Origin of the sequence: Snodgrassella sp. (assembly GCF_024103505.1) — a bacterium.
In the GTDB taxonomy this organism is placed as follows: Bacteria; Pseudomonadota; Gammaproteobacteria; order Burkholderiales; family Neisseriaceae; genus Snodgrassella; species Snodgrassella communis.
Window position 1 is genome coordinate 115343 of sequence record NZ_JAGGIJ010000004.1, and the last position, 55140, is coordinate 170482.

Annotated in this window: 69 protein-coding genes and 1 tRNA gene (2 of these 70 only partly in view); 45 read left to right on the top strand and 25 right to left on the bottom strand. The window is 43.7% G+C overall.

Annotation, left to right across the window (positions count from 1 at the left end; genetic code table 11):
* A protein-coding gene (locus J6578_RS05660; protein WP_257380732.1) for a polyamine aminopropyltransferase crosses the window boundary here: on the bottom strand, positions 1–142 show its 5' portion. The gene continues 1367 nt to the left of window position 1, outside the view; the window shows 142 of its 1509 coding nt (coding positions 1–142); it begins with the start codon at positions 140–142; the stop codon falls past the left edge of the window.
* A gap of 249 nt (positions 143–391) precedes the next feature.
* Between J6578_RS05660 and J6578_RS05665 the strand changes: the two genes are divergently transcribed.
* From J6578_RS05665 to speD, 4 genes are all read left to right on the top strand, one after another.
* Complete coding sequence (locus J6578_RS05665; RefSeq protein ID WP_093092781.1) at positions 392–790, top strand: DUF350 domain-containing protein; 399 nt, start codon at positions 392–394, stop codon at positions 788–790.
* 63 nt (positions 791–853) lie between these two features.
* Positions 854–1864, top strand: coding sequence for an SPFH domain-containing protein (locus J6578_RS05670; protein ID WP_239366296.1), 1011 nt, complete (start codon positions 854–856; stop codon positions 1862–1864).
* Positions 1865–1872: 8 nt separating this feature from the next.
* Positions 1873–3723 carry a DUF4178 domain-containing protein gene (locus J6578_RS05675; protein WP_287954082.1) on the top strand — a complete coding sequence of 617 codons (1851 nt, stop codon included), beginning with the start codon at positions 1873–1875 and terminating at the stop codon, positions 3721–3723.
* Entirely contained in the window at positions 3723–4088 is a 366-nt protein-coding gene (speD, locus tag J6578_RS05680) for an adenosylmethionine decarboxylase (protein ID WP_287954083.1), read from the top strand. The genes J6578_RS05675 and speD overlap by 1 nt, the downstream gene beginning before the upstream one ends.
* Positions 4089–4449: 361 nt before the next feature.
* Here speD and J6578_RS05685 read toward each other — a convergent pair whose 3' ends face one another.
* Positions 4450–4995, bottom strand: coding sequence for a cysteine hydrolase family protein (locus tag J6578_RS05685; protein ID WP_100150305.1), 546 nt, complete (start codon positions 4993–4995; stop codon positions 4450–4452).
* A 272-nt stretch (positions 4996–5267) separates the two neighbouring features.
* Positions 5268–6074: an outer membrane protein assembly factor BamD gene (locus J6578_RS05690; protein WP_100150304.1), complete on the bottom strand. Its 807-nt coding sequence runs from the start codon at positions 6072–6074 to the stop codon at positions 5268–5270.
* Between J6578_RS05690 and rluD the strand changes: the two genes are divergently transcribed.
* The 19 genes from rluD (at position 6073) to J6578_RS05785 (ending at position 23338) form a co-directional block, all read left to right on the top strand.
* Entirely contained in the window at positions 6073–7200 is a 1128-nt protein-coding gene (gene rluD / locus J6578_RS05695; RefSeq protein ID WP_093092791.1) for a 23S rRNA pseudouridine(1911/1915/1917) synthase RluD, read from the top strand. The two genes, J6578_RS05690 and rluD, sit on opposite strands and share 2 nt — an antisense overlap.
* Positions 7201–7209: 9 nt before the next feature.
* Positions 7210–8001 carry a peptidoglycan editing factor PgeF gene (gene pgeF, locus J6578_RS05700; protein WP_502957592.1) on the top strand — a complete coding sequence of 264 codons (792 nt, stop codon included), beginning with the start codon at positions 7210–7212 and terminating at the stop codon, positions 7999–8001.
* A 682-nt stretch (positions 8002–8683) separates the two neighbouring features.
* The gene (locus J6578_RS05705) at positions 8684–9421 is read left to right on the top strand and encodes a beta-ketoacyl synthase chain length factor (protein ID WP_239366199.1); all 738 of its coding nucleotides are present in this window, start codon (positions 8684–8686) and stop codon (positions 9419–9421) included.
* 41 nt (positions 9422–9462) lie between these two features.
* Complete coding sequence (locus J6578_RS05710; RefSeq protein WP_287954119.1) at positions 9463–10191, top strand: lysophospholipid acyltransferase family protein; 729 nt, start codon at positions 9463–9465, stop codon at positions 10189–10191.
* The gene (locus tag J6578_RS05715) at positions 10192–10449 is read left to right on the top strand and encodes a phosphopantetheine-binding protein (RefSeq protein ID WP_100138678.1); all 258 of its coding nucleotides are present in this window, start codon (positions 10192–10194) and stop codon (positions 10447–10449) included.
* A 37-nt stretch (positions 10450–10486) separates the two neighbouring features.
* Positions 10487–10744: an acyl carrier protein gene (locus J6578_RS05720; RefSeq protein ID WP_239366197.1), complete on the top strand. Its 258-nt coding sequence runs from the start codon at positions 10487–10489 to the stop codon at positions 10742–10744.
* Positions 10737–11285 carry a COG4648 family protein gene (locus tag J6578_RS05725; protein WP_287954084.1) on the top strand — a complete coding sequence of 183 codons (549 nt, stop codon included), beginning with the start codon at positions 10737–10739 and terminating at the stop codon, positions 11283–11285. The genes J6578_RS05720 and J6578_RS05725 overlap by 8 nt, the downstream gene beginning before the upstream one ends.
* A gap of 2 nt (positions 11286–11287) precedes the next feature.
* On the top strand, positions 11288–12991 hold the full coding sequence (locus J6578_RS05730) for an ApeI family dehydratase (RefSeq protein ID WP_287954085.1): 1704 nt from the start codon (positions 11288–11290) through the stop codon (positions 12989–12991).
* Positions 12988–13728: a glycosyltransferase family 2 protein gene (locus J6578_RS05735; protein ID WP_239428383.1), complete on the top strand. Its 741-nt coding sequence runs from the start codon at positions 12988–12990 to the stop codon at positions 13726–13728. The genes J6578_RS05730 and J6578_RS05735 overlap by 4 nt, the downstream gene beginning before the upstream one ends.
* A complete protein-coding gene (locus tag J6578_RS05740) occupies positions 13721–14671 on the top strand; it encodes a lysophospholipid acyltransferase family protein (RefSeq protein WP_287954086.1) in 951 nt (316 codons plus the stop codon). Before J6578_RS05735 ends, J6578_RS05740 begins: the two co-directional genes overlap by 8 nt.
* Positions 14655–15104 carry an acyl-CoA thioesterase gene (locus J6578_RS05745; protein WP_100138684.1) on the top strand — a complete coding sequence of 150 codons (450 nt, stop codon included), beginning with the start codon at positions 14655–14657 and terminating at the stop codon, positions 15102–15104. The genes J6578_RS05740 and J6578_RS05745 overlap by 17 nt, the downstream gene beginning before the upstream one ends.
* A gap of 1 nt (position 15105) precedes the next feature.
* Positions 15106–15708: an outer membrane lipoprotein carrier protein LolA gene (locus tag J6578_RS05750; protein ID WP_287949977.1), complete on the top strand. Its 603-nt coding sequence runs from the start codon at positions 15106–15108 to the stop codon at positions 15706–15708.
* Entirely contained in the window at positions 15692–18034 is a 2343-nt protein-coding gene (locus J6578_RS05755; protein ID WP_287952056.1) for an MMPL family transporter, read from the top strand. Before J6578_RS05750 ends, J6578_RS05755 begins: the two co-directional genes overlap by 17 nt.
* Complete coding sequence (locus tag J6578_RS05760; protein ID WP_287952055.1) at positions 18034–19281, top strand: NAD(P)/FAD-dependent oxidoreductase; 1248 nt, start codon at positions 18034–18036, stop codon at positions 19279–19281. Before J6578_RS05755 ends, J6578_RS05760 begins: the two co-directional genes overlap by 1 nt.
* Complete coding sequence (locus J6578_RS05765; protein ID WP_287952053.1) at positions 19278–19727, top strand: hypothetical protein; 450 nt, start codon at positions 19278–19280, stop codon at positions 19725–19727. The genes J6578_RS05760 and J6578_RS05765 overlap by 4 nt, the downstream gene beginning before the upstream one ends.
* Entirely contained in the window at positions 19720–20940 is a 1221-nt protein-coding gene (locus J6578_RS05770) for a beta-ketoacyl-ACP synthase (RefSeq protein WP_100138688.1), read from the top strand. Before J6578_RS05765 ends, J6578_RS05770 begins: the two co-directional genes overlap by 8 nt.
* Positions 20921–21391, top strand: a complete 471-nt coding sequence (locus J6578_RS05775) for a hotdog family protein (protein WP_239428387.1) — start codon at positions 20921–20923, stop codon at positions 21389–21391. Before J6578_RS05770 ends, J6578_RS05775 begins: the two co-directional genes overlap by 20 nt.
* Complete coding sequence (fabG, locus tag J6578_RS05780) at positions 21384–22118, top strand: 3-oxoacyl-ACP reductase FabG (RefSeq protein WP_502957685.1); 735 nt, start codon at positions 21384–21386, stop codon at positions 22116–22118. Before J6578_RS05775 ends, fabG begins: the two co-directional genes overlap by 8 nt.
* Positions 22112–23338, top strand: coding sequence for a beta-ketoacyl-ACP synthase (locus tag J6578_RS05785; protein WP_287949985.1), 1227 nt, complete (start codon positions 22112–22114; stop codon positions 23336–23338). Before fabG ends, J6578_RS05785 begins: the two co-directional genes overlap by 7 nt.
* Here J6578_RS05785 and J6578_RS05790 read toward each other — a convergent pair.
* Positions 23322–23966 carry a 4'-phosphopantetheinyl transferase family protein gene (locus J6578_RS05790; RefSeq protein WP_287952050.1) on the bottom strand — a complete coding sequence of 215 codons (645 nt, stop codon included), beginning with the start codon at positions 23964–23966 and terminating at the stop codon, positions 23322–23324. The genes J6578_RS05785 and J6578_RS05790 overlap by 17 nt on opposite strands.
* A gap of 34 nt (positions 23967–24000) precedes the next feature.
* Here J6578_RS05790 and J6578_RS05795 point away from each other — a divergent pair, with 34 nt between their 5' ends.
* The 11 genes from J6578_RS05795 to J6578_RS05845 all read left to right on the top strand — a co-directional run bounded on the left by J6578_RS05795 (position 24001) and on the right by J6578_RS05845 (position 33481).
* Complete coding sequence (locus J6578_RS05795) at positions 24001–24426, top strand: excinuclease ABC subunit A (protein WP_100138693.1); 426 nt, start codon at positions 24001–24003, stop codon at positions 24424–24426.
* Positions 24427–24677: 251 nt separating this feature from the next.
* Entirely contained in the window at positions 24678–26468 is a 1791-nt protein-coding gene (locus J6578_RS05800; RefSeq protein WP_093092795.1) for a 2-isopropylmalate synthase, read from the top strand.
* A gap of 501 nt (positions 26469–26969) precedes the next feature.
* Positions 26970–27272 carry an urease subunit gamma gene (ureA, locus tag J6578_RS05805; protein ID WP_037408376.1) on the top strand — a complete coding sequence of 101 codons (303 nt, stop codon included), beginning with the start codon at positions 26970–26972 and terminating at the stop codon, positions 27270–27272.
* A 93-nt stretch (positions 27273–27365) separates the two neighbouring features.
* Positions 27366–27680 carry an urease subunit beta gene (gene ureB, locus J6578_RS05810; protein WP_287952048.1) on the top strand — a complete coding sequence of 105 codons (315 nt, stop codon included), beginning with the start codon at positions 27366–27368 and terminating at the stop codon, positions 27678–27680.
* Positions 27681–27786: 106 nt separating this feature from the next.
* The gene (gene ureC, locus J6578_RS05815) at positions 27787–29508 is read left to right on the top strand and encodes an urease subunit alpha (protein WP_287954087.1); all 1722 of its coding nucleotides are present in this window, start codon (positions 27787–27789) and stop codon (positions 29506–29508) included.
* Between the two features lie 26 nt (positions 29509–29534).
* The gene (locus J6578_RS05820) at positions 29535–30101 is read left to right on the top strand and encodes a hypothetical protein (protein WP_239428392.1); all 567 of its coding nucleotides are present in this window, start codon (positions 29535–29537) and stop codon (positions 30099–30101) included.
* Positions 30055–30570 carry an urease accessory protein UreE gene (gene ureE, locus J6578_RS05825; RefSeq protein ID WP_093092803.1) on the top strand — a complete coding sequence of 172 codons (516 nt, stop codon included), beginning with the start codon at positions 30055–30057 and terminating at the stop codon, positions 30568–30570. The genes J6578_RS05820 and ureE overlap by 47 nt, the downstream gene beginning before the upstream one ends.
* 12 nt (positions 30571–30582) lie before the next feature.
* Positions 30583–31302, top strand: a complete 720-nt coding sequence (locus J6578_RS05830; RefSeq protein ID WP_287954088.1) for an urease accessory protein UreF — start codon at positions 30583–30585, stop codon at positions 31300–31302.
* A 23-nt stretch (positions 31303–31325) separates the two neighbouring features.
* Positions 31326–31883, top strand: a complete 558-nt coding sequence (locus J6578_RS05835; RefSeq protein WP_287954089.1) for a HupE/UreJ family protein — start codon at positions 31326–31328, stop codon at positions 31881–31883.
* Positions 31884–32015: 132 nt separating this feature from the next.
* The gene (gene ureG, locus J6578_RS05840; RefSeq protein WP_100150295.1) at positions 32016–32651 is read left to right on the top strand and encodes an urease accessory protein UreG; all 636 of its coding nucleotides are present in this window, start codon (positions 32016–32018) and stop codon (positions 32649–32651) included.
* Entirely contained in the window at positions 32651–33481 is an 831-nt protein-coding gene (locus tag J6578_RS05845; protein ID WP_287954090.1) for an urease accessory protein UreD, read from the top strand. The genes ureG and J6578_RS05845 overlap by 1 nt, the downstream gene beginning before the upstream one ends.
* Positions 33482–34074: 593 nt before the next feature.
* Here the strand turns inward: J6578_RS05845 and J6578_RS05850 are convergent.
* Genes J6578_RS05850 through mltG form a run of 6 tightly spaced genes read right to left on the bottom strand, consistent with a single transcriptional unit; the run spans position 34075 to position 38645 of the window.
* Complete coding sequence (locus tag J6578_RS05850; RefSeq protein ID WP_287954091.1) at positions 34075–34866, bottom strand: MBL fold metallo-hydrolase; 792 nt, start codon at positions 34864–34866, stop codon at positions 34075–34077.
* A gap of 2 nt (positions 34867–34868) precedes the next feature.
* Positions 34869–35642 carry a TatD family hydrolase gene (locus J6578_RS05855; protein ID WP_502957626.1) on the bottom strand — a complete coding sequence of 258 codons (774 nt, stop codon included), beginning with the start codon at positions 35640–35642 and terminating at the stop codon, positions 34869–34871.
* A 2-nt stretch (positions 35643–35644) separates the two neighbouring features.
* On the bottom strand, positions 35645–36004 hold the full coding sequence (locus J6578_RS05860) for a PilZ domain-containing protein (protein ID WP_037408402.1): 360 nt from the start codon (positions 36002–36004) through the stop codon (positions 35645–35647).
* A 9-nt stretch (positions 36005–36013) separates the two neighbouring features.
* Positions 36014–37003 carry a DNA polymerase III subunit delta' gene (holB, locus tag J6578_RS05865; RefSeq protein ID WP_287950008.1) on the bottom strand — a complete coding sequence of 330 codons (990 nt, stop codon included), beginning with the start codon at positions 37001–37003 and terminating at the stop codon, positions 36014–36016.
* A complete protein-coding gene (gene tmk / locus J6578_RS05870; RefSeq protein ID WP_287950009.1) occupies positions 37000–37626 on the bottom strand; it encodes a dTMP kinase in 627 nt (208 codons plus the stop codon). Before tmk ends, holB begins: the two co-directional genes overlap by 4 nt.
* Before the next feature lie 14 nt (positions 37627–37640).
* Complete coding sequence (gene mltG / locus J6578_RS05875) at positions 37641–38645, bottom strand: endolytic transglycosylase MltG (protein ID WP_093092821.1); 1005 nt, start codon at positions 38643–38645, stop codon at positions 37641–37643.
* A gap of 250 nt (positions 38646–38895) precedes the next feature.
* Between mltG and J6578_RS05880 the strand changes: the two genes are divergently transcribed.
* Positions 38896–38971 (top strand) — tRNA-Ala (locus tag J6578_RS05880).
* 50 nt (positions 38972–39021) lie between these two features.
* Here J6578_RS05880 and J6578_RS05885 read toward each other — a convergent pair.
* The 10 genes from J6578_RS05885 to J6578_RS05925 form a co-directional block, all read right to left on the bottom strand.
* Positions 39022–40041, bottom strand: a complete 1020-nt coding sequence (locus tag J6578_RS05885; protein ID WP_353736169.1) for a tyrosine-type recombinase/integrase — start codon at positions 40039–40041, stop codon at positions 39022–39024.
* Complete coding sequence (locus J6578_RS10325; RefSeq protein ID WP_353846661.1) at positions 39924–40265, bottom strand: helix-turn-helix domain-containing protein; 342 nt, start codon at positions 40263–40265, stop codon at positions 39924–39926. Before J6578_RS10325 ends, J6578_RS05885 begins: the two co-directional genes overlap by 118 nt.
* A 108-nt stretch (positions 40266–40373) precedes the next feature.
* A complete protein-coding gene (locus J6578_RS05890) occupies positions 40374–40658 on the bottom strand; it encodes a HigA family addiction module antitoxin (protein WP_287954092.1) in 285 nt (94 codons plus the stop codon).
* A gap of 143 nt (positions 40659–40801) precedes the next feature.
* Entirely contained in the window at positions 40802–41251 is a 450-nt protein-coding gene (locus J6578_RS05895; protein ID WP_239366108.1) for a type II toxin-antitoxin system death-on-curing family toxin, read from the bottom strand.
* Complete coding sequence (locus J6578_RS05900; RefSeq protein ID WP_287954093.1) at positions 41248–41457, bottom strand: hypothetical protein; 210 nt, start codon at positions 41455–41457, stop codon at positions 41248–41250. Before J6578_RS05900 ends, J6578_RS05895 begins: the two co-directional genes overlap by 4 nt.
* Before the next feature lie 63 nt (positions 41458–41520).
* On the bottom strand, positions 41521–41931 hold the full coding sequence (locus J6578_RS05905) for an SLOG family protein (protein WP_093093712.1): 411 nt from the start codon (positions 41929–41931) through the stop codon (positions 41521–41523).
* A complete protein-coding gene (locus J6578_RS05910; RefSeq protein WP_239428399.1) occupies positions 41928–42173 on the bottom strand; it encodes a hypothetical protein in 246 nt (81 codons plus the stop codon). Before J6578_RS05910 ends, J6578_RS05905 begins: the two co-directional genes overlap by 4 nt.
* 71 nt (positions 42174–42244) lie before the next feature.
* Entirely contained in the window at positions 42245–42628 is a 384-nt protein-coding gene (locus J6578_RS05915; RefSeq protein WP_287954094.1) for a hypothetical protein, read from the bottom strand.
* 47 nt (positions 42629–42675) lie between these two features.
* Positions 42676–42993 carry a hypothetical protein gene (locus tag J6578_RS05920; RefSeq protein WP_287954095.1) on the bottom strand — a complete coding sequence of 106 codons (318 nt, stop codon included), beginning with the start codon at positions 42991–42993 and terminating at the stop codon, positions 42676–42678.
* 9 nt (positions 42994–43002) lie between these two features.
* Positions 43003–43344, bottom strand: coding sequence for a hypothetical protein (locus J6578_RS05925; RefSeq protein WP_287954096.1), 342 nt, complete (start codon positions 43342–43344; stop codon positions 43003–43005).
* Positions 43345–43507: 163 nt separating this feature from the next.
* Between J6578_RS05925 and J6578_RS05930 the strand changes: the two genes are divergently transcribed.
* Positions 43508–43996: a hypothetical protein gene (locus J6578_RS05930; protein WP_287954097.1), complete on the top strand. Its 489-nt coding sequence runs from the start codon at positions 43508–43510 to the stop codon at positions 43994–43996.
* 520 nt (positions 43997–44516) lie between these two features.
* Here the strand turns inward: J6578_RS05930 and J6578_RS05935 are convergent.
* The 3 genes from J6578_RS05935 to J6578_RS05945 form a co-directional block, all read right to left on the bottom strand.
* On the bottom strand, positions 44517–45983 hold the full coding sequence (locus J6578_RS05935) for a hypothetical protein (protein ID WP_287954098.1): 1467 nt from the start codon (positions 45981–45983) through the stop codon (positions 44517–44519).
* Between the two features lie 38 nt (positions 45984–46021).
* A complete protein-coding gene (locus J6578_RS05940; protein WP_287954099.1) occupies positions 46022–47065 on the bottom strand; it encodes a nucleoid-associated protein in 1044 nt (347 codons plus the stop codon).
* Between the two features lie 163 nt (positions 47066–47228).
* A complete protein-coding gene (locus tag J6578_RS05945; protein WP_287954100.1) occupies positions 47229–47912 on the bottom strand; it encodes a S24 family peptidase in 684 nt (227 codons plus the stop codon).
* 108 nt (positions 47913–48020) lie between these two features.
* On the opposite strand from J6578_RS05945, the gene J6578_RS05950 reads away from it, so the two are divergent.
* The 5 genes from J6578_RS05950 to J6578_RS05970 all read left to right on the top strand — a co-directional run bounded on the left by J6578_RS05950 (position 48021) and on the right by J6578_RS05970 (position 52020).
* Positions 48021–48260, top strand: coding sequence for a transcriptional regulator (locus tag J6578_RS05950; RefSeq protein WP_037491547.1), 240 nt, complete (start codon positions 48021–48023; stop codon positions 48258–48260).
* A complete protein-coding gene (locus J6578_RS05955; protein ID WP_143557896.1) occupies positions 48241–48459 on the top strand; it encodes a hypothetical protein in 219 nt (72 codons plus the stop codon). Before J6578_RS05950 ends, J6578_RS05955 begins: the two co-directional genes overlap by 20 nt.
* A 91-nt stretch (positions 48460–48550) precedes the next feature.
* Entirely contained in the window at positions 48551–49720 is a 1170-nt protein-coding gene (locus tag J6578_RS05960; protein WP_287954101.1) for a winged helix-turn-helix domain-containing protein, read from the top strand.
* A complete protein-coding gene (locus J6578_RS05965; RefSeq protein WP_287954102.1) occupies positions 49710–51551 on the top strand; it encodes a DnaB-like helicase C-terminal domain-containing protein in 1842 nt (613 codons plus the stop codon). The genes J6578_RS05960 and J6578_RS05965 overlap by 11 nt, the downstream gene beginning before the upstream one ends.
* A complete protein-coding gene (locus tag J6578_RS05970) occupies positions 51508–52020 on the top strand; it encodes a hypothetical protein (RefSeq protein ID WP_287950027.1) in 513 nt (170 codons plus the stop codon). Before J6578_RS05965 ends, J6578_RS05970 begins: the two co-directional genes overlap by 44 nt.
* Before the next feature lie 225 nt (positions 52021–52245).
* Here the strand turns inward: J6578_RS05970 and J6578_RS05975 are convergent, their stop codons facing one another.
* Together J6578_RS05975 and J6578_RS05980 are read right to left on the bottom strand one after the other, a co-directional pair.
* Positions 52246–52593, bottom strand: a complete 348-nt coding sequence (locus J6578_RS05975; RefSeq protein ID WP_093093686.1) for a helix-turn-helix domain-containing protein — start codon at positions 52591–52593, stop codon at positions 52246–52248.
* Entirely contained in the window at positions 52577–52825 is a 249-nt protein-coding gene (locus J6578_RS05980; protein ID WP_093093684.1) for a type II toxin-antitoxin system RelE family toxin, read from the bottom strand. Before J6578_RS05980 ends, J6578_RS05975 begins: the two co-directional genes overlap by 17 nt.
* 161 nt (positions 52826–52986) lie before the next feature.
* Between J6578_RS05980 and J6578_RS05985 the strand changes: the two genes are divergently transcribed.
* From J6578_RS05985 to J6578_RS06000, 4 genes are all read left to right on the top strand, one after another.
* Complete coding sequence (locus J6578_RS05985; protein ID WP_287950032.1) at positions 52987–53406, top strand: hypothetical protein; 420 nt, start codon at positions 52987–52989, stop codon at positions 53404–53406.
* Entirely contained in the window at positions 53387–53701 is a 315-nt protein-coding gene (locus tag J6578_RS05990) for an HNH endonuclease (protein ID WP_100150273.1), read from the top strand. The genes J6578_RS05985 and J6578_RS05990 overlap by 20 nt, the downstream gene beginning before the upstream one ends.
* Positions 53702–54001: 300 nt before the next feature.
* Positions 54002–54478, top strand: coding sequence for a terminase small subunit (locus J6578_RS05995; RefSeq protein ID WP_287950034.1), 477 nt, complete (start codon positions 54002–54004; stop codon positions 54476–54478).
* Positions 54479–55140: the 5' end (the start) of a terminase large subunit gene (locus J6578_RS06000; RefSeq protein WP_287950035.1), read on the top strand. Its footprint extends 1060 nt past the window's final position; only the first 662 of its 1722 coding nucleotides appear in the window; it begins with the start codon at positions 54479–54481; the stop codon falls past the right edge of the window. It begins immediately after the preceding gene.

Genomic DNA, 55140 nt, shown 5'->3' on the forward strand with positions numbered 1-55140 from the left:
CAAACATATATACACCGATAATCGACGAAAACTGTAGTATCGAATCCCCAAGCAGATAGCTGGCCAGTGCTGCCATGATTAACTCATAGGCCAATCCGCAACTGGCTACCACAAACACCGACACAATTAATGCAGGATTCACTATTTATCCTTTATTGATTTCTGATGTTATCGCTACAGTGATTGGTAGCTTGCTCCGTAAGTCAGCATTGCCATTACTTATGGTGGCTTTGATAACTCATAATCACTGCCCGAATCTAAACTATTCTGGTTACAGAATACTCTATGCAAATTAAAATGTTAATTTATTGCTGCTTAAAGTAAAAACATACTATACAAAACTATTATTATACGGTATGTTTAAGAGCAGAAATAATCAGGAAAATGAAATATGGCAATTACTTTATGGCAGTATTTGCAGTATTTGAAATACTTCGCTGTTGCTCTGCTTTTGCTAATCGGGTTTATTATTGTCTACCTGCGCATCACTCCTGTAGCTGAACTGAAATTAATTAAACAGGGCAATATAGCCTGTGCTACTTCACTCAGTGGTGCTATGACCGGTTTTTGCATCACTCTGATTTCCAGTATGCTGCAATCAGTAAGCCTGATCAGTTTCATTATCTGGGGCGTGGCTGCCATGATTGTGCAGATTCTGGTGTATTTTATTGCCACTTTGCTTATTCCCAAAGCCAATCAGGAGCTGGCAAACAACAATATCGCAGTTGGCATCCTGTTTTTTGGTCTGTCGATAGCTATCGGCATTCTCAATGCTGCTGCATTAAGTTAATAAACAAACTTTTAAATCTGGATACGAACAATGGTACTGAATTCTATTTTTGGTAGTAATGGTTTGGGTGGTTTCATCAAGAAACAATTTATCGACGTTATCCAGTGGGAAAATCCCGACCCTGATGTATTAATGTGGCGTTTCCCGCTACGGGATCAGGAAATCCAGAATGGTGCTGCTCTGATAGTACGGGAATCTCAGAATGCCATGTTTGTAGATGAAGGAGCCATTGCTGACCAGTTTGGCACTGGCACATTCACCCTGAATACTCAGAACTTGCCCTTACTCACTAACCTGAGACACTGGGGTAAATTATTTCAGTCGCCATTCAAATCTGATGTGTACTTTTTTAACATGCGCCAGCAGCTATCCAGACGCTGGGGCACAGCTCAGCCGGTTACCATTCGCGACAATGATTTCGGTGCCATCTCTGTACGCTCGTTTGGTATGTATTCCTTCCGTATTGCCCAACCGGCAGTTTTCTTTCGCGAAGTAAGTGGTGTATGTGAGGAATATCGCACCGAAACACTGGAAGAGCAGTTGCGCAATCTGGCTGTTACTCAGCTGGCCAGTGCTTTCGGTAGTTCAGATATTCCTTTTCTGGATATGGCTGCCAATCAGCTGATGCTGTCTCAGCAAATGACTACTTTGCTGCAACCGGCATTTGCCGCGATCGGGCTGGAGCTGGAAAATTTTACCGTAGAAAGTATTACCTTGCCCGAAAACCTGCAACAGCGTCTGGATGAACGCATGGGTATGGGTATAGTTGGTGATATGGCACGGTATGCTCAGTATCAGACTGCACAGGCTATTCCTCTGGCTGCTCAGAATGAGGGCGGTGTTGCCGGTATTGGTGCCGGACTGGCAGCGGGAATGAATATAGCCAATGTCATGACTTCCGGTATTACTGGTGCCGCAGCCACACAGTCAGCACCGGCAGGTGGCACAGAAACCACTGCCGCAGACCCGACTGCCAGACTGGCACAACTGAAAACCTTGCTGGAGCAAAATCTGATTAGCCAGAATGATTACGATACAGCTAAGGCTGAGATTATCAAAAAAATCACTGGTTAGCCGGTTGTATGAACAGTTCTTCCTATCTGCTGCATAGCACCTGTCCCAGCTGTGGGGCTGAAATAGGCATTCACTCAGCTACCGCGGTAACTGCTGTTTGTGGTTATTGTCATTCTGTTTTATTAATTAATCAGAATAAGCTGGTTCAGTCTGGTCGCCATTCTGCGGTTTTAAATGACTTGTCGCCACTGCAAATCGGTACCTCCGGTGTGTGGCAGGGCAAGCCATTTACTTTAATCGGGCGCATGCAGGTTAATTACGATGCTGGTTCGTGGAATGAATGGCATGCGCTGATGCATGATGGTAGCAGTGCATGGCTTTCCGAGGCCAACGACCGCTTTGTTTTCACCCGTCTGCAACCAGCACTGCCTGATCTTCGTGCTTTGCCTGAGTTCAGTAATCTGAAAATTGGTAATACCTTTTTCAAATACCAAAAGCGTGGCTATGCCGTTGCCGATATCCGGAATATCCAGCGTGGTCAGTATGCTGCTGAGGGAGAACTACCTATATCTTTACCGCAGTCTGAAACTGCTCAGGTAGTTGATTGTCGCAATGGCACATCTTTTATCACGCTTGATTATTCAGACGGAAAGTCTCAGCCACAGGTATTTGCTGGGAAGGGAGTGGCACTAGAATCACTGCATTTGCAAAATACCCGCACACCTGAGCAGATACGTACCCACTCGGGTTATGTCAAGGGCAGTACTAAAAGAGGCAAGTGCCCTAATTGCGGAGGGGAAATCCGCTGGGTAAGTGGTATTGCTGATTATGTGGTGTGCCAGTATTGCCGTAGCCAGTTGGATATGAGTGAAGAAACTGCCCAGCTGCATGCGACTGGTGAAATGCGCCAGCATCAGGAGCACTATCTGACCATTAAAATTGGCAGCAGAGCGCGGATTGGCAATGAACGCTGGTGGGTACTGGGCGCGATGGTGCTGTATGACGTACCTGTTAATAAAGTTATGCCGGATGTACCTTTATATATTCAGGTAGCCGAACGTGCGGAAACTGACATAGAAACGCTTAGCTGGACGGAATATCTGCTCTATTCCCCCAAAAAAGGGTTTTTATGGCTACTGGAGCTGGAAAACAATCGATGGGCACTGGCTTCAACGCTGGATGACTGGCCTACCTTAAACAGGCCATTAGAGCCAATTGATTTCAGAAAGGATAAAGTTCCTTTTCTTTATGATTATGCCGCTCATGTTCTCTATGCTGTTGGTGCTTTTTATTGGCAGGTAGCACCGGGCGACAGTATGTATTACGTCGATTATGGCTGTGAACAGCGTAAGTTATCCACTACCCTGACTCAAAACGAACAGTCGTGGTCGGTTGTCAGCAGTATTCCGGCATCATTGGTAGCAGCATGGTTTAAAGATAATAAAAATATCAGTATTAAGGCAAAACCACTGTCAGCTGATAAAGCCGTTAAAATCGTCCATGAACATCAAAGACTCAAGGCAAAAGATTTTACTATAGGTAATATCAGAAAATGGCGTTTGCAAGCTTTCATTAAACCCGACATTGATGTTCGTACTGTTGAATTTTGGATGGTTTTATTTATTATTTTGAATTTACCGATATTTATATTTATAGGAGGACTGGATGATAATGATTTTGGCATCACGTCATTAATATTTCATTTCATCACTTACGGATTGCTTGTAAAAATTCCTTATTGGACATGGGGTATATTTGAATCTACAGATAGTGCCAAAAAATATAACCCTTATTTAGCAGCCCTGATTGTCATCATATTTACTTGGTGCAATTATGCTATCTATATCAGCGATAAAGAAGCTGGTACTTCTACTGATAGCCACTATTATGGTGGCAGTGGCGGTCGGTGGCATAAATAATGCAGCTTCATCAGGCTATAGGACAACATTGTCTACTAGATGTATATCAATTGACCAGTAGCTGGTTGCAGGATGCCATTGCCATTGAAGAAGTATTGGTTCAGGTAGCACAGGTGGCGCAGGCGCATATTTTGGCCAGCCATTTTCATACCTTTGGCGGCTGCGGCGGCGTAACTGGTGTACTGTTACTGGCAGAATCACATATCAGCATTCATACTTGGCCGGAGCATCACTATGCTGCCATTGATATTTTCATGTGCGGGCAGTTGCTGGTTGAAGCAGCAGTAGCTGAATTACAACAATTACTACCAGATGCACAGATGCAGATTCGCTGGTTAGCACGTGAATATTTACCAAAAATATAAAATATGTTTTCTAACTTATGCTGATTAGAAAATCCTAATGTTTTTTAATTTTACAATTATCCGTTTCCTACTCCTTTAGATGATTGATATCCGAAATTTCTACGCCGCTTTTTTGCCATTTATACAGGATTGAGTTACCCATGCCATATTTATGGCACAGTTCTTAAAGCGCAACACCGGCTTGTGCTTTTTTAAATAGAGATAATTTGGTGCTCAGTCTTTTTTATATTTAAATTCTCGTGGGTTAATGGAGAAATTTCAAATTTGGGCTGTACTCTTTTAGAGGGTAGTTACATCAGGCGCCTGTGAACTACAAAAACTCTTGCTTATGGTAAGATAAATCGAGAGCTAAGCAGAATGATTAAATTATGCTTGCTCCTAAAGTATTTTGAAAATGCTTTAAAGCCCAGTTATGTCCTGTAATGTCAAAGCTGGCAACGGCTTGTTGATGGATGACTATTTTATAATTGAGATTATAGGCATCAACTGCGGTATGTAAAATACAAATATCGGTACATACGCCAGTTAAATGTACTTCTGTGATGTTTCTTTCACGCAGACGTAAATCCAGATCAGTACCACTAAATGCTGAATAATGACGTTTATTTAACCAGTAAACTTGCGGATTAGATTGATTTATTGTGTACAGGTTCTTCAATGCACCATATAAATCCTGTCCCTCTGTACCGATGATGTTATGTGGCGGAAATAATTTATTTTCTGGATGATACTGATCATTTGCCTGATGGGCATCAATGGCAAAAACCACAAAGTCACCTTGCTCAATAAATGTTCTGGCCACATTGACCATTTCTTCTTCAATTGATTGTCCAGCTATTCCGGTGGTTAATGCGCCATTTTCAGCAATAAAGTCATTAGTGTAATCAATTGAAATCAGTGCTTTCATTGGCTATCCCCAAAGATTTTGGTAATTTGTAGTTAGTTGTTTTAAATTGTAAAATGCTTCTGCTGATATTTTAGCTTTAATTTATGGTTTATATATAGCTGTTTTGTGCTAAAACATGAGCTCAGATGAATCTACAGTCTGTACACAGTGCAGCATATTGACCAAAATAGTGCATACTGCGTTTGCAAAAATATCAGGCCAATACAATTGATATTGGCCTGATAGCGTAGGATTAGTTTGTATAAGACTGCATAATTTGATGGCTGTAGCAATTATTTCCAGTAACGCCACCACGGAATGGCATTATGGTCATTCCATGGTTTCTGTAAATAAGGGCTGTCTGGAAAATTCTGTGCCAGAACACGTTTTGTGTCATCGCTCAATGCCTGTTCACCCAAATTTGCATATGCTGAAATCATGATTGCCAGCGCTTCTTCTACATTGGGGGTGTTTTGATATTGGGAAATCACTGTCTGTGCTCGTCCCACTGCCGCCAGCCAAGCACCGCGTTTCATGTAATAGCGAGCTACTGATAGTTCATTGCCACCAAGTGCCTCCAGTAGTTTCTGCATTTTAGTACGGGCATCATCGGCATATTTGCTCTGGGGGAAATACTGCACCAGCTGGGCAAAGGTAGTATAGGCTTCGCGATTGGCTTTCGGGTCACGGTCAGACCAATCCTGTTTAGCCAGTTTGCTGACAAAGGATTTGTCTTCATTCAACTGTATCAGTGCTTTCAGATACAGTGCGTAATCCATATTTGGATGTTGCGGATACAGACGCTGGAACTGTTCGACAGCTGCCAGTGCCTTGTCGTTCTCATCGTCCTTGTAATAAGCATAAGCTAGATCCAGCTGAGCCTGTTCTGCATAGGAGCCATAAGGGAAACGTGCCTGTAGAATTTCGTATAATTTCTCAGCATGAGTATAATTACGGTGCATCAGCTCATCATGAGCTTCATTATACAGACGCTGAACAGACCAGTCCCGGGTAATTTGGGAATCTTTATCGACCGTACTTGTGCTGGCACAGGCACTCAGTAACAGGCCTAAGGCCACCGCCAAAAACAAATTTTTCATGGAAGACACTTCTTTGTTAGAGAATGATGACGATTATAACGATGATTTGCCCTTTGCGGCAGATGATAGTGCACAAACTTATAAAAATTGGGCAGTACCAAATGATCTGGCCGGCTTGCGCTTGGATGCAGCACTGGCAAAATTGGTGCCAGAATTCTCCCGCAGTCGCCTGACTGCATGGATAAAGGATAATCATGTTACCGTTAATGGCAGTGTGGTACCACCCAAGTATAAATTAATCGGTGGTGAAACCATTCAGGTAGCTATCCAGCAGGATGAAAGCCAACAGGCCTTTGTACCTGAGTCTATGCCATTGGATATTATATATGAAGATGATTGTGTACTGGTGCTGAATAAGCCTGCCGGACTGGTAGTCCACCCTGCTGCAGGCAATTGGCATGGTACGCTCCTTAACGGGTTGCTTGCTTATTGTCCGGTACTGGCACAGGTGCCTCGTGCCGGAATCGTGCACCGGCTGGATAAGGATACCAGTGGTCTGATGGTGGTAGCCAAAACTGTAGCTGCGCAAACGCAGCTGGTACGCCAATTACAGGCACGTACTGTGAAACGCACCTATCGTGCTGTAGCGGATGGCACGGTACCCTTTGATGGCAAAATTGAAACCTTAATTGGGCGTGATCCGCATAATCGTATTCGTATGGCTGTTGTGCCTTTCGGTGGCAAGGAGGCCATTACCCATGTCAAGGTGCTGGAGCGTTATGCTGATTTCAGCTATATAGAGTGCCAGCTGGAAACCGGTCGTACTCATCAAATCCGTGTGCATATGAAAGCAGCCGGTCATCCACTGGCTGGAGATGCGCTTTATGGCAATCCGCGCCAGCCAGCTACAGCTGAAGTCAAGGCAGCAATTAAAGCAATGGCACGTCAGGCACTGCATGCTTATCGTCTGTGCTTTGTTCATCCGCAAACACAGGAAACTATGCAGTTTGAAGCACCATTGCCGGCTGATATTTATCATTTGCTCTCCGTGCTGCGTTTACAGGCTGGCATGGACTCTGCGATTAAAACCGCAGATGAGTGGCAGCAGCGTTTGGGTACCGAAGCGGAAGATGAAGATTGGGATGACGATGATTATGATGTGGATGTTATTTATGTACGCGAATAGAGTAGCACGATGAATCAGTGGGACATGAATCAGGCACTTGGTCTGACTCAGGACAAAAAATCCTTTTTTGAGGCAGAATGGCCGGCACCGGCTAATGTACATACCCTGATTTCTACGCGACAAGGTGGTGTGAGCCGGCCACCATTTACTTCATTAAATGTTGGTGCGCATGTAGGAGATCTTTCGGAGGCAGTACAGCATAATCGCGCATTGGTGCAGCAGCAGGTGGCAAAGCCGCTGGCCTATCTGAATCAGGTACACAGTGCCGAGGTAACCGATGCTATGTCGGCATTAACTGCGTTGCAGGCGGGTAGGCCAGAAGCTGCTGATGCCAGTTTCTGCCGGCAGGGTGAAGTAGTAGCCTGTGCCATTATGACTGCGGATTGTCTGCCTGTATTGATGTGCGACCGTGCCGGTACGGTAGTGGCTGCGGCACATGCCGGCTGGCGTGGACTGGCAAATGGGGTATTGCAGAATACAGTAGAGGCCATGCAGGTCAATCCAGTGGAAATTCTTGCTTATCTGGGGCCGGCAATCGGACCGGAAGCCTTTGAGGTAGGTGCGGAAGTGTGGGAAGCATTTTGTCTGCGCCAGCCCAAGGCACAGGCCGCCTTTGCTGATATTGGTAATGACCATTATCTGGCAGATATTTATGCGCTGGCACGGCTGGCTCTGGCTGATGCAGGTGTACATCAAGTCTACGGCGGTACTGAATGCACGGTTTTACAGCGTGAACGTTATTTTTCTTATCGACGTGATGGACAAACGGGACGTATGCTGAGCGCAATCTGGCTTGACTAAAAAATAAATGCTGAATCAGACTTGGTTTTGTTGCATTCTTAACAGTACAGCCAGCAAAGAATATATTTATAAGGGCAAAATAATGGCTGATTTTATGTTGGAAAAAACTAAATCTGACAGCATTGCGCAGGTTGTGCAGGCTATTGCTGTGTTGTGTGAGTTTGCTGCCGTATTGCAGTGACAATGTTCTAGCCAAGACGATAAGTGTGCAGAATCCGATGTCTGGGACGGCACGGCGGATAGCAGTTTGTTTTGCGATGGAAAATTTTTATGTAATTTGAATAATAGCAACGGAATGTTGCATCAAGAGCGGTGGCAGCTACCGGTGCGTTTGCAGGTTTTGTACTGGGATAAATGGAGGCATCGCATAATATGAAACATGGTGTAACAAGGTCAGTAATTACTCAGGAGAAAGTCAATATTTTTGCTCGCTACTATGACTTTTGTCTGCTTGGATGCTAATAAATAGCAGTTAAATCAGTAAGCTGTTTTTAGTTGCAAGTAGGTCGGATAGTTTATGACAATAGCTAATATTGCATCGTTCAGAAGATAATTGTATTGCTTAGGTTAATAATTCATTTTTATTCTATTAAACATATATTAATATTCAGTCAAAAGTATTAATTGTTATATGGTATAAGTTTACATATAATGGCAGGTTTATTACGGTTTATACGGATATATGGAGTTTGCGATATCTGCCTGGCGCGCAGTTAGTCCTTTTCACCAGACTTTAGCAGACTGGCGGCAATGGATAGCACAGGGAAGAGACATCAATGGTTTAACGGCCACAGACATTGATGTTTCTTTTTTACCTGCCATGAAAAGACGTCGTTTAAGCTTAGCCGCTCGTTTGATGTTTGCGGCATCATGGTCTTTGTTGCCTGAGAATGTATCTTGTCCGGTGGTTTTTGTTTCTCATGATGGTGAGATTAACCGCAGTTTTCAATTGTGGCAAAGTTTGCTACGGCAGGAAGAGCTGTCACCGACTTCATTTGCTTTATCTGTCCATAATGCCGTTGTCGGCCAGTGGTCGCTGATGCGTGCAGATATGAGTGAGTGTATTGCTTTAAGCGCGCGATACAATGGTCTGGAAATAGGCATTACTGAAGCAGTGGGTTTGCTGGAAGAGGGTGCCTCTCAGGTTTTGGTGGTGGTGGTGGAAGAACCTATTGTGGCTGAATACAATGTGGCAGCGGTGCGTGCGCCATTTCCACTGGCGCTGGGGTTAATCCTTACCGCAGGTAAGCAGACAAGTCTGACCTACAGTCCGAAGATGGCGGGGGCTACAGATAATCCACTGGCTGCTGCCCTGAATTATTATAGTAGCCCGCTGGGCTGGATTGAGCAGCAGATAACAGAGCAGCCTGTGCGCTGGCAGCCAGCTGAAAAGGGAGTCTGGCAGTGGCGGATGGGTTGAAAGGTTGGTGCAACTGGGTGTGGCGCTGGTGTGCAACGGCAATGGGCTTTGTGATTTTTGGTGTATTTGGGCTGCTGTTTAAGTTTATTCTTTTGCCTTATACCTTGCCATCAGTAAGAAACAGTACGGTCAGCCATATACGGGCGCGGCGGCTGGTGGCGCATATCTGGGCGGCGTTTATCCGTTATTTGAGTGTTACAGGGGTTATTGCTGTTCGTTATCATGGTTTTGAGCGCCTCGGACAGCCCGGGCAATTGATTCTGGTGAATCATCCGTCATTACTGGATGTGGTGTTTATGCTGGCTAAGGTTCCCACGCTCAATTGTATTGTTAAAAAAGATTTGTTGTGTAATCCGGTAATGAGAAGCCCGATATTAGCCTGCGGATTCTTGCCCAATGATGAATCAATGCAGGTTGTCGAGGATGCTGATGCAGTATTGCGCAGCGGGCAAAGCCTGCTGATTTTTCCTGAGGGCACGCGTACCGGATGGGATAACAAGATAAGCTTTCATCGCGGTGCTGTGTCTATTGGGTTACGCAGTGCTCGTGTGATTACGCCGGTTGTGATTGTGATGAATCCGCCGGCGCTGAAAAAGTACCAACCGTGGTATCAGGTGCCGAAACAGAAAATTCATTATGATTTTTATGTGGGTGATGATATTGACCCACAGTTGTGGTTACAACATAAACCCTTGCCTATAGCGGCAAGAGAACTTAATCAGCAATTGCAGGAATATTTCCAGCAGGAATGTAGTAAAAGAAAGTTGTGAATGAGTGATTTAGTTATTCAGATTAAAGAATTGATTATTGACAGTTTGGGGCTGGAAGACATCACGGTAGATGATATCGGGGATGATATGGCTTTATTTGGTGATGACGGCCTCGGGCTGGATTCTGTAGATGCTCTGGAGTTGGGATTGGCAATCCAGAAAAAATTTGGCGTGCAAATGGAAAACGACAGCAGCCAGCTGCGCGAGCATTTTTTCAGTGCCGGTTCTTTAGCCAGTTATATTCAAAGCAAACACTGAAAATAATCTGTTTTTATTTTAAAGGGAATACCGGCGTATGACTGAACAGGAAATTTATGCCATTCTGGCAAACGCATTGGAAAATCTGTTTGAAATTGCACCTGAGCGAATCAAACCTGAAGCCGATTTGTTTGCTGATCTGGAGATCGATAGTATTGATGCGATTGATTTGATTGATTATATCAAACGTCAGACCGGGCACAAGCTACAGGCTGAAGATTTTCGTAGTGTGCGTACGGTGGCTGATGTGATTCAGGCAGTTATGAATAAGGCCAGACAGGTAGAAAATGCCTAGGCTGTATATGGCCGTTAATGCAGTACTTGTTCTGGTCAGTTTCCTGTATCCGTTTATCTGGTATTTTGGTCAGAAATATACTGGTGTGATCCCAGTTGCTGTGCTGATGGCCATAATATGGCTGTTAAGGGCTTTGTTTAGCAGAAAGCCCTTACAGAAGCTACTATCGTGTGTGCTGATGTTTCTGTTTGTGTTGCTGGCTTGGTTACATTCAACTGCGGCCATGTACTGGTATCCGGTGATGGTGAGTATGCTGTTGTTGCTGGTGTTTGCTGCCAGCCTGTTTAGCCGGCAGTCAATCATTGAACGTTTTGCCCGCTTACAGCATCCAGATTTGCCTGACACCGGGGTACGCTATACCAGACGGGTTACGCAGATATGGTGTGGCTTTTTCTGTATGAATATTCTGTTTACTTCAGGTCTGATTCTGGGCAAATACTGGCATGCGTGGGCGGTGTATACGGGCGTGATTTCTTATCTGCTGATGGGTATATTGTTTGGCGGAGAGTTTCTGTACCGTCGGTTTAGATTAAAAATATAAATATGATGATGGCAAATCAATTCTGGGCAGAACGTACTCATAGTCAGGCTTTATTTGCTACTGGTGCGGATAGTTTGAGCTGGCAGCAGGCTATGCAGCAAATTGCTGTATTAAGCCAGTATTTATCTGGTCAGTCGGTGAAGCGTGTTGGTCTGTATTTTGATGATGCTGCTTATTTTGCCATTGCTTTATTAGCCTGTGTACAGGCAGGTGTTGATGTTTATCTGCCGGCCAGTTTATCTGATGATAATTGTGTCTGGCTGGAGCAGACTGTAGATATTTATCTGGCTGATGAAGTCACGAATAAACTCGCCATACCCACATTGCCGGTATCTGAATGGGCTGCACTTGGCTGCGCAGAAGTAAATTGTTATTTTGTCAATAATATTGCTGTTGTTCTGCAAACTTCCGGTTCTACTGGTGTGGCGAAACTGATTAATAAAAATTGGCACGAGTTATGCCTTGAAGCTCAGATACTGGCCACAACGCTGCCGGCTACGATGATTCAAGACCAGCCGATTGTGCTGGGCAGTGTCAGTGTGCAGCACATGTATGGTTTGAGTTTTCGCATTATGCTCAGTCTGTATCTGGGCTTGCCTATTTACCGGCAGCGTCTGTTTTTTCCTGAAGTGCTGCTGGTGACCAGTCAGACTTACCGCAATGTTATCTGGGTTAGCAGTCCGACTTTGCTGCACACTCTGCGCTTATCCCATGATGTTTCTCTGGCTCAGGGGCATGTTGTTGCAGTTATTTCTGCTGGGGGAGTACTGGCACAAACCAGTAAGGCTTTTCTACTTGAGCATATCTGTCCTAATGTGGTGGAAATCTATGGCAGCACTGAAACGGGTGCAGTAGGCTATCGAGGTGACCAATCTTACTGGCAGTTTTTTCAGGATGTCCGCCATAGAGTTGATGAGAATGGCTTGGCTATTCAATCACCGCGCTGTGCGACGGAACAGATTCTGGCTGATGCGATAGTTGAATATGAAAACGGCTTTGAACTGTTGGGACGGCTGGATCGTATTATTAAATTGGCCGATAAACGCATTTCTCTGATGCAATTGGAAAATAAGCTCATGACACATGAGTGGGTGGCTGATATTCATATTTTGAAGCATCCTGAGGGTACTCATCTGGCCGCGTGGGTGGCTTTGAATGATGTCGGTATTCAGGCTTGGCGTCAGCAAGGGCGCAAACAGGTTATTCTTCAACTGAAGGAGTGGCTGGCAGGTAGTCAGGAAAAGATTGCGCTACCGCGCCATTGGCGATTTACTACGGCTTTGCCTCGCAATGCTCAAAGTAAACTGAATCCGGTTGATGTACAACAGGCTATTTTGCAGCCTGTTACTCAGCCGGTAGTTTTAGACCAGAAAGCGGTTGCGGCAGATGAATACTGGCTACGCATACAGGTTCCGCTTGATTTGGTGTATTTCAGAGGCCATTTCGATGCCTTTCATCTGGTGCCGGGGGTTATTCAGATAAAGTGGATTATAGAATTACTGCAACGGTGCTCATGGTTAACTCAGATGCCATTACAGATGGAAAATTTGAAATTCCAGCATTTTCTGCGGCCTGCTGATGTTGTGGAACTGGTGTTTAAACGCGATTGTATACGCCGGAAAATATCCTTTCAGTGCTTAATGCATGACAAGAAAATTTCTTCTGGCCGGCTGGTGATTCCTGATAGTGAGAGTCATGTATTATGAAATTGCTGGCTGTGATTCCGCATTACAACCATGTGCATACTGTCGGTAAGGTGGCACAGGCAATGCAGGCTTTCGGAATAGATTGCCTGATTGTGGATGATGGTTCTGATGATGCAGCCATAACCGCACTGCAACAGTTATCACTGGCTGGTACTGAGGTGATATATCGTGCCCAAAATGGTGGCAAAGGGGCAGCGGTAAAAGACGGGATAAGATACGCTGCCTTGCATGGCTATACTCATGTATTGCAGGTAGATGCTGATGCACAACATTGTCTGGCCGATACGCAAAAACTGGTGGCAGCAGCTGTGGCACAGCCGCAGGCTGTGGTCTGTGGCCGGCCGGTATATGGTGCTGATACACCCAAAGCACGGCTATATGGGCGCAAGGTTACTAATTTCTGGTTGGCAGTGAATACTTTATCACTGGATATCAAAGATGGTATGTGCGGATTCCGTATTTATCCGCTGGTGCCGACTATTGATGTGATTAATAGCGAACATGTTGGCAATTACATGGATTTTGATGCCGAGCTTTTGGTGTACCTGCATTGGCGAGGCTGTGCCTTTGTCTGGATTGATACACCAGTGACTTATGCATCTGACGGCATTTCACATTTTCGTGTCTGGCAAGACAATATCCTGATTTCCAGAATGCATGCGCGTTTATTTGTCAATATGTTATGGCATGCACCCGGCCTGTTGTGGCGCCGCTGGCAAAGGAAAATACATGACTAAATCCAGCCGTCACTGGGCAAACCAGCAGGAACGTGGCAGTAACATAGCTTTGTTGCTTACCCGTTATCTGGCCAAATACTGTCCGGCGTGGATTTTGTCGCCGATAGTTTGTCTGGTAGTAGCGTATTTTTATCTGACTGCGGCGGCAGCACGCCGTAATGTGGCTCGCTATCAGCATTTGCTTGCGCAAAGCTGTGTGGAGCTGGCACCGGTTCTGGCCAGAAGAGGTTCGGTTTTCCGGCAGTTTTATGCTTTTGCTCAGGCTATTGTAGACCGCTTTGCGGTCTGGCAGGGGCGTATCAGCTATGAAGACCTGATTATTCATGACTCAGATAATCTTTCTCAGGATATTGAACAGCCGGTTGCAGGGACTACCGGGCAGATATTTGTCTGTTCGCATCTGGGGAATACAGAAATTTGTCGTGCTCTGGTCAGAAAGCACCAGAATCTGGTTCTGAATGTATTGATTCACAGCGGTCATGCAGTGAAATTCAATCAGGCATTAAAAGATGCCGGTGCTTGCCGGATTCGCCTGATTCAGGTGACATCGCTGGATGCGAAATTGATGATGGAGTTAAATGAGCGGGTGCAACGTGGTGAGTGGCTGGCTATTGCTGCCGATCGTGTACCGGTACGGGGAGAGAAAACCGTGGCCGTAACGTTTTTGCAGCAGATGGCACGCTGGCCGCAAGGACCGTGGTTATTGGCAGGCTTGTTGAAAGTACCCGTTAATACTCTGTTCTGTATTAAGCAGCAGGGTAAATACCATTTGTACCTGCAACGTTTTGCGGCCAGTGTTAGCTGGCAGCGGCAGCATCGGGAGCGGTGTATTGAGCAATATGTTCAACAGTATGCTCAGTTGCTGGGTGCTTATTGCATTAAGGCACCAAGACAGTGGTTTAATTTTTTCGATTTTTGGAATCAGAATGACAGGGCAGCATAGGCAATTGCGTCACAGTACGGTACTGGAAGTACCTTTTTTTGATGTTGATTCAATGGACATTGTCTGGCACGGACACTATGTCAAATATCTGGAAGTGGCACGCTGTGCTTTTTTAAGTGCTATTGGTTATGATTATAATGTCATGAAAGCCAATGGCTATGGCTGGCCAATTGTGCAATTGCAGTTGAAATATGTACGGCCAGCGGTTTTCGGGCAAAAAATCCGCATTGACGTTATTTTAAAAGAATATGAAAGCTGCCTGAAATTTGATTATGTCATTAGTGATTGTATCAGTGGGGAAAAACTGACTAAGGCTTCCAGTATGCAGGTAGCTGTGTGTATAGCCACGCGGGAAACCCAATTTCAGACTCCGGAAAGCTGGTTACAGGCAGTTAGACGAGCCATGCAAAATGGTTTGGAAAGGGAAAATTAATATGTTGAAAAAGTGTTTCTTGCTGTGCTGGTGTGGTCTGTTAAGCGGTTTTTTGTGGGCATTTAATTTAACCGATTTGCAAAATCAGCTGCAACAGCCGCAAAGTATTAAGGGCAATTTTACCCAGCAGCGTTATCTGCGCGGTACCAGTAAGCCGATTGTCGCGCAAGGACAGTTTGTGTTGGTGCCAAAAGCCGGTTTGTTATGGCAAATGAAAAAACCTTTTGTCGATACTATGCGGGTGCGCCAGTCCGGTATTGAGCAGCTTAATGCCAGTAATCAGTGGGTGGCGCGCAAGCAGTCGGCCAGTGCGCAAAAAAATCAGGTAAAGCTGTTTCTGGATTTGCTCGCCGGGCAAACTAGTGGCTTACAAAATCAGTTTAGTTTGCAATTAGAAGGTACAGCTCAGACCTGGCAATTGCACCTGCAACCCAAAAGCGTTTTGATGAAACAGATTTTCACCAGAATCGATATTCAGGGTGATAGTGTGGTAAAAAAAATCACGCTGTCTGAGGTGCAGGGTGACCGTACCGAGATTATATTTTCTGCCTTGAAAGTCAATGCTGTGCTGAGCAGGTTTGAGCAAAATGCCGTTTTACCGTAAACCTATCTGGGCGTGGTTGTATTTGCTGCTGATTCTTTGTGTAGCGGTTGCATTATTGTGCAGTTGGCTGCAACAGAATCGTTTGGATACGGATTTGACCAGTCTGTTACCGGCAGAAGGGCAAAATATTCAGGCGCAGCAGTTGGCTAAAGTGCGTATGAACCAGCGCATGAACCGCGACATGGTGGTGTTACTGAGCAGTGATTCTCCTGATAAAACCCTGGCAGCGGCACACATGCTTCAGAAAAAATGGCAGGACAGCGGTGTATTTGAGGCTGTTACCGGCAAGATTGAACCTGATGTGGCTGCTTTGCAGGCTAATATACAGCGCTTACGTCTGGCAGTGGTATCAGAAAATAGCTGGCGCCACATCATGAATCAGCCCAGAGAGGCTTTTGCCAGACAGGCACAGGCACTGGTTAATCCGTTTGCAGAACGCAGTGTATTGCCTGCTGAGCAGGACTGGCTGGGTCTGGGTAATATTGTCATGCATCAGGCCAGTCAGGATGGGCCGGTTTTTTATAATATCGAGACTGGCTGGCTGAATATTGATGATGGTGATACAACATGGGTTTTATTACGGGCGCGGTTACCGGAAAAAGCCGGTCTGATTAATATACCCGATGGTTTGCTTGCTCTGATTGAAGATACGCAGGCTATTCTGGCACAGCAAAAGGTGCAGGTACTGATGGCTGGTGGCGCTATTTTTGCCGCAGAAAATAAAAGCATCGGTGAACGGGAAAGCCAGTATATGAGTATACTGGGTATGGGGTTGACTTTTCTGCTGCTGCTGCTGCTTTTCCGCAGCCTGCGTATTTTGTATTTGTTGCTGCCTCTGGTTGTGGGCGTCTTGTTTGGCATGGCGGCAACTGTGGCACTCTGCGGACATATTCATATTCTGACATTGGTAGTCGGAACCAGTTTGATGGGGGTACTGCTGGATTTTCCTCTGCACTGGCTGGCCAGTGGCGTAATCCAGCAGCAATGGCAGCGCTGGCAGGCTTTACATATGGCCAGTAAAGCTTTTTTATTAAGCCTGATTATTACATTACTGGGCTATGCGGCTTTATTGATTACGCCGCTGCCGATACTGCAACAAACGGCGATATTTTCCGCTGCTGCGCTGATTAGTGCATTTTTATTCAGTTTGCTGTGTTTGCCAGTTTTTTTTACCACTACTCAGGCGCGCATACATCCACGGGCTTTGCATGCCATGCTGGTTCTGGGCAATATGATAATTCGTTGCCGGCAGGTTATGGTGCAGAAAAGATGGCCGTTTTTGCTGGTGTTATTACTGCTGGCTGGTGGATTATTCCGTTTAGATACCCATGATGATATCCGCCAGTGGGTCAACTTATCGCCAGAATGGCTGGCACAGGCACAGAAAATCGGTGTACTTACCCAGACTATGCCCGCTGGGCAGTATTTTGTGTTACAGGCAGATAATGACGATGAACTGTTAACCAAAAGCCATGCTTTGGGGCAATCGTTACAGACGCTGGTTGCGCAAAAGCAATTAACCGGTTTTCAGTCACTGGATCAGTGGATTACACCGCTTAGCATACAAAAACAACGTCAGCAGGATATAGGTCACCTGCTGGCCAATGCTGATAACTGGCAGGACTTAACTCGTCTGGGAATTGCTGAACACAGTATTCAGGACTACTTGTCCGGTTTGCAGCAACAGCCTGTTCAAACCATTTCCCAGAGCCTTGACAATGATCTGGCTACGGCCTGGCAGGATTTATATCTGGGCAAAATGGCTAATGGACAGGTGGCAGCTTTGGTCAGCTTGTCTGGGGTAAGCCATGTTGCAGCCTTGCAGAAATTGGCTGATAACAATAACGGTATTTATTTTGTTAATGATTTACAAGCGTTAAATCAATTATTTACGCATACGCGTAATCAAGCCATTGCCCTGAAAGCAGCCTCTTATCTGCTAGCCATTGTGTTACTGGCTTATGTTTTTGGCTGGCGTAAAGGTTGGCTACTGCTGGCTGTGCCTGTTCTGTCTTCATTATTCTGTCTGGCGATATTCGCTTATGCGGGCTGGCCGTTGTCTTTGTTTGCCATTTTTGGGCTGTTTCTGGTCACGGCCATTGGTATGGATTATGCCATTTATGTGTCAATCAGCCAGATGGCTGTCGCCGAACGTTTGGCCGGCGTGTTGCTGGCTGCAACAACGACAATGATTTCGTTTGCCATTCTGGGCTTCAGTGCGACGCCGGCTATAGCCAGCTTTGGTCGCAGTGTTGCCTTCGGTGTATTTTTTAGCATGATACTGGCACTGGCCTTGCTGCCCAGAGCCAATAATAAGGGGATGTAATGAATCAGTTTGATGTAGTGATTATCGGTGCCGGGCCGGCCGGCGCCATCGCCAGTGCTTTACTGAATAAACAGGGGCATCGTGTTTGTGTATTGGAAAAGCAGGTTTTTCCCCGTTTTGTAATTGGTGAAAGCCTGCTGCCACACTGTATGGAATTTATCGCTGAAGCAGGAATGCTGGAGGCGGTAAACGCGGGTGTTGAGGATGGTTTCCAGTTTAAGAATGGCGCTGCATTCAACTGGGGTAATCGCTATACCAGCTTTGATTTTACGGATAAGTTTTCATCAGGCCCGGGCACAACTTTTCAGGTGACGCGTGCCCGTTTTGACCATATTCTTATTAGTGAAGCGCAAAAGCAAGGTGTGGAAGTTTGTTTTGAGCATAGTGTCAATGGTGTTGAATTTGAGCAGGATGCGGCTGTGCTGTCGGTAACGGATGCACAGGGCATGCCTTATCAGATTCAGGCTCAATTCGTACTGGACGCCAGTGGTTATGGACGGGTATTGGCAAAATTACTGAATCTGGAACAGCCGTCTTCGTTACCGGAGCGCATGGCTTATTTTACCCATATTGATGACAATGTCACTGATGCGATATTTGATCGTAATAAAATTCTAATCTGTACTCATCCGGATTTGCGCGATGTTTGGATTTGGTTTATTCCATTCAGCAATAACCGTACTTCCATTGGTGTGGTAGGTTCACCGGAATGTCTGAATAATCACGGCGCAGAAGGTGCTGAAGCGATTTTGCAAAAATTTGTCAGTGAAGTGCCGCTGCTTAAACGGATTCTGGTCAATGCACAGTGGCATAACGATGTACCATTTCGAACCTTGCGCAACTACTCGGCCAATGTCAAAAGTCTGTATGGACAGCGTTTTGCCTTGTTGGGAAATGCTTCTGAATTTCTTGATCCGGTTTTTTCTTCCGGCGTGACAATTGCCATGCATTCGGCCAAGCTGGCTGCGGATATACTACACCGGCAATTTTCAGGAGAAACAGTCAATTGGCAGCAGGACTATGCTGATGCATTACAGGTGGGTATCAATACATTCAGAACCTATGTCAATGGTTGGTACAGTACCGCTTTTCAGGATGTAATCTATGCAGAACAGGTTAATCCTGATATCAAACGCATGATTAGTTCTATTCTTGCAGGTTATGCATGGGATGAAACCAATCCATATGTAATCAATTCCGAACGCCGCTTGGCTGTGCTGGCAGAAATATGTGGTCAAGCCAAATGAAATTAAAGCAAGGTTTTATCTGGCTGCTGTTAATGCTTAGTTTAAATGGCTGCCACAGTTTACCAGTGATTGATACCTTACCTGTATTAAAACAGACATTAAGCTTACAGGTTACCGATGCAGATGGAAGCAATAGTCTGCTGTTAATTGAGCCGTTAACGGAGCAACAATGGCGCTTTGTACAGGTAGATAGCCTAGGGGCACCAGTATCCAGACAGATTCTGCAACGAGGCAGGTGGCATAACGATGGGTTTCTGCCACCCAATCCCCAAGCACGGCAGTTATTTACTGCTGTTTATGCCTATCTTGGCCATCGGCATCACTGGTCTATACCTGCTAAGCTTAAAGAGGTCAGAATTTCTTCTCATACCGATGCCGATGGGGCAGTTGCTGATATTAGTTGGCATAAAAGGCATTGGCAAGTGAGGGAGATGGCTAATGATTAAGCCAGTTTTTTTAAGTCGCCCGGCAATGGTCAGCGCGCTTGGCTGTGGTGTGCATGAGCATATCAGTGCTTTGCTGGCACCGGAAAGCAACTATCTCACTAGCAGCGATTACTGGGTAAGCGGTCAATCATATTTGTTTGGTTCAGTCCGGTCGCAATTGAGACCTTTTCCGGCTGATTTAAAATCTGATTTTCGTAGCCGCAATAATCAGTTGTTGTGGCATGCACTTTTTCAGATTGAGGACGAAATTCAGGCTACCATTACCGAGTATGGAGCTGATCGTGTGGCGGTGGTACTGGGGACATCAACAACAGGTGGAGATGAGAACCGCGCTGCGCTTGAACATGGCTTTATCCGGCAGGATTGGGCGAACAGTGGTTATAATCAGGCTTTGCAGTTAATGTCCTCACCGGCAGATTTTGTCGCTGATGTCTATCAGTTACGCAATTTACATTATGGTATTTCAACCGCCTGTACTTCTGGTGCCCGTGCACTGATCAGTGCAGCCCGTTTACTGCACATGGGTATGTGCGATGCGGTGATCTGTGGAGGAGTTGATACGCTGTCAGCGCTAACCATTAATGGCTTTCATGCATTACAAGTGTTATCACCGGGACAATGTCAGCCATTTACCGCCGAGCGCAATGGTATCAATATTGGTGAGGCCGCTGCTGTATTCGTGATGACCCGTGATCCGGCTAAAGGACTGCCATTATTGGGCTATGGCTCCAGCAGTGATGCCTATCATATGTCCAGCCCGCGACCTGATGCGGTGGGTGCTAGAAAAGTGATTCAGCAGGCCTTACAAAAAGCACAATTAGCGGCTAGTGCCGTGGGCTGGGTTAATCTGCACGGTACCGGCACCATTCAGAATGATGCTATGGAAGCACTGGCTATTCATAGTGAATTGGGGGCGGAAGTTTCTTGTGCTTCAACTAAGGCACTCACTGGACATACACTTGGTGCTGCGGGTGCCCTTGAAGCCGCTTTTCTATGGACAGTGATCAGCCAGCAAACCAATCCTGCTGGCAAGTTACCCGCACACCGGGCTAATGCACGTATCGATCCGGCATTAGCGCCCATTCATCTGACCCGTTTTCAGGAAACATTTGCTGATGGCCGTGCACGCATAGCATTAAGTACTTCATTTGCTTTTGGTGGCAATAACACGGCATTAATTATGGGGAGCAATGATGCAAACCCCGATTTATGATGTGGCGGCACTGCTGCCACACAGTGGCAGAATGGTGTTACTGGATGAAATTAGCGCCTACGATGAGCACAGTTTGACTGCTTATGCCAACGTGAAACCGCAGCAGATACTGGTTACCGATGGTTGTCTGCCCTCCTGGGCTGCCATGGAAATGATGGCTCAGGGTGTTGCTGCCTGGGCAGGCGCGTTGGCTTGTGATGCTGGTGAACCAGTGCGGCTGGGTTTTTTACTCGGAACAAGAAAATTACATCTCTATTTTTCCACATTACCTGTACCGGCTGTATTGCAGGTTAAGATTCAAGCCTCTTTACAGGATACCAATGGTTTTGGTGTTTTTGATAGCCAGTTATGGCTGTGTGATCAAACCCGTACGCCAAACCGGTTACTGGCCGAGGCAGCACTCAATGTATACAGTCCTACTGAGAACATATTAATGCATGATGATGAATAATGACAAAACCATTCTGGTTACCGGTTCTGCCCGCGGAATTGGTAAAGCCATAGCCCTGACGCTGGCTCAGGCCGGCTGGGATATTGTACTGCACTGCCGCAGCCAGCTTGCGGAAGCTGAAAAAGTGGCGGCTGAGATTACCGCACTGGGCGGTCACAGCCGCATACTGACTTTTGACATCAGTAACCGGCAGGCTTGTCAGGAAACATTACTGGCAGATATTGAACAGCATGGTGCTTATTATGGCGTAGTACTGAATGCCGGTATTACTCGCGATAATGCGTTTCCTGCGCTCAGTAATGAAGACTGGGATCAGGTACTGGGTACAAATCTGGATGGCTTTTTTAATGTACTGCATCCGTTGATGATGCCGATGATACGCCGGCGCAAAGCAGGACGGATTGTTTGCGTGGCTTCTGTTTCGGGCATAACCGGTAATCGGGGGCAGGTAAACTACAGTGCATCTAAAGCTGGCCTGATTGGTGCGGCCAAAGCACTGGCAGTAGAACTGGCCAAACGTAAAATTACCGTCAATTGCGTGGCACCCGGTTTGATTGAAACAGAAATGATTGATGAACACGTACCTGTTGCCGAGATTCTCAAAGCCATCCCCATGAATCGGATGGGACAGGCAGAAGAGGTGGCTCATGCTGTGGCTTTTCTGGTATCCGAACAGGCTGCTTACATTACCCGGCAGGTATTGGCTGTGAATGGAGGTTTATGTTGAGACGTGTTGTGATTACAGGTATGAGTGGTGTCAGCGCACTGGGGCATGACTGGCCGACAGTAAAAACCGGCTTGCTGGCTTACAAAAATAAGGTAGTCCACATGGACAGTTGGGGGCGGTATAAAGACTTGAATACCAGACTGGCCGCTCCTATTCCTGATTATCGCCCGCCAGCGCATTGGACGCGCAAACAACTGCGCAGTATGGGAAAAGTAGCTCAGATGTGTACACAGGCGGCGGAAGACGCATTGGCGGATGCAGGATTGCTCGGAGATGAATCAATAAAAGACGGGCGCATGGGCGTTGCCTGTGGTTCTTCTACTGGCAGCCCGCAAGATATTCGTGATATCAGTGAACTTGTTCTCAATGGCAGTTCTGCAAATTTTAATGCCAATACTTATGTGCGCATCATGCCGCATACGACCGCTGCTAATCTGTCAATTTTCTTTGGTCTGACAGGACGGGTTATTCCAACTTCCAGTGCCTGTGCATCCGGCAATCAGGCTATCGGCTATGCTTATGAAGCAATCAAGTATGGCAAGATTGATATGATGCTGGCTGGAGGAGGAGAAGAACTATGCGTTTCTGAAGCCTTTGTATTTGATTCACTGTTTGCCACCAGTTTGCGCAATGATACGCCAGAGCTGTCGCCATGTCCTTATGATGCTGGTCGTGACGGGCTGGTTATCGGGGAGGGTGCTGGTATTTTGGTGCTGGAAGAATATGAAATGGCCAAAGCCCGTGGAGCCAGAATTTATGCTGAAATAGTTGGATTTGCCTGTACCAGCGATGGTTCTCATATTACCCGTCCAGAACGCGCTACCATGCGCCGTTGCATGCAAATGGCACTTGAAGATGCTCATCTGCCGGCTGCTGAGGTTGGCTACATTAATGGTCATGGTACGGCAACAGAACAAGGTGATATTGCCGAAACCCTTGCTACTGCCGATGTTTTTGGACAGGTGCCTATCAGCTCACAAAAAAGTTATCTGGGGCACACACTGGGTGCCTGTGGTGCCCTAGAATCATGGTTTTCAATTCAAATGATGAATGAAGGCTGGTTTGCACCTACCCTGAATCTGAATCAAATCGATAACCGCTGTGGCGAGCTGGACTATATCGTCAACAGTGCACGTACTATCGATACCGAATTTGTTATGAACAATAATTTTGCCTTTGGCGGAGTAAATTCTTCTCTCTTATTTAAACGGGTGGGCTAACTGGCCACCGATGCCAGTCAAAAACATACTCCTGCCAGCGACCAAATCCATAAGTACAATTTTGTGCTAATACAGAACAGCCAGCAGGATAAACTGCACTAATATGCCAGTATTGATCAATGACACAGCTATAAGCCTGCACCGGAGGATTTAAGGCTGGAATATGGATTGCATCGTATCCGGTTGGTATCAGACACCACTGGCGCATATCAGTTAATTGCCCACGACTGATTTTGATCAAAGCCTCCTTAAGCGTCCATAACTGGTAAAAAGCAGTGGATAAATCGGATTGCTGTGTCAGCCAGCGCTGTTCATTAGCAGTGCAGCAAAGCTGAGCCAGCGCCAGAAAATTGCGTTCTTGTGCGTACTCCATATCAATGCCCGGTATATACTGTGCTGAGGAGCAGGCAATCAAACCCGCATGGCCTTTCTTATGGGTGAGAGAAAATTGCGGATAAGAAGCAGAAAGCTGCTGTTTTAAAAAACGGCTACTTTGCCAGTCAACACGCTGGGCTAATTGAGGATGCTGTTGTAAACGCAGTTTATCTGCCTGATCCAGTTTCAGACTGTTATACTGGCCGGATACATCGGCAGTTGTAAGCAGAATCAGGCAGTCTTGGTTCATCATGTAGTACACTTTTTATTGATTAAAGGAGTAAAGAATGAAGAAGTTCTCGCAATCAATCGCATTGGTAGCATTGCTGGCTTGTGTATCTGCTGCCTATGCGCGTGATGACAAATTACTGTTGCCTATTCAGGATGCACTTAATGCACCAGAAGCAGCACAAGTATTGAATCCAAACGTCAAACTTTATTTTGCTAAAAGCTCAGGCCGTGTAATAAAGTCTGGCCTGGTTACCAATCGTAAAACCAACAGCGTAGGCAAATCAGACGAAGCTGCCTGCCAGTGGGCTTTTTTGGCAGCAGTTAAACAATTGCAGGAACAGGCTGCTGCTCAGAATGCTAATAAAGTAACCAATATTGTCAGCTATTATAAGAAAAACAGCATGGCCAGTACAAAAGTGTATGAATGCCATGCTGGTGGGGTGATTGCTGGTGTTGCCTTAAAAGGCGATTTAGCCAACTAAAAATACCACTATCTGCCATATAGCCGCCGTTTATCTCGTTTAAGATAATCCGGCGGTTTAATTATAGGTATTGAGTTACTCAAGCACGAATAAATGATCAGTACGAATTAATATACAAAATGTCCAAATTGGGTGTATAGATACAAAATAACCAATAATTGAGCTTGTTTTTCTGTCTAAATTTACGTATATTAGCTTATTAGAATATATTGTAACTTGATGAGATGAATAAATTGGACAAAAGGTCAGTTATGCAATTGAATATAGACCGCCTGATTGCCTATTTTGGGGGCGTAAACGCTTTAGCAGAAGCACTCAAACAGCATTATCCGGATAGTGCCGCTTCAACGGCTGCTATCTATAAATGGCGCAAGCGTGGTTCATTGCCATTAAATCAGTTACAAAAAATTATTCTGATGGCTGAGAAACAAAACAAGCCGCTGGATATCAATGCATTTATGCAACACAATAACATCACCTTGGAGAGACCAAGAATGCCCAGTACCAATAATCAAGTCATTATATTCGACACAACCCTGCGTGATGGAGAACAGTCGCCGGGGGCGGCCATGACCAAAGAAGAAAAGATCCGCATTGCACGCCAGTTGGAAAAACTGGGTGTGGATGTGATTGAGGCAGGTTTTGCGGCTGCCAGTCCGGGGGATTTTGATGCTATTCACAGCATTGCCGAAATTATCCAGAATGCTACTGTCTGCTCTCTGTCACGTGCCAATGAACGCGATGTACGCAAAGCCGGCGAAGCAGTTGCGCCGGCCAAACGCAAGCGTATTCATACCTTTATTGCTACCAGTCCATTGCATATGGAACATAAATTACGTATGAAACCGCAGCAGGTTAAAGAAACTGCGGTTAAAGCAGTGAAAATAGCGCGTGAATATACCGATGATGTGGAGTTTTCCTGTGAAGATGCACTGCGCAGTGATATCAATTTTCTTGCTGAAATCTGTCAGGCAGTGATTGAAGCCGGTGCCACCACCATCAATATCCCCGATACAGTGGGTTATGCCATTCCATTTCAGACAGAAGCATTCTTTCGTGAACTGATTCAGAAAACCCCGAATAGCGATAAAGTCATCTGGTCGGCACACTGTCATAATGATCTGGGACTGGCCGTTGGCAACTCACTGGCCGCAGTAAGCGGCGGTGCACGGCAAGTGGAATGTACCATTAATGGTCTGGGTGAGCGGGCAGGTAATGCCAGTTTGGAAGAAGTGGTTATGGCTTTGAAAACCCGCCACGATATTTTTGGGCTGGAAACCAATATCGATACCACGCAGATCGTGCCCACCTCAAAAATGGTTTCTACCGTTACCGGTTATCCGATTCAGCCGAACAAAGCCATTGTTGGTGCCAATGCATTTGCACATGAATCAGGCATTCATCAGGACGGCATACTGAAATGTCGTGAAACCTATGAAATCATGTCTGCCGAATCAGTTGGCTGGAGTACCAACCGGCTAACTTTGGGTAAACTTTCCGGTCGTAATGCTTTCCGCACCAAACTACAGGAATTGGGTATTGAACTTGATAGTGAAGAAGCCCTTAATGCTGCCTTTGCCCGCTTTAAAGAGCTGGCCGACAAAAAACGTGAAATTTTTGATGAAGATTTGCATGCATTGGTATCTGATGAACTGGAAAGCCGAGCTCCCGATCGTTACAAATACATATCACTGAGCATTCGCAGTGAAACTGGCGAAGAACCAGTGGCGGAAATCGTCTTTAATCTGGACGGCAACGAAAAACGTGCCAGTGGGCATGGTTCAGGACCGATTGATGCTGTATTCAAAGCTATTGAGTCTGAAGCGCATAGCAGTGCAGATTTACAATTGTATTCGGTCAATGCCATCACCGCCGGCCCAGAAAGTCAGGGAGAAGTTACCGTGCGTTTGTCACATGAGGGTCATCTGGTAAGCGGGCAGGGAACCGACACCGATATCATTGTTGCCAGTGCCAAAGCATATCTGTCTGCCCTGAACAAGCTGAATAGTCAGCCACGCGTTAAGGCTCAGGGGATAATATAAATAAAGTAAAATCTGCAAATACTTAAAAGCTAATTAATCTAAAAGTGCCTGTTCTTTGGTTTTCCAACCAAAGAACAGGCACTTTTTATGTAAAAAAACTTTAGATTTTGCTATACAAACTAACTATATTAAGTTTATGATATTTTATAAACTTATTAAATTTCAGTCATATCTGATTTAAACAAGGGTTTTAAAAAATTGAATTTCCCTCTATACGATTAGTTTGAAGCCATGAAATATATTAAACAGTTTTTGTGGGTACTATCTGTATTTGCTTTTACCATGACTAATGCTTTTGCTGTAGTAGATGAAAACAGTACTGCTTACCAGCAAGGCAGAATGATTGGCAAGATTTTCACAATTATTTTTGTATTACTTATTATTCACAGAATTTATAAATACTTTAAAGAAAAATAGTTTTTTAAATAGCTTTGTATAAAGTAGTTTAGATTGTCAGGCGCAGTAATGTAATTCATTAATTGACTATTTATAGAGAAAGTTATGCATTTAACCAGTCGTGAGCAGGAAAAACTAATGCTGTTTGTGGCGGGAGAACTGGCTGCCAGACGGCGTGCTCGGGGAGTGAAACTGAACTATCCAGAAGCCATCGCTTATATTAGCAGCCAGTTACAGGAAGCGGCGCGCGATGGTATGAGTGTGGCCGAATTAATGCAGTATGGCGCTACATTATTAACCACTGCTGATGTCATGGAAGGCGTAGCCGAAATGGTGCATGAAGTACAAATTGAGGCAACTTTTCCCGACGGCACCAAGCTGGTTACCGTACACCAGCCTATCCGCTAAAGCATGATTCAGTTACTGTAAACATTCGCTATGGGCGAAATGATTATTTAACAGCAAATAATATTCGTACCATACCTATTCAGGAGAAACGGTATGATTCCGGGAGAATATATACTGGCCGCAGATGACATCATTGCCAATCAGAACCGCCGTACCCTCACCATTACCGTGGTTAACCGTGGTGACCGGCCGATACAGGTGGGTTCGCACTATCATTTTTATGAAACCAATAATGCGCTTGAGTTTGAGCGGGAACAGACACGTGGTATGCGTTTGAATATCCCATCAGGTAATGCCGTGCGGTTTGAGCCCGGTGAAGCCAAAACGGTGGCGCTAACCGAATATGGGGGGCATAAAAAAATATTTGGTTTTCATAATGCCGTTAATGGCTGCGTAAGCAATAAATGATTGACCTATTTAACCAATATGTGGTTCTGATGCAAAGCACCAGATAAATATCCAATAATCAAACAATAGAGAATTGCTACAGATTACTAAAATAGAGAATCCTGTCATGAGCCTGAAAATTTCCCGCCAGCAGTATGTTGCCACCTATGGGCCAACCGTGGGTGATAAAGTACGTTTGGGTGATACCGAGCTATTTGCTGAAGTTGAACGCGATTTACTTACCTATGGTGATGAAGGCAAATTTGGGGGTGGCAAATCCATTCGTGATGGTATGGCACAATCAGCTACAGCACCACGCAGCAATAAAAATGTACTCGATATGGTGATCACTAATGTGCTGATACTGGATTACTGGGGAATAGTAAAAGCCGATATTGGCATTCGTGATGGCAGAATAGTGGCTGTTGGTCAGGCAGGAAATCCCGATACTATGGATGGCGTGCACCCGAACATGATTATTGGTGCTGCTACCGAAGTACATAACGGTGCCAATCTGATTGCCACCGCAGGCGGAATTGATACCCATATTCACTTTATCTCTCCTCAGCAGATTACCCATGCCATTGAATCCGGCATTACCACTATGATCGGAGGAGGCACCGGGCCTGCCGATGGTACCAATGCCACTACAGTGACTCCGGGTGCATGGCATATTCAGAAAATGTTGCAGGCTGCCGAACAGGCGCCGGTTAATCTTGGCTTTTTTGGTAAAGGCAACTGCGCTACTCTGGAACCATTACGCGAGCAGGTAGCAGCCGGTGCACTGGGGCTGAAAATCCACGAAGACTGGGGTGCAACCGCCGCGGTAATCCATGCTTCATTACAGATTGCAGATGAAATGGATGTGCAGGTAGCGATTCACACCGATACCCTGAATGAGGGTGGCTTTCTTGAGGATACCATGCAGGCTATTGATGGCCGGGTAATCCATACCTTTCATACCGAAGGTGCCGGTGGCGGTCATGCACCGGATATCATCAAAGTCGCGATGTATCCGAATGTACTGCCGGCTTCTACTAATCCTACCCGCCCGTTTACCGTGAATACCATAGACGAACATCTGGATATGTTAATGGTGTGTCATCATCTGGATAAAAATGTGGCTGAAGATGTGGCCTTTGCCGATTCGCGTATCCGCCCGGAAACCATTGCCGCCGAAGATATACTGCATGATATGGGCGTATTCTCGATAATGAGTTCAGATTCACAGGCTATGGGCAGAGTAGCTGAAGTGATTGTACGCACATGGCAAACCGCAGACAAAATGAAACAGCAGCGTGGCCGCTTGGCTGAAGAAACCGGCGCCAACGACAACTTTCGCATCAAGCGTTATCTGGCCAAATACACCATCAACCCAGCCATTGCTCAGGGTATCAGCGAATATGTAGGCTCAATTGAAGCAGGCAAAATTGCCGATTTGGTATTGTGGAAACCAGCTTTTTTCGGTGTAAAACCGGAAATCATCATCAAGGGCGGTACCATCAGCTATGCGCGCATGGGCGATCCGAATGCCTCTATCCCCACACCTCAGCCTGTTATCTATCGCCCCATGTTTGGCGCACTTGGCCGTGCTGTGCAGGATACCGCAGTATTATTTGTTTCGCAGGCTGGTGTGGATAATGATATCCGCAGCCAATATGGTTTATGCAAACAAACTTTACCCGTGCACAATTGTCGTTCCATTAGTAAAAAAGACCTGATTCATAACGACGCTATGCCAGAAATCAGTGTCAATCCTGAAACCTATGAAGTACGGGTGAATGGTGAGCATATTACCTGTAAACCGGCTGAAAAAGTGGCACTGGCACAGCGGTATTTTTTATTTTGATTAAAACAATTCGTGGTTGCATATATATGAAATATATCAAAGACTTTATTTTTCTAGTTATTGACGAATTAAAAAGTATGTTACTGCTGTCATGTATTTTAACAACGGGATTTTTTATTTCAAATTCATTTGAGCAAACCAAAGATGGCGTACATTTTTTTAGTGATTCGGATTTGTTTTTAGAAAAATGGCATATTGCTAGCCAAGGTATATATTCATTTAAGTACATTATTATATCAGCATTCATCTGGTTTATTATTTCGGTATATTATCTGCGTTTACACAGTAAAAGAAATTTTGCTGACTGGTATTTTTATGTTGATAGTCGCATCACACAACGTACAGTAGCTATTGTATTTGGATATTTCGCTCTGGGTACATCTCTGATCATAGATATAATTCTTTGGCTATTAATTAATCCATCCCATGAAGATTTTAAATTAGAAGTATTTAAAGGAATATTTTTTATACTAGGTGAATTTGGTTGGTTATTTATTATCTGCGTTTGCCTTTTAAAATATTTTATTCAAATTGCTAAAACCAAAAATGAATCTAATCATCCAAACCATCCTCGGCAATCTGCAAACGCTTAAAGAAAAGCAGCAGATTACCACTCAGAAGCTGGATACTGTTTGTCTGCAATGGTTTGAGGCAGACCGGCGCATTATCCGTACGACGACAACAAACGGGCGTGAGATTGCTTTTCGTCTGCTGAAAGAGGGACAGCGGCTGCACCATGATGATGTAGTTTATCTGGACAAGCAGTTGGCAATTGTGGTGCAGATTGAACCAAGTGAAGTGATGGTGCTGGCGCCGCAAACCTTGCCGGAAATGGCACGTGCTTGTTATGAAATCGGTAACAAACATACGCCATTATTTCTAGACGGAAATGAATTGCTGCTACCGTTTGATAAACCCTTATTTGAATGGTTGCAGGCGGCTGGTTTTGCACCAATACGCCAGCAACGGCGCTTAAGTGAACAATTGCGTGCCAATTCAGCGCCGGGTGTTGGCGGTGGCCACAGCCATACACATGATTTAGTTGGCCATCATCACCACTGATAAGTTGAATATATGTCCGGTTCAGACAGACACATTGATATTGACGCTTTAACGCGTGCAGGATTATTGCTGCAACTGGCTGATCCTACACTGCCGATTGGTGGCTTTAATCATTCCGGCGGGCTGGAAACCTTTGTCCAGCAGGGTGTTGTACATGATGCGGCGACACTGAAAACATTTGTATACACCCAGTTGCAGCAAAACTGGCTGCATAATGATGGTGCTTATGTATCACTGGCTTTTAATGCCAGTACCGAACAAAATCTCGATGAACTGTTATGGCTAGACAAACAGATAGGTGCGGCAAAAGTAGCGCGTGAGTTGCGAGAAAGCAGTTATAAACTGGGCGTACGTCTGCTGAAAATTTTTGCTCAGCATACTAAGGTAGCAATCGTGGCTTCTTATCAGGCTGCACTGGCTGCACAGCAGGTGCGCGGATTTTATCCACTGGTGTTTGGGTTACTCGCTGCTGCCATGCAGCTGGATAAGGCTGCTACGCTACAGGCATTTTATTACAACGCTGTTGTCGGTTTGATTACCAACGGCGTTAAGCTGATACCACTAAGCCAGATGGCCGGACAGGAAATGTTAATCGAACTGCATACCGTGATTGTACAAACCGTACAAGCCAGTATGCAGCCACAGTGGCAGCAATTGGGTGCTACCACACTGGCCACTGACATTCGGGCAATGCAGCATGAACGTTTATATACTCGTCTGTATATGAGTTAGATTTATTAATAATGGAGGAATTTATGAAAAAAATATTTGCTTTGTTCCTGTTAAGCCCTGTGCTGGCATTTGCTCATCCCGGCCACCTTAGCGAAGGCTGGCTGGCTGGAGTACAGCATCCGTTCAGTGGCTGGGATCATTTGTTGGCCATGATTGCAGTGGGCTTATGGGCGGCCACTTTTCAGGGTAAAGCGCGCTGGCTGATTCCCACCACCTTTGTCAGCGTGATGATTGGCGGTTTTGTACTGGGGGCACAGGGCATACAGGTACCGATGCTGGAGCAGGGGATTGCCGCTTCTGTGCTGGTGTTGGGATTGGCTGCGGCTTGGTTAAAAAAAGTACCGGCTGGTGCCGCCATATTCATGGTTGGCCTGTTTGCCTTGTTTCATGGAGTGGCGCATGGTGCAGAGATGGGTTCACATGGTGCATTCAGCTATGCTTGCGGTTTTGTCATGGCAACAGCACTCTTGCATGTAGCCGGTTTTGTGTTCGGTACCGCCATGAGCAGACATCAGTGGATATTACGTCTTACTGGCAGTCTGATTGGTGTAATAGGTTTCAGTATGCTGTTTGCTTCCTGAAAGCATCACCTTAGAAAATTCAATGCAGACAGCAAAATCTTTGCATCTATACCTGTCAGCAGCAATATAAACAATAAAAACAAAACAACGCATTAATCTGAACAACAGGACTAACAGCAAAGGAAAAACACCATGCGTCAATACATAAAAATCGGTGTTGCCGGGCCAGTAGGTTCAGGTAAAACAGCTCTGATTGAAAAACTTACTCGCCATATGGCGGAGCAATACAGCATTGCAGTGATTACCAACGACATTTACACCCAGGAAGATGCCGAGTTTTTAACCAAAAACAGCTTGCTGCCACCAGAACGGATTATGGGTGTGGAAACTGGCGGCTGCCCGCATACCGCTATTCGCGAAGATGCCAGTATGAATCTGGAGGCAGTAGACGAAATGGTGGCACGTTTTCCAGATATCCAGATTGTGTTTATCGAAAGTGGTGGTGATAATCTTTCCGCTACCTTCAGCCCTGATCTGGCCGATGTCACTTTATTTGTGATAGATGTTGCGCAGGGCGAAAAAATTCCGCGTAAAGGTGGCCCGGGGATTACACGTTCGGATTTGCTGGTAATCAATAAAACTGATTTAGCGCCCTATGTTGGCGCCAGTCTTGCAGTAATGCAACAGGATGCACAGTGTATGCGCAAAGGGCAGCCGTTTGTGTTTACCAATCTGATGGCAGAAGATGGTATCGTCACCATAATAGACTGGATAAAAAAATACGCCTTACTGGAAAATGTAGCCGAACCCGCTGGTTTGATACGCTAATGCACAGCCGTTTACATCTCACCACTCAGTTAAACCAGTGCGGGCAGACCACATTTGCCAACTGCTATTACACACCGCCTCTAAAAATCCTCCCTTTAGCGCAGATGGCTGCGCCGGTATGGCCGCAGGCACTACCGGCCATCCAGATGAGTTCATCACCGGGTTTATTAGCTGGCGACCGGATAGATATCGAAATTGAGCTGGCACAACAAACCCAGTTGTATTTATTTACGCAGGCATTCACCCGCGTACAATCCATGCCTGCCAAAAATGAAGCGCAGCAGCATACGCGTATTGTGCTGCATGAACACAGCCGGCTGTGTTATCTGCCTCATCCACTGGTGTTGCATCGTGATGCTGCCTTAACCCAAAGCATGCAGATTAGTCTGGCTGATAACTGTCAACTGATACTGGGTGAAATCATTGCCTGCGGCCGTGTGCTCAATCAGGAATGCTGGGATTTTCATTACCTGTCATCACGGATTAATATCGATTATCAGCAACAACCACTGCTTAGCGACAATATCTACTGGCAGCCACAGCAACAGCCCCTTAATGTATTGGGGCAGATGGAACAGTATACCCATCAGGCCTGTCTTTACTACATCAACACCGCAGCCAGCAAAGCACAGATACAGCAACTGATTAATCAGATATACGCCGCATTATTGCCCGAATGGCCGCTGGAAAATAATCAGTATCTGTGGGGCATTACACAGGCTGCTGATTGTGCCTTATGTGTACGTGCGCTGGGGATGAGTGCAGAAGTGTTGCAGAATTTCATGCAACAAATAACAAATCATTTTTTGCGTATACCCGATGAGCAATAATGCATTCACTCATTAAACCTTAAAAATTTATGCTAAATAAATTTTAGTTCCCGAATAGAATAACGAATGTAGTTTGACAAATATTATTCAAATTATATTCATATAACATAAAATTTTCAATTTTAAGATCAATATATTTTAAACATCAATCTAATATGGCTAAATATTTAATTATATTTAATATATAAATAATTTTAATATTTAAAAGTTTGTTTTATGTGTTTAACAAATTTAATACTTATCACATCTTTTATTTGACTGAATTTATTAATTTCACAGCAAAAAAGTCTTTTTGACAATGCAGATAATACTTTATTTAGAATTTGTCTGGATGAGCTGATGTTTTGGATTGTTGAAAGCCAGTTAAGCTGATTTATTTTAATAGATGTTACCAGACAGTTATTACTAATGTAATTTATGCTGGCAGACATAAATTTACAGGATGCCTTGTAGTGCTGTCAGCAGGTGCAATGCTGAATTGGTGGTGCAACTAAATCTTGTCATTTTAAGATTGCAGGCTTTAACTACATGTTTTTTAATATTTAATTTTTATGTTGTTTTATCAGGATTGTGGTTATTTTTACTAAATATTGCTAATAACTGCTGTGCACAGTTAGTCCATCATAGGCAGGTGCGCAGTTTTGGGGGCAACGCTGTTTTAAAGTATGGTATTCCTGCGCATGGGTCATGTGAATAAAGTAGGTTTGTTTGGCATTGATACGCTTTGCGTAGGCAAAGGCCTGCTCGGTGCTGAGGTGGCTGGGGTAGGGGGTATCCATCAGGCAATCCAGAAACAGATAATCCAATCCTTGTAAATGCGGGAATATGGATTCTTCGATGTGATTAAGGTCGGTAAACCAAGCGATATTGCCGATGCGAAAAGCACTGGTGATCCAGCTGCCGTGTGGTACGCCAAATTGCCATACAGGTACGCCGTCAATATTAAGGACGCTATTTTTTCCCTGATTCAGTGGTAGTTCATGGGCACGGAGCACCGGTCGGTTCCAGTGTCTGTTCTGTTCCAGAAAGGCGTAATCAAAACGACTGCAAATATTAGCCAGTGTATCATGATGGCCGTAAATAGGAATGGCTGCCTGTTGTTTATAGCAAAATGCGCGCAAGTCATCAATGCCATTAAGGTGGTCAGCATGGGGATGGGTGTAGAGTATGCCGTCAATGCGTGGCAGTCTGTGTTGTAGGGCTTGGTGATAAAAGTCGGTGCCTGTGTCAATTTGCCAATGCTGCTCACCAACCTGTATATGCGCACTGCAACGAGTGCGCCGGTTTTTCGGGTCGTTGCTGGTGCAGGTAGGGCAGTCACACCCGATAAGTGGTGTTCCAGAAGAACTGCTACAGCCAAGTACTGTAAGGGTGAGCTGGGTCATGGCTAATTGTTAAGCGATGGAAGTTTATTGAAAAGACGATAGGTATTAGCGGTAGTGGCTTCTTCAATCGTAGTTATGCTGTCGCCACGCAATTGTGCTACAAATTCGGCAGTGTAGCGTACGTAAGCCGGTTCGTTAGGTTTGCCGCGTTTGGGTACTGGCGCTAGATATGGTGCATCGGTTTCTACCAGTATCCGGTCTAATGGTACATAACGGCATGCCTCCTGTATTTGCCGGGCATTTTTAAAGGTTACGATGCCTGAAAAGGAGATGTAAAAGCCTAAATCCAACACTGCTTTGGCAAAGGCAGTATCTTCGGTGAAGCAGTGGATTACACCTTGCTGAGCCTGATTTTCACGTAGTAGACGTAAGGTATCTGCTCCGGCATCTCGTGTATGGATAATAAGCGGTAAACCGGTATGGTTGGAGGCCTGAATATGAGTTCTGAAGCGCGCATGCTGCCAGGTCAGATCGCCGCTACACCAATGATAGTCGAGGCCAGTTTCGCCGATACCCACTACTTTTGGATGTTGAGCAGCGACTATAAACTCATCTAGACTTATTTCTACTGAGTTCTGGTCTTCAGGATGTACACCGACACTGGCAAATAAGTTGGTATGCTGCTCAGCTAGTGCCAGTACTTCAGCAGCACTGGTTTTGTCTACGCTGATGGCGATAGCCTGCCGTATGTCTGCCTGAGCCATGTTTTCCAGTATTTGTGGTAGTCTGGCTGCCAGCTCAGGCATGTTTAGATGGCAGTGGGAATCGATAAGCATAATTATATAGTATAGGTAGCGCGTTCGCTTAGCAGTAATCCTGGCAAGATGTCTTCGATAGCCTGTTTTACCGCAAAGCTGTCTTCATCTTTACTAAATGCCAGTCCGATCCCTTGTGGCTGACCGGTAGAGGTGGTAGCGGTGTTAATCCATACTACTTTAGTGCGCAAATATTTGGCTTCGTTGAATGCCGGCAGGGTAACGGCTAGTAGCACTTCTTCACCCATCTGAAAATTGTCAGTTGTGGGTGCAAACAGACCACCATACTCTAGAAAAGCCATATAGCTTCGGTACAGTTCAGGTTTATCGGGAATAGTTAGGTTGAGCATTTTGCCCGGCAAGTTAGTAGGAGCTTCAGCCATAAATTTCCTTTATGATTTTGTGTTTTTTTGCTGCCACACGTTAAGATAGTCTATTAATAAATCTTCCAGTTGCATTTTAACATTGAGGGTATGCTTACCGTAAGGGGCAAGTGCATTAACTCTGTCGATTAAGGCAAACAGGGATAAAGGGTCGATTTGTCCGGTAATTTTATTTAACTCATCTTGCCATGCCGGATAATACATGGCTTGTATGTATTGCTGTGCCAGAGACATATCTAGTAACCATTTGGCCAGCCAGTTGAGAAAAGTGGATAGTGCTAGTTTTTGTTTGTCAAATGCAGCAGCGTAATCCAGTAGCGCAATCAGGCGTGGTTTAACCAGCAGGGGAATAAGTTGGTTGCGCAGCTGGTCGTGGCTAGCATTATCAGTAAATAAAGGGGCTCCACCGTGAAAGGCAAGCAGGTCAGCAGCATTATCACCATGCTGTTGTTGCACATAGGCTAGTGCCTGCGCGCGTGCAGGCATGGTTAAAGCCACCTGACGGCAACGGCTTTTAATTGTTGGCAGCAGGCGGTCTTTCTGATGGCTCACCAGAATAAACACCATACCTGCCGGTGGTTCTTCCAGAATTTTTAGCAGGGCATTGGCGGCCTGAAGATTCATGCTTTCTGCCGGATAAATCAGGGCAACGCGTTTGCCACCCCGATGGGCACTCAGATGAGCAAAATCCAATACGTTGCGTATGGTTTCTACTTTAATTAGTGCTTGCTTGCGTTCACCGCCTTCGCTGTCAGCTTCTTCTGGCGTTACCAGTAGGAAATCGGGATGACTGTGCTGGCTGTACAAATGGCAGGATGTACACTCACCACATGGCTGATGGTTGGCACGTAGCGATTCACATAGCAGTGCCTGTGCCAGATATTCGGCAAATTCACGTTTACCAATTCCCGGATGGCCGTAAAGCAGCCATGCGTGTGGTTGCTGCTGCCAATGCTGGGCAATTTGTTGCCAGACAGATTCGAGCCATGGATAAATCATGCATTTAATCCAAATAATTGTGCTAGTGCCTGATTAATCTGCTGCGCTACTTCATCTAAATTTAAACTGCTGTCGATAATAGCATAGCGTTGCGGTGCAGATGCGGCACGATCCAAGTAGATTGTCCGCGCGTGCTCAAAAAAGGCTGTATCCAGCTGTTCAAAGCGGTCAGGATTACTGTTTTGGCTCAGTCGTTGTTGGGCTACTGTCAATGGTACATCCAGCAGTAAGGTCAAATCGGGCTGCAAGCCTTGCTGTACCCAGTTTTCCAGAATGGCTATATCGGCTAGTGGTAGACCACGACCTCCGCCCTGATAGGCAAATGTGGCATCGGTAAAACGATCGCTTACTACATGTATCCCTTGTGCCAGTGCCGGTTTAATTACTTCATCCAGATGCTGCTGGCGTGCAGCAAATATCATCAGCGTTTCTGTACGAGCATTGACATGAGTAGTTGGATCTAGCAATAGCTTGCGTAATGCTTCACCAACGGCAGTACCGCCCGGTTCACGGGTAAAAAGTACCGGTAATTGATGTTTTTCAAACCAGCTGCGTATGGTATTGAGATTGGTGGATTTGCCGGCACCATCAATTCCATCCAGTGTAATAAAACTTGCTTTCATCTATACAAATCCGGTTAGCGTTTTTTCAGAATATATTGGCGTACTGCCGCATTGTGTTCATTCAGACTGTGACTGAACTGGCTGCGGCCAGTACCATCGTTACGCGCCACAAAGTACAGATAATCATTACTGGCAGGATGAGCAGCCGCTTCCAGCGCTGCTTTGCTCGGTAGTGCAATAGGACTGGGTGGCAGACCGGCACGGGTGTAAGTATTGTACGGTGTATCACGGCGTAAATCAGCCTTGCCAATTTTACCTTTATAGCGACTGCCCATGCCATAAATTACACTGGGGTCGGTTTGTAGCCGCATATGCAGATTAAGGCGGTTAACAAACACTGCCGCTACCTTACCTCTGTCTTCAGCATGGCCGGTTTCTTTTTCAATCAGGCTGGCCATAATCAGTAATTCGTAAGCAGATTGGTAAGGTAAATCACTGCGTCGTTCTTCCCATGTAGCCTGCAAATGCTTTTGCATAGTGTTATAAGCTTGTTGATACAGAGATAAATCGCTACTGTCAGAGCTGATATCATAAGTGGCTGGAAAAAACAGACCTTCTGCATGTGTATAATGACGATCGGTATCCAGTTTCTGTAACAGCTTGCTGTCTGACCAATCTCGTGTAGTGTGCTCAATATCAGGTATGTTATCAACAATTCTGCGCATTTGCGCAAATGTGCTACCCTCAATAAATTGTACTGTAATGCTGTCAGGTTTGCCGGTGCGCAGCCTTTGCAGAATCTGCCAACTGGAAACCGAACGTGGCAGACGATAGTTACCACGATGAATTTTATCTCCCATCCCTAGCATATATGCGGTACCGACAAATACCCAGCGATTGTAAATCATATCATTGGCAGCCAGAGTACGACTTACTCCACTGATGCCATAGCCGGCTGGTACCTTTAAACGATAGCCCGCATTACTTTTAGGTAAGAATAAAAGCACCGCCCATGTCAGCGCAAGTATCAATAGAAACGTAAATACCAGAAGTACAGCATGTCGTTGTTGGCGCTGCATAGAAGCATTCCTGTTTAAGCATAAATAATCTGAACCAGCCTGCAAGTATAAATTTAATTCTCAGGTGCGACCACTCTTCCCATCAACATCCGGTTATAAAAAGATTTGATGTACGTTTGTTAGAAAGTTTTTGCCGGTTGAGCATTGTATCTTTTCCTTTCATGGCGAAAGATTAAATCAGTACTTGCAAAATTCAGTAGTTCAGGTAAAATGCGCAACCTATTCAGCAATAACTGGCTGGATAGCAGTTGGGGGTATAGCTCAGTTGGTAGAGCGCTTGCATGGCATGCAAGAGGTCAGCGGTTCGATCCCGCTTACCTCCACCAATTTACAGTATAGATTCAATAGTTTAAGTCACATAATCTTGTGGCTTTTTTTATTGGGTTTGTGCTGGTGTCAAACTGGTGTCAAATTGGGAAGAGTTTCCAGCATACCGGCGCAAGTGCTCAGTGTTTAAATGGGCATACCTTTGCACCATCTTTTCACTCGACCAGCCTCCTAACTCCTGAAGTGGCCGCGTTGGTGTTCCCTGAATGACATGGTTGGTTGCCCATGTGTGCCGGCAGTCATGGAATCGAAAATTGGTAATCCGAGCACGCTTTAATGCTTTTCTCCATGCGGTACCTGCGGGATTTTTAATTGGATTGCCCTTGTAAGTAAACACATTGGTTCTGTGCTTACCGCGCTGGCTTAAAATGACATTCATCGCTTCATCATTTAAAGGCACTCCTATCGCTCTTGATGATTTTGCCTGATCCACATGAATCCATGCAGTACGTCTTGGTATATCAACCTGCGACCATTGCAGGCCGGCTACATTGGCTTTTCTCAAACCGGTAGCCAGCGCAAAAGCTGCAATCGGTATCAGGTGTTCCGGCAGTTCTTTAAACAGTCTGTTTTTCTCATCAGCAGTCAGCCAACGTTCTCTGCGCTTAGGTTCCTCAAGCATTTTGAACTTTGGCAGATTGGTTATCCATCCCCATTCTTTGGCTGCTAATAAAACCATTCTGATTTGCTGCGTGTAAGCATTGACGGTTCTCGGTTTCCGACCCTCATTCAGCTTGGCATCACGAATCGTACGCAGGACTACGCGATCTATCTGGTTGATTGTTAAATCGCCCAGATATTTATCTAACCAGCGTAAAAATAGCTTTGTGTTGTAATCCTTTTGTTTGTGGGGATTTTCTTTCAACCATTCCACCACTGTTTCGCGCCATGTATATTCGCGACTGTAGCCAAGCTTTTGTACAGCAAACAATTCATAATAATGCTTGGCTGCTAATTCGCGCGCTTGTTGCTCGTTTTCAGTCCCAGCAGCTTGGCGTATGCGCTGTCCGTTTGGTGCCGTGAATGAGTAGTACCACCCGCGGCGGTCTTTCCGCTCATAGACGCGGATTGTTTTTCGGCTTGACATGTTTTACTCCTTTTCGCATGTGTAGCCTCTTGCAGTGTGGAATCTGCATCGGCTTTCAGCCATTCGTCAAGTTCTTCTTTAAAAAAATACCAGCGCCCAATTTTTTTATGAGCCGGTATTTCACCGTTTCGCGCTTTCTCCGTCACAACCTTAGGGTTAAGAGAAAGGTAGCTAGCAACATCTGCGGTAGTGAATAAAGTTTTCATAGTTAGCTATATAAAAAAACCGGCTAATTGCCGGCATGGGTTGTTACATTGGTGTTAATAAAAAAGCCAGCTAATGCTGGCGTGGTAATATGTATAAAATTAAAACTATTACACAGGTAATGCTGTATTAAGCGGAATCACGTCAATAGGTGAGTTCTGGCTTGCTTTCCACAATTCATAATTTACCTGCATATTGAGCCAGAATTGTGGAGTAGTACCCAGCAGGATAGACAGCCTCACCGCCATATCAGCACTAATTCCAGCTTTGCCATTAATAATCCGAGAAAGTGCAACTCTTGTTACTCCTAAATGCTTAGCTACGGTACTGATACTGATATTGCCTAAATACTCTTTTAATACTTCGCCAGCATGACAGGGATTATGCATACTCATAAAGCTAAGCTCCTAATGGTAATCTTAGTAGTCCACTATTTCGGCATTGTTTCCATTGAATTTAAGGGTGAATAGCTGGCTTGAATTTGAGAAATTTAAAATAAAAATATAGGCAATATATTCATTTTTAAAATGTTTTAATATCAATTCTTCAATTTTTTTATGTTTTCCTCTAATTTGGTTATGCCTGAATCTTTATTTATTTCAAAACCAAGAAGTAAAATATTAATGATTAATGCTAAATCGTCTTTATTAATTACATCATCAGCAAGCCACACCACCACGTCTTCCATATTGATAATGAAAGATTTAACAAATTCTAGAGACCATCCATTCTTTAATAAAAAAGATGCTCCCGAACTTAGCGAGGTGCGTTTGTTACCATCACTAAAGCAATGATTTTTGTTGATTGAAAAAATCAGATGAACTAGCTTGGATGAAAAAGTTGGATAATACAAATCGTTCTGAATCATTGTTAAAGCACTGATTAACAATCCCTCATCACGAATGCCCAGTAAACCACCACTGGCTAAAATTATTTTATCGTGGTTGGCGATAACCTCAGCCGGTTCAAGATAAATTATGGAATTCATTTATCACGCAAACGAATAAACACGTTTCTGATATTAGAATCGCTTAATAAATTATCAAAATCTTTATCAAGGTCAACCTTTTCTATTCTTTGTTTTCTTTCGTTTAAAGATGCCTGAACTACTTTTTCTGCTTGATCAGAAACGTTTTTACTAAAATCATTTTTTAATGATTTTAAAAGGTTAAACCTTTGATCAATATTTTCCATGATAAGCTCCTTATTGATTCTTCATTCTAGCATATGATTAAACGAATAATAAAAAGCCAGCATTTAGCTGGCCTCATTTTCTAAATCAACTACCCAAACAAGAATATTTGCCTCTTTAGCCTGTTTGATGATGTCCTTAGTACCACGGCCATGCTTGTCTTTGAAAATTACCAGCATGGTATGATTCTGGCTACCTTTAGGGGCATTGTGGTGCAGGGCGTAATCAATCATCTTTTTATTACGCATGTGCCCGCAATGGTTCCCGTGTGGATTAGGCAAGGCTGTAAAGCTTTTGGTCTGGATATGGTGCACTTTTGCCCATTCCCGGGCTAAGTAAACCGCACCGTGAGAGGCTCCAGAATCAATCAGGGTATCAATAGGGGTACTAGTGTGTATTGATAGTAATGTTCTGGCTACGATACGGCGAAAACCATCACCAGAAACGATACGACCACCGCAAACGATAACATTCATGATTTAAGTTGCCTGTTGTTAGTAAATTCGCTAGGAGTGGGATAGGGCGGCTGTATTGGTGGAGCGTTATACCAGCCGCTGTAAACAAGGCAGGTGATTTTGCGTCCATCATCTAATACAACCTGTGTTTCCATAATATCTTTACCAGCCCGTTCCGCTACTCTGCTTTTTCTCTCTTCTGCATAATCACAACCAGTAATAAAAAAAGCCACCCAAGTGGCTAGCAGTGCATTTTTTTTCATAATGATATTTATATTCAAAAAACGGGGGAAGTTTATTCCCCCACTGATTTTTAAAACATGCCAAATTTAACTTAGCTCGAGGTGCTGCTAGGTTCATAATTCAGCAGGTATGTTATGGTCTGATGCATGTAACCAACACAGCTATTAATCCCGCCTGATAGTGCTGCTAAGGTGCTGGTAAATCTCAAAAAGTCCGTTTGGCTTAGCTCCCGAGTGATATTATTATTTCTATAGCCATCAGCTAATTTAGATAATGTTTCCATAATAAACGTTGTAGTATCTAACGTCTGAAAACAACATTCACTCAGATGTCCTAAATCTTTTTTGCTGATCCGTTTTAGTGTTTCATCTGGACTCTCATCAAGATCCTGTATGATGGCAAGCAACTCGGCGTTATCCATTAAGCCGGCTATTTCATCATAGTGACGGGCGCGAAATTTGTTTTCTACTTGCATTGCTGTGTACTCCTGTTATCAATAGATTAAGTTTAATGCTTATGGAATTAATTGGATTGTGCAATCCAATAAATAAAGTGACCATTTGAGATTGTTGCTATTAAATCCTTTGTTTTTTGCTGGGGTGTATTGCGTTTTGATATACATTCCTGCCAGTGGCGTCTGATAATGGTTCGGGCATTTCTGAGATGTCCCACGCCGTAATGTTTCTCTGTATTTCTTAAGGGGGATTGGGTGGGAATGATTACATCATATAGTAATATGCCATATCTCACGACCAGCGCACCCGTTGGTCTATGCTGCCAGCAGATACGGTTGCCATAAGGGTGATTCTTTAATTCATGAAGATGTATTTTAGGTTTCATGGGTAACTCCTAGTTTGCGTTGCTTTGAACATACTCAGTAACCATTTTTTTAGCTGCTGGTGGCAGGTGACTTAATATCTGGCTTACGGTCTGCTGCCCGTAATGGCCACCTAAAACAATGGCTTTAACAAGCTCATTTGCTACTTTTATTAAACCAATATCATATTTTGTATGATATAGCTGGCGAATGGCTTCATAAGCGACATCCGCCAGCTCATTATTAGCCAGCCGTTTTTCTGGTTGTGGCTTGGTTTGCATGGGGAATTGGCTTAAATCCCATTTGCTAACCATTTGTGCCATTTCATCCCAAAATCCAGCAGGTTCCGGATTGGTGTTGCTTTCATCGTTCATTTTTAACTCCTTTAGTTTTATTTAAATTCAAAAACTAAAGCCCACTAATCAGCGGGCTTGGGTTTTTAAACTCGGGTAGGGTGGCAGGTGGTTAGGCACTCACTGCCATCGTGCATATGCTAGAATTGAGTTTCCCAAAACAACCTAGCAAATAGAGGTACTTATGAGTAATCCTTTTGAAGAGGTTAGAAGATATATGTTGTCTACATTAGCCAAATACCCCATGCAGCCATTGCCGGAATCTGAATTAGATATCCTGTACGATAAATACGACGAGGAGGAATTAATCGCAGCAACGCAATATTTAATTGCAAAGGGGATGATTGACCCAAGAGCAGTACAAGAATACATTGATGACACGGATATAGATTCCGACTATTTAATACTTACCGCCGACGGTTACGATATTGCTACCGGTGATGCGCTTGGATATGAAATCAGCGCAGTTACAGTTAAGCTGCATAGCAATACTCTTCAACACTTAGATTCGATTATTAAAGCGTCAAATCTAAAAGAAGATGAAAAGCAGAAATTGTTAGCTCAGCTAAAAGAAAAAGGAGCGGAGCATATCCTTACGCGCTGTATAGATTTAACCCTATCAAATGCTAAAACCGCCGGATTAATGCTTATGCAATATCTACAAAACATGTAATCATTTATGCAAAGCTAAACAATGAAGCCGACTCGTTAGAATCGGCTTTTTCTTTAGCCTATTAATATATCTAAGTATTTGTACATTCAGATATATGTCAAAGTTGGTGTTTGAAGTCGTTCTCCTTTCATAAAGTTCTTTGGATTTTTAGACTTGTCTGTCTGTAAGCCCTACATTAAAGCCTACTTTTTCGGCGAGCTTACTGGTTTTGTTCCGGCCGCCCGCGAGGGCTTAACGGCTTGCCAGCAAGCTCCTTAACTTGCCTCGGGCTTTTATATTCCGCTGCCCTGAGCCGATGCGGTGAAGTTGTTTAACTTCGATGGGTATATATTAGCGATATGCTAAAGAATAATCAATAGCAAAACGCTAAATATATCAGTAAATCGGATAATATACTGAATACACTTAAAATAAATTTAGCGAAATGCTAAATTTATTTTAAGTGTATTCAGAAATTTGTGTTATTTAAAGACAATAAAAAGCCACAGCCGAAGTTGTGGTTATTGTAAGAAAAGCAAATTTAGAATATGTCAAAGCCTATACATATTAGAATGATTGACAACAATACTATGCAAGCAATCCAAAGACTCTTATATTTCTGTACTTTCCTGTCAATGTATTCTATTTCTCTTTCTTTTGGTGTTGAATCTTCTGGACTTGAAAAATCAATAATTTTCTTAATATCTTGATTATTTAGAAGGTCTTTGTACCTATATTCAATTTCTAAGTACCGTTTACTTAGTTTCTCTTTTTCATCGTTAACTTCTGATAATGCGAATCTTAAAAAGAACGCTGATAAGAAAATTAAGCATATACCCGCAAATATCACTGTATTGTGATAGTCATTATTTGATTTATCGAAACTTTTTGCCACAATTGTAGTTGTAAAGAAAGTCATAAATGTCCAGAGATTTGTTTTCAGTATATTGAACATATCTTTAGTGATTTGACCAGCTTTTTCTGATTGTGAGAGAAGCATATCAGAAATTTTATTTTTTATTTCAATATATTGTTTAACATTATCTTTTAAATATAGATCATAACCAGATTGAGCGGATAGTAAAGTTCCTGATTCAAGTGTATTGATATCCTCTTGATGTATATGAATTGGTATGACGTTTCTAAGAATGCCAATTTTATCTATGAAAGACCCCCCCTCATAAGCCCATTTGTACATAGACCATAATTCATTTCCTACATCGGTGTTTAATTGCTCATTAAGCTTACCATTTACTGTTTTATAACCTTTTATGCAATAAGCTACTTTATCATCTATTATTCGTGAATAATCACTTAGAAAAACTAGGGATAAAATATTTCTTAAATTGTTAAAATAAGCAGCTAATGGCCAATCATTACTCGCAAAATTAAAAGAGTCTGGAACAACTATGATATCGCACGCATTGACAAAATGACTAATTTTGTCTCTATTTTCAATCTTAGTTTGGTCTATAGCTTTTTTGTTGTCTAGGCCGATTTGACTATAATGTATAAAAGAAAAAAAATCATTTTCTATATTATTTCCCTCGTCCCAAACATATATATTTGAAGAAAGGTTATTTGCAATTAAATTAGACCATTTTTTATATGCCTCTTCACGAGAAATTGTATTTAGATGGTGACAAAACTCTTTCCATGAAAAAATATTTAAATTTGATTCTTCCCATTTAATAGCTATATTGAAAATAAAATCTAGTGGTAGTAGCGCTTCTAGATCAAGTTCTTCCAATAATTCTAGGATTTTTGATTCTAGTTTCTCTTTGGGCATTTGATTTGATAATCTAATGCTATCACTATCTCCTAACTCAATCTCTAATATAATTCCTTTTTCACATGTTAAAAAAATAGCTTGGTATAAGTCATTAATAATATTGTTATTTAAGGATGTAACTCTCCCCTCAATTTTGTATACTCTAAAATTATGGCTAACAGAGATAATTTCTGTTGCACCAATTGCTGACAATAAATGTTTTACGAAACTATTCATTTTATATGCTAAATAATTTTGCATAATTATGGTTTTAATTATCGCTTAAACGCATTATACCCATCTTCAGAATAAATTCTAACAAATTTACCGCCATCATCAACACCTACCCCAAAAATGGTTTTTAAATCCTCTACAGGCGTTTTAATTATTAGATCAAAATTATTATCAATAACCATCTTTTGCTTCTTAAGTCTCGCTTTAATCATGGTAGGGTCTATTTCAAATTGTGTATCAAATTTCTTTTTTCCCTGTGGTAGTTCTTCAAATTCTGATAGAATCTTATTGAATTTTACCGCTAAATCATCGTTGATTGGTTCATAGTTTTGTAAATCAGATACTAAATTGTTAAATTCAAATGAATTTTTTCGAAAATCTAGAATTACTTTATTACGAATGTAGTAAAAATCTTGTTTGGATATAGATTTTATTTTTCTTTTTAAAAAGGTATCGATAGCTTCAAAAGCATTCTTTGTATTTTGTTCATTTGTTTGCACAGGTTCTGAGTTGAGAAATGCATCTCTCCAGTACTCTGTAATTTTTGAATTGGTATCTGAAAGTAATAATGAAGTTATTATGTTTGAACTGTCAAAGGATATAACAGCTACTTTTTGCACTCTAGTTTTAACCGGTAAACCATCTCGAATTTTTAATACCTTATCTAAAATCTGATTAGTATCAATTTTTATAAGGGCAATTTTTTGTTCGTTTTTAAAAGTAAAATGAGCTTGTAGTAAACTTCCTTCTCGAAGTCCGTTTAAATTTGCGACTTTATCGTAGACTTTGACTTCAATTGAAAGTAATTTTTTAGCAATTTTTTCAGTTAACTGCTCCCAAACTGTGGGATCTTGATTTATTTGTTTTAAATATCGAGGAATTAATTCATCTTCATTGCTAAAGGTATAATACTGACCTCTAATTTGAGTTTGGCGTTTAGGTGGAGTATATATCTCTGTTATTACTTTTGTTGTATATTCTAATAAATTTTTATTATCATCTGATTCTACAGGAATATTTTTTCTTACTTTATTATTTTCAATATCCATATCATGTAATGAAACATTAGTTAATTTTATTTCCATAATAACACCTTTCATACTGTTAGAATTTAATAATAAAAATTATTGAAACCAAGATACTAATTATGAAATTATGTTCTTAGATTATCAGGCAAGAATAGATGACCAAAAACACTGCCTATAATGTTGATATCTCCTTGATTAACCTCTTCTAGCACTAAATTAGCTAAATGCGTTCAAGTCTCAATGTAGCTACAACTTTTCCACATATTTTTATTGAATTAAGTTCGTTATCCTTAAGTACTTCGCTGTTATATTTCTGATTATCGCTGATAATCCTTAGCTCACCGCTTACAAATTTTTGAAGTCTCTTTACTTTTAATCCAGAAGACGACATGAAGACGTAAACGCCATCTTCTTCATAGAAATTTATTGCTTGGTCTACGAATAGCCAATCACCGTTGTTAAATGTTGGCTGCATTGAATCGCCAGAAGCGGTAATAATCGAGATTGATTTTAGATTATTACCAATATTGTTTCTTGCCCATTTTTCTGAAACTTCAACCAATTGTACAGATTCTGGAAAATCGCTATTGTCAAAACCATTGCCCGCAGCAGCTTTTACGTCGAGTAGCGTGAATTGAATAAATCCTTCTTGTGGCGTCGTATCTGTTGTTTTAACCGGTTGGTCAAACCACCCACGAGGCAAACCTAAGGCTCCTTCAATTTCGCGAGCAGTATCGGATTTCATAGAGCGGGCTTTCCCCGTTTTGGAGTCGGCGGAACCGTTCACCCATTGGCTTATCTGAGCTGGAGACTTGTCAATTCTTTTGCTTAGCCCGGTTTGTCCACCGTATTGCTTAGAAAGCATTAATAACCTCTCTCTGTAAGTTTCTTCTATGGTTTTCATACAAATCCTTTCAATTTGATTATTAGCAATTTGCTAACAAAAATAAATGTGCATTATGCTTGATTTTTATTTAGCGAATCGCTAATATAAGTAACAGAAAGGATTAATATGAACTTACAGGAATACTTAAACAGTAAAGGGAGAGGCTCAACAACTGCGCTTGCTAAATCTATTGGTGCTCATGTTCCTGATGTCTCAAGATGGGCAGAAGGTAAGCGCCCGTGCCCTCCGTGGCGATGCTTGAAAATCGAAAAATATACTAATGGCGTCGTTTCTAGAAAGGATTTGCGCCCTTTTGATTATAAAAAACACTGGCCGGAGCTGGAGGATGCCCACGATGACAATTAAAGCAACTCAAATCTATCTGCAAGATGGTCAATCTGAGGTTGATTTGAAATTCAATGATGAATGGTGCCAGCTCAAGGAGCTGATTCGCGCCGGCAGGAAAGAGGAGGCGCATCGGTTGTTGGATGTGCTAAGTGAAATATACCGAAACCGCCCGACTGAGGTGGTTGAGGCGTTAGAAGTGGAGATGGGTTTGCGATGAATGGTTATAAAAAAAAGCCCACGGGAGTGGGCTTTAAGGAAATGACCGTTGGGCAGCCATTCAATTCATTAATATAAATACGGGTGTAATTATGACTACTGTAGAAAATTTTGTCAATGATAACTCTTTAAAAATAGGCGATATTATCGGGGATGTTACACGTGCCTACAATCCGCGTCTGAAGCGTATATGTAATGGCGACATTAAGGCTGGGCTGGTTTTAAATCAATTGCACTATTGGTGGAAACGTTGTACTGGTGCAACAAGGGTTTTTTATAAGTCTGTTAAGGAACTGGCTGGTGAGCTGGATTTAAGTGAATATGCGGTACGTAAGTCTATTAAGCTGCTGGAAAGCCTTGGCTATATCCAGCGCAAGATTAAGAAGCTTGAGCATAGAACTTATTATCTGGTTGATGAGGCTGCGATTAGAAAGGCGGCTGAGTGTTTTGATGCTGATAAAGCTGACAAGCCTAAATATCGTGTATTTACTGGTGTGTTTGGTCGCTTTTGCCGAGGTGGGAAATATGACATTTCCCGAATGACGACATGTCGCAGTTCGGGAGTGGTGACATGTGACAATTCGGGAGTGACGACATGTCAACACTCGGGAGTGGCGACATGTGACAGTTCGTATAAGGAAGAGATTTATACAAAGAATTATTCAGAGAATTATTCAGAGAATTATTCAGAGATAGAGTGCCACCGCGATTCTGAGGATTTTGAGTTAGTCCCAGATGGTGAACAATCAGAATCGAATGATGATTATGCTGATGGTGCTGGTGTGGTGTATGCGCCAATAGGGCTGCATAAGAAATGTGGCTGGTGTGAAAACTGGGTAATGCCGGATAAATATCTGGACTATGCGGCAGCTAAGGGGCTTGTTGGGACTGCGCTGAATATTGAGATTGAGAAGTTTGTGAATTACTGGCTATCTGGTGATGCTAAGGATTCGAAGAAGCGCAATTGGGAGGCTACATGGCGCAGATGGGTTTTAAAGTGGCTGGAGTACGGTGCTGGCAGGATGGGTGCCAATAAACGCCGGAATGAATGGGATTGTACTAATGCGCGCTATGTGGAGGTAAGGCCGAATCTGCGGGTGTATAGGGTAGATGTTGGCGGGCGCAGGGTGTTTGTTTCTGTTCTTGGAACAACTGGGGAATGGAACGCGCCGAGATGGGAAGAGGTAGGCACTAGCTCAAGCGCTAATGAGTTGTTTATGGAAACTGTGCGTCTGTGGAATGGAGCTGATTATGGACGCTAGGGAGGTATCGCAGTTGCTGGCTGATAAGGCGTTGAGTGTGTCTGAGTATCTGCTCCCCAATGGCAGGAAAAATGGCAATGAGTGGTGCTGTGGTTCGGTTAATGGGGAGGAGGGGCAATCGCTTAAGGTGCATTTATGCGGCAGTAAAGCTGGTGTGTGGAAAGATTTCAGTGATCAGGACAAGGGTGGTGATTTGCTGGATTTATGGGCTGCGTGCAGGAGTTTAAGCTTTGTTGATGCGCTTAAGGATGCCTGTAGGTGGCTGGGGGTTGAGTTTGCTCCTAAGTTTTCGGTTGCCTGTAAGAAGTCTTTTACGCGCCCGTCTGTGCGTTTGGGGGCGGTGATTGAGCCGCAGGCGGATGGTTATTTTGACAGGCGACGCATTAATGGCAGTACGCTTAAGGCTTACTGTGTAGCCAATCATGACAGGGAGATTGCTTTTCCGTTAATGGTTGATGGTGCTGTTTATAACGTTAAGTATCTGACGCCACGGCGTAAGAGGGATGAGAAAAACCGCTGGCGGCAGGAATCAAACTGTGAGCCGTGTTTGTTTGGCTGGCAGGTTATTACGCCTGATGATGATAAGGTTGTGATTACTGAGGGTGAAATTGATGCGCTGAGTGTTTTTCAGTCTGGGGTAAAGGCTTTGTCGATGCCTAGTGGTGCGAAGAATCTGGAGTGGATTGAATACGACTGGGAGCGGTTGCAGCAGTTTAGGGTGATTTATCTGGCTTTGGATAATGATGACGCGGGACAGCTGGCTACGATGGAGGTGTTGCAACGGCTTGGTGAACACCGGTGCAAGCTGGTTGATTGGGGTGATTTTAAGGATGCTAATGAGTGTCTGTGTGAGGCTGGTGAAGCTGGGGTTCTGGATGCAATAGTTGGTGCTGAGTATAAGAAGCCGGAGGATTTGAAAAACGCGATTGAGTATGCGGAAATTCTGTTTCAGGATTTTAATGGGCTACTTGATACGGCCACGGGCAATACTACGCCATTTGCTGGGATGAAAGATTTTAAGTTTGGTATGGATCAGTTGACGGTATGGACTGGTTACAGTGGCCACGGCAAAAGCCAGCTATTGGGGTATTGTATGTGTGAGATGATTCTGAGGCAAAAGGAACGTATTTGTTTGTTTTCGGGGGAGATGAAGCCTTATAAGGTGTTAAATCGTATGGTTAGACAGGTATGTGGAAAGCTGCGTCCTGATCAGGATGATTTAACTGATGCGTTGAATTTGCTATCTGGGGGGATGAATATCAATGGTGAGCGTTGTACGGAAGACAATGGCAATGAATCAGGCGGGCTGTGGATATATGACGTGAATGGTGCAGCCAGTCTGGAGCGGATGCTTAATGTTTTTAAGTATGCGAAGCAACGATATAACTGCCGGCATTTTGTTATTGATAGTTTGATGATGTTGGGGGTGGCTGAGAGTGATGTGGATCGGCAGAAGAAGATTGCGGAGATGCTGCGGGATTTTAAATCGCAAAACAATATTCATATTCATTTGGTTGCGCACCCGCGTAAGCCTGACAATGGTGATGAATCTAAGCCACCAAATAAGCATGATGTGAGGGGATCGGCGGGGATTACTGATCTTGCTGATAATGTTCTGGTTGTGTGGCGCAATAGTGAGGCGACGGGCTACGGGGCAGATCCGGATGCTAAGCTTATTTGTCAAAAGCAACGGGATTCGGGCTATCAGCCTATGGTTAATCTGTTTTTTGACCGTGAAAGCTGCCAGTACCATGAGCGCGAAAGGGAGGCAATCAGTATGATTACTGGTGAAAGAGTTCGGCGGGATTTTAAGTCGCCATACGCGCGATGATGATGCGATATTCTGGGAAAGTGAAGTTTTAAAGGGTTGTTTGATGATGAGTAAAATTGAGATTGATACTGCTGTGGATGTGCTGACTGCGTATGAGCGAACTATGGCAGACCGGAAGCGGCAGGGGCATTGTCTGAGTGCTGAATGGCGTTACGGGAGAGATAAGGTAATCAGGGATTATGCTTTTGATGGTGTGCACTATAAGCCTGAGGTGTTTGCGTTGGTAAGATGTGCGTTGTCGTTACTGGCGCAAAACAATCGGGAGGCGTTTAATGTGCTTAATATTGAGTATGGGCGCAAAAGTCCTTATTTTAAGCGCCGTTCAATTTCTGCACGTCATCGCGCTATGGTTAATAGGATGACATGGGCTGAACAGGTGGAAAGGGCTTTGGTGCTGTTTTGGGCGTATATGCAAAAATGTGATGATTTTGATAAATTTTTTTACAATTCACCCTTGCGCATGGCTTGAAAATTTAGTATATTTCTAGTTAACAATTAGTTAATACTTTTTAGTGCCGGTGGCAGCTTTGCTGCACCTAATTGAAAGCTATTAGCATTGTTCTCCTTTTTAGTTGATACACTTATTATTTCATCTTTTACCCGCCTGCTCCTTGGCGGGTTTTTTATTGTGGATTCTGTATTTTAATTTGTTAGTACTAAGTAATAAGCCAGCTTAATCGCTGGCTTTTGTATTTTAGCAATCTAATTGTTCTTCATTAATACCTAATGCAGTGGCAAGTTTGGTGCGAGTTGCTTTAGTGGGCTTTTCTGAAGCTTCCAGTTTTAGATAGGCGGGTTGTGACATGCCAAGCTTTTCAGCGCATTCTGATTGTGTTAATTCCAGATATTCGCGCCATGCTCGGGCTGGGGTGTAATCTTGTTCAATTACCATGCCTACCACTTCGCTTGGAATGGCGTTTGTAAGGTTAATAACAGGTTGATTGGTTAGTTGTCTGAAATCTTCATATGGAACAACAACAAACTGAGGCATTCCTTGTTTGTCGTTGATGATTTGATAGTTAGGATTAATATGTGCGTTCATCACGTTTTTTAACCTCTTCAATTGAAATAATATGGATGATGCCATCAAAGTTAAACAGTACTCGGTAGTTACCGACCCGCAAACGATATCCGTATTGGTGATTGGATAGTTTTTTAACATTTGCGCATTCTGGCATATTGGTTAACTCTTCAATTTTCCGATAGATGAGTTTTCTATCAGGAATTTTCCGCAATTGTTTAAGGGCTTTGGGTTGGTAAGCTATTTTGTTCATGGTGTTGTTATAACTTTTTAATAACTAAATTATAACCAAAATATAACTAACATACAAGTAAGGAACAGATATGGTTGATGGTAACGACTACAACTAACGCTGTATTAAATTAAGACAAGTCCACCACATGCGCGTGTGGGCTTTTTTTATTGGAGTTTAAAATGAACGAACATATAGATTTTGCACAGGCGTATCACAACGGGATTAATTTATGCAGAAATAGGGTAGCAGAGGAAGCGGAAATTGATGCTGTACTTTCCCGGTTTTGTGAAGAGGTACATACTGCCAGCAAGGGCAATTTGGTGTTAGAGGTTGGCAGACGGCCTTATGGTAATCCATCTGATTTAAAAGTGATTGCGATAAAGCGAAGTAAAAGTAAAGCTAGAGGACGCAAGACGCTGGTAGATATTGAGCCATCACAGGGCGGATATCCGTGCGTGATTAGGCATGGTGGCTGGTTTAAATCTGTTATTGATAAAGATGGTCTTGAAGCATCGCTTGCCGAAGTACTGCAAAGCCATAGCGCAGCTCATAAGATTCACTACCTACTGACACGAAGCTATGAAGATACCAACACTTAAAAGTAGCCTACCTGAGTTTAACAGTTCATCTGCCACGGTACTCAGGGATAAACCGGGGGCTACGAAACGCATACGAGGCTATCGATGGCAGGAGATAAAGAAGAGGGTGCTGGCACGGGATAGTTTTCGATGCCGATCCTGTGGCTGTATTGGTGGCAGCTTACAGGTTGACCATATCATTCCATTGGAGTTAGGTGGTCGTAATGATGATAGTAATTTGCAAGTACTATGCGCGGATTGTCATAAGCGTAAAACCACCAAAGAACTGCGGCAGCGATACAAGCGTGGATGGTGAATCTATTAAGCGATGAGTGTAACCGTTTAGATTATTACGCATGAGATAGTTACGTTATGCTATTGCTTTGATTTATATTCTTATGTGAAATAGTAATCTTGAGTAACTATTTATTATTTCTAGATTGTTTAAAAAATAGGCAATTATTATTTTTAGACTGCTCAAAAAAATAGGCAGGGGTGGTAGTAATGTTGGGTTACTATCACACGCTGACACCGCGCGCCCTCTCATTTATAAAAAAAATGGCCTGAAAACACCTGTTAATTAACAAAATCTGCTCAAAAAAATAGGCAATTTGCTATGTCGCTTAATGATAAACAGGAATTATTCGCACTTAATGTGGCCGCGGGGATAAATCAGACGGAAGCCTGTGTTAATGCGGGTTACAGCAGGAATGGTGCAGCCGCTGCCGCATGTCGTTTAATGAAAAATCAGGCTGTTTTAGCACGCATTGAGGAGCTGAAAAAACAGCAAAACAGACTTAACAAAAATATTAACAAAATTGTTAACAATGATGTTAACACGGATGTTAATCCTGTTAAGTCTGGATTACCGCCCAATGATGACCCTTTGCAGTTTTTGGTGATGGTAATGAATGATGATAACTGGCCGCACAAGCTGCGGATTGATGCTGCTAAAACCCTGATGCCTTATAAGCATGGGCGCATTGGCGAGACCGGCAAGAAAGAGGCGGCCAGAGATGTGGCCATTGAAAAATCACGCGCTGGCGGACTGTCTGCGCGGTTAGAGCAGAAAGGTTTGAAACAGGTGAAGTAAATGGCTGATTGGGTGACAGCCTGCCCTGACTGGGAAGAGCGGATTGTTAACCGGCAGTCATTAGTGCCTAGTGAGCCGCTATTCCCTATCGTGGCAGAGATTGCGATTGAGGTATTTGGTGATTTAATAGTGCCCGACATGACCGGATTGCCAAGAATGCGTGATGTAATGCCGCAGTGGGTGTTTGATTTTGTTGGTGCGATTTTTGGTGCGCTTGATCCAGATACGCAGCGTAGACTAATCAAAAAGTTCTTTCTGTTGATTAGCAAGAAAAACGCTAAATCAACCATTGCTGCCGGAATTATGATAACCGCTCTCGAACTGAATGAACGTAATTTAGCTGAGGCTATCATTCTGGCGCCAACGAAAGAAGTGGCTGATAATTCGTTTAAACCAGCGGCGGGTATGATTGAGTTTGACCCGGAAATGCAGGACAAATACAGCATTTCCAAGCATACAAGGACGATAACGCATTTAGCTACTAAGTCAACCCTGAAAGTTGTGGCTGCGGACGATAAAACAGCGGGTGGCCTGAAAGCCGCTTTTGTTTTGATTGATGAACATCATTTATTTGGTGCGATGGCGAATGCGGAATCCATAATTAAAGAAGCCACCGGTGGCCTGATGTCTAAAGTGGATGGTTTTTTAATTATTTTGTCCAC

What these genes read in the sequence shown, in the direction of transcription:
- J6578_RS05665 (WP_093092781.1), top strand. Translation starts at nt 392, where the DNA reads ATGGCAATTACTTTATGGCAGTATTTGCAGTATTTGAAATACTTCGCT.
- J6578_RS05675 (WP_287954082.1), top strand. Translation starts at nt 1,873, where the DNA reads ATGAACAGTTCTTCCTATCTGCTGCATAGCACCTGTCCCAGCTGTGGG.
- speD (WP_287954083.1), top strand. Translation starts at nt 3,723, where the DNA reads ATGCAGCTTCATCAGGCTATAGGACAACATTGTCTACTAGATGTATAT.
- J6578_RS05685 (WP_100150305.1), bottom strand. Translation starts at nt 4,995, where the DNA reads ATGAAAGCACTGATTTCAATTGATTACACTAATGACTTTATTGCTGAA.
- rluD (WP_093092791.1), top strand. Translation starts at nt 6,073, where the DNA reads ATGGAAGACACTTCTTTGTTAGAGAATGATGACGATTATAACGATGAT.
- J6578_RS05690 (WP_100150304.1), bottom strand. Translation starts at nt 6,074, where the DNA reads ATGAAAAATTTGTTTTTGGCGGTGGCCTTAGGCCTGTTACTGAGTGCC.
- pgeF (WP_502957592.1), top strand. Translation starts at nt 7,210, where the DNA reads ATGAATCAGTGGGACATGAATCAGGCACTTGGTCTGACTCAGGACAAA.
- J6578_RS05705 (WP_239366199.1), top strand. Translation starts at nt 8,684, where the DNA reads ATGGAGTTTGCGATATCTGCCTGGCGCGCAGTTAGTCCTTTTCACCAG.
- J6578_RS05710 (WP_287954119.1), top strand. Translation starts at nt 9,463, where the DNA reads ATGGGCTTTGTGATTTTTGGTGTATTTGGGCTGCTGTTTAAGTTTATT.
- J6578_RS05715 (WP_100138678.1), top strand. Translation starts at nt 10,192, where the DNA reads ATGAGTGATTTAGTTATTCAGATTAAAGAATTGATTATTGACAGTTTG.
- J6578_RS05720 (WP_239366197.1), top strand. Translation starts at nt 10,487, where the DNA reads ATGACTGAACAGGAAATTTATGCCATTCTGGCAAACGCATTGGAAAAT.
- J6578_RS05725 (WP_287954084.1), top strand. Translation starts at nt 10,737, where the DNA reads ATGCCTAGGCTGTATATGGCCGTTAATGCAGTACTTGTTCTGGTCAGT.
- J6578_RS05730 (WP_287954085.1), top strand. Translation starts at nt 11,288, where the DNA reads ATGATGATGGCAAATCAATTCTGGGCAGAACGTACTCATAGTCAGGCT.
- J6578_RS05735 (WP_239428383.1), top strand. Translation starts at nt 12,988, where the DNA reads ATGAAATTGCTGGCTGTGATTCCGCATTACAACCATGTGCATACTGTC.
- J6578_RS05740 (WP_287954086.1), top strand. Translation starts at nt 13,721, where the DNA reads ATGACTAAATCCAGCCGTCACTGGGCAAACCAGCAGGAACGTGGCAGT.
- J6578_RS05745 (WP_100138684.1), top strand. Translation starts at nt 14,655, where the DNA reads ATGACAGGGCAGCATAGGCAATTGCGTCACAGTACGGTACTGGAAGTA.
- J6578_RS05750 (WP_287949977.1), top strand. Translation starts at nt 15,106, where the DNA reads ATGTTGAAAAAGTGTTTCTTGCTGTGCTGGTGTGGTCTGTTAAGCGGT.
- J6578_RS05755 (WP_287952056.1), top strand. Translation starts at nt 15,692, where the DNA reads ATGCCGTTTTACCGTAAACCTATCTGGGCGTGGTTGTATTTGCTGCTG.
- J6578_RS05760 (WP_287952055.1), top strand. Translation starts at nt 18,034, where the DNA reads ATGAATCAGTTTGATGTAGTGATTATCGGTGCCGGGCCGGCCGGCGCC.
- J6578_RS05765 (WP_287952053.1), top strand. Translation starts at nt 19,278, where the DNA reads ATGAAATTAAAGCAAGGTTTTATCTGGCTGCTGTTAATGCTTAGTTTA.
- J6578_RS05770 (WP_100138688.1), top strand. Translation starts at nt 19,720, where the DNA reads ATGATTAAGCCAGTTTTTTTAAGTCGCCCGGCAATGGTCAGCGCGCTT.
- J6578_RS05775 (WP_239428387.1), top strand. Translation starts at nt 20,921, where the DNA reads ATGCAAACCCCGATTTATGATGTGGCGGCACTGCTGCCACACAGTGGC.
- fabG (WP_502957685.1), top strand. Translation starts at nt 21,384, where the DNA reads ATGAATAATGACAAAACCATTCTGGTTACCGGTTCTGCCCGCGGAATT.
- J6578_RS05785 (WP_287949985.1), top strand. Translation starts at nt 22,112, where the DNA reads ATGTTGAGACGTGTTGTGATTACAGGTATGAGTGGTGTCAGCGCACTG.
- J6578_RS05790 (WP_287952050.1), bottom strand. Translation starts at nt 23,966, where the DNA reads ATGATGAACCAAGACTGCCTGATTCTGCTTACAACTGCCGATGTATCC.
- J6578_RS05795 (WP_100138693.1), top strand. Translation starts at nt 24,001, where the DNA reads ATGAAGAAGTTCTCGCAATCAATCGCATTGGTAGCATTGCTGGCTTGT.
- J6578_RS05800 (WP_093092795.1), top strand. Translation starts at nt 24,678, where the DNA reads ATGCAATTGAATATAGACCGCCTGATTGCCTATTTTGGGGGCGTAAAC.
- ureA (WP_037408376.1), top strand. Translation starts at nt 26,970, where the DNA reads ATGCATTTAACCAGTCGTGAGCAGGAAAAACTAATGCTGTTTGTGGCG.
- ureB (WP_287952048.1), top strand. Translation starts at nt 27,366, where the DNA reads ATGATTCCGGGAGAATATATACTGGCCGCAGATGACATCATTGCCAAT.
- ureC (WP_287954087.1), top strand. Translation starts at nt 27,787, where the DNA reads ATGAGCCTGAAAATTTCCCGCCAGCAGTATGTTGCCACCTATGGGCCA.
- J6578_RS05820 (WP_239428392.1), top strand. Translation starts at nt 29,535, where the DNA reads ATGAAATATATCAAAGACTTTATTTTTCTAGTTATTGACGAATTAAAA.
- ureE (WP_093092803.1), top strand. Translation starts at nt 30,055, where the DNA reads ATGAATCTAATCATCCAAACCATCCTCGGCAATCTGCAAACGCTTAAA.
- J6578_RS05830 (WP_287954088.1), top strand. Translation starts at nt 30,583, where the DNA reads ATGTCCGGTTCAGACAGACACATTGATATTGACGCTTTAACGCGTGCA.
- J6578_RS05835 (WP_287954089.1), top strand. Translation starts at nt 31,326, where the DNA reads ATGAAAAAAATATTTGCTTTGTTCCTGTTAAGCCCTGTGCTGGCATTT.
- ureG (WP_100150295.1), top strand. Translation starts at nt 32,016, where the DNA reads ATGCGTCAATACATAAAAATCGGTGTTGCCGGGCCAGTAGGTTCAGGT.
- J6578_RS05845 (WP_287954090.1), top strand. Translation starts at nt 32,651, where the DNA reads ATGCACAGCCGTTTACATCTCACCACTCAGTTAAACCAGTGCGGGCAG.
- J6578_RS05850 (WP_287954091.1), bottom strand. Translation starts at nt 34,866, where the DNA reads ATGACCCAGCTCACCCTTACAGTACTTGGCTGTAGCAGTTCTTCTGGA.
- J6578_RS05855 (WP_502957626.1), bottom strand. Translation starts at nt 35,642, where the DNA reads ATGCTTATCGATTCCCACTGCCATCTAAACATGCCTGAGCTGGCAGCC.
- J6578_RS05860 (WP_037408402.1), bottom strand. Translation starts at nt 36,004, where the DNA reads ATGGCTGAAGCTCCTACTAACTTGCCGGGCAAAATGCTCAACCTAACT.
- holB (WP_287950008.1), bottom strand. Translation starts at nt 37,003, where the DNA reads ATGATTTATCCATGGCTCGAATCTGTCTGGCAACAAATTGCCCAGCAT.
- tmk (WP_287950009.1), bottom strand. Translation starts at nt 37,626, where the DNA reads ATGAAAGCAAGTTTTATTACACTGGATGGAATTGATGGTGCCGGCAAA.
- mltG (WP_093092821.1), bottom strand. Translation starts at nt 38,645, where the DNA reads ATGCAGCGCCAACAACGACATGCTGTACTTCTGGTATTTACGTTTCTA.
- J6578_RS10325 (WP_353846661.1), bottom strand. Translation starts at nt 40,265, where the DNA reads ATGAAAACTTTATTCACTACCGCAGATGTTGCTAGCTACCTTTCTCTT.
- J6578_RS05890 (WP_287954092.1), bottom strand. Translation starts at nt 40,658, where the DNA reads ATGAGTATGCATAATCCCTGTCATGCTGGCGAAGTATTAAAAGAGTAT.
- J6578_RS05895 (WP_239366108.1), bottom strand. Translation starts at nt 41,251, where the DNA reads ATGAATTCCATAATTTATCTTGAACCGGCTGAGGTTATCGCCAACCAC.
- J6578_RS05900 (WP_287954093.1), bottom strand. Translation starts at nt 41,457, where the DNA reads ATGGAAAATATTGATCAAAGGTTTAACCTTTTAAAATCATTAAAAAAT.
- J6578_RS05905 (WP_093093712.1), bottom strand. Translation starts at nt 41,931, where the DNA reads ATGAATGTTATCGTTTGCGGTGGTCGTATCGTTTCTGGTGATGGTTTT.
- J6578_RS05910 (WP_239428399.1), bottom strand. Translation starts at nt 42,173, where the DNA reads ATGAAAAAAAATGCACTGCTAGCCACTTGGGTGGCTTTTTTTATTACT.
- J6578_RS05915 (WP_287954094.1), bottom strand. Translation starts at nt 42,628, where the DNA reads ATGCAAGTAGAAAACAAATTTCGCGCCCGTCACTATGATGAAATAGCC.
- J6578_RS05920 (WP_287954095.1), bottom strand. Translation starts at nt 42,993, where the DNA reads ATGAAACCTAAAATACATCTTCATGAATTAAAGAATCACCCTTATGGC.
- J6578_RS05925 (WP_287954096.1), bottom strand. Translation starts at nt 43,344, where the DNA reads ATGAACGATGAAAGCAACACCAATCCGGAACCTGCTGGATTTTGGGAT.
- J6578_RS05930 (WP_287954097.1), top strand. Translation starts at nt 43,508, where the DNA reads ATGAGTAATCCTTTTGAAGAGGTTAGAAGATATATGTTGTCTACATTA.
- J6578_RS05935 (WP_287954098.1), bottom strand. Translation starts at nt 45,983, where the DNA reads ATGAATAGTTTCGTAAAACATTTATTGTCAGCAATTGGTGCAACAGAA.
- J6578_RS05940 (WP_287954099.1), bottom strand. Translation starts at nt 47,065, where the DNA reads ATGGAAATAAAATTAACTAATGTTTCATTACATGATATGGATATTGAA.
- J6578_RS05945 (WP_287954100.1), bottom strand. Translation starts at nt 47,912, where the DNA reads ATGAAAACCATAGAAGAAACTTACAGAGAGAGGTTATTAATGCTTTCT.
- J6578_RS05950 (WP_037491547.1), top strand. Translation starts at nt 48,021, where the DNA reads ATGAACTTACAGGAATACTTAAACAGTAAAGGGAGAGGCTCAACAACT.
- J6578_RS05955 (WP_143557896.1), top strand. Translation starts at nt 48,241, where the DNA reads ATGCCCACGATGACAATTAAAGCAACTCAAATCTATCTGCAAGATGGT.
- J6578_RS05960 (WP_287954101.1), top strand. Translation starts at nt 48,551, where the DNA reads ATGACTACTGTAGAAAATTTTGTCAATGATAACTCTTTAAAAATAGGC.
- J6578_RS05965 (WP_287954102.1), top strand. Translation starts at nt 49,710, where the DNA reads ATGGACGCTAGGGAGGTATCGCAGTTGCTGGCTGATAAGGCGTTGAGT.
- J6578_RS05975 (WP_093093686.1), bottom strand. Translation starts at nt 52,593, where the DNA reads ATGAACGCACATATTAATCCTAACTATCAAATCATCAACGACAAACAA.
- J6578_RS05980 (WP_093093684.1), bottom strand. Translation starts at nt 52,825, where the DNA reads ATGAACAAAATAGCTTACCAACCCAAAGCCCTTAAACAATTGCGGAAA.
- J6578_RS05985 (WP_287950032.1), top strand. Translation starts at nt 52,987, where the DNA reads ATGAACGAACATATAGATTTTGCACAGGCGTATCACAACGGGATTAAT.
- J6578_RS05990 (WP_100150273.1), top strand. Translation starts at nt 53,387, where the DNA reads ATGAAGATACCAACACTTAAAAGTAGCCTACCTGAGTTTAACAGTTCA.
- J6578_RS05995 (WP_287950034.1), top strand. Translation starts at nt 54,002, where the DNA reads ATGTCGCTTAATGATAAACAGGAATTATTCGCACTTAATGTGGCCGCG.